Annotated in this window: 43 protein-coding genes, 1 pseudogene, 1 riboswitch and 1 other annotated feature (2 of these 46 cut by a window edge); of the genes and pseudogenes, 4 read left to right on the forward strand and 40 right to left on the reverse strand. The window is 41.7% G+C overall.

Annotated elements, in window-relative coordinates; all coding sequences use genetic code 11:
* The 3 genes from ACMZ6Z_RS00310 to ACMZ6Z_RS00320 form a co-directional block, all read right to left on the reverse strand.
* A protein-coding gene (locus ACMZ6Z_RS00310; RefSeq protein ID WP_416130668.1) for an ABC transporter permease crosses the window boundary here: on the reverse strand, positions 1–199 show its beginning. 1,781 nt of this gene lie to the left of the window's left edge; 199 of the gene's 1,980 nt are visible here — the first part of the coding sequence; its start codon is at positions 197–199; the stop codon falls past the left edge of the window.
* A gap of 71 nt (positions 200–270) precedes the next feature.
* Complete coding sequence (locus ACMZ6Z_RS00315; protein WP_416130669.1) at positions 271–609, reverse strand: hypothetical protein; 339 nt, start codon at positions 607–609, stop codon at positions 271–273.
* A 355-nt stretch (positions 610–964) separates the two neighbouring features.
* On the reverse strand, positions 965–6,646 hold the full coding sequence (locus ACMZ6Z_RS00320) for a ZmpA/ZmpB/ZmpC family metallo-endopeptidase (protein ID WP_416130670.1): 5,682 nt from the start codon (positions 6,644–6,646) through the stop codon (positions 965–967).
* Between the two features lie 179 nt (positions 6,647–6,825).
* Between ACMZ6Z_RS00320 and ACMZ6Z_RS00325 the strand changes: the two genes are divergently transcribed.
* Positions 6,826–7,587: a tRNA1(Val) (adenine(37)-N6)-methyltransferase gene (locus tag ACMZ6Z_RS00325; RefSeq protein WP_416130671.1), complete on the forward strand. Its 762-nt coding sequence runs from the start codon at positions 6,826–6,828 to the stop codon at positions 7,585–7,587.
* On the forward strand, positions 7,580–7,840 hold the full coding sequence (locus tag ACMZ6Z_RS00330) for a GIY-YIG nuclease family protein (protein WP_416130672.1): 261 nt from the start codon (positions 7,580–7,582) through the stop codon (positions 7,838–7,840). The genes ACMZ6Z_RS00325 and ACMZ6Z_RS00330 overlap by 8 nt, the downstream gene beginning before the upstream one ends.
* 152 nt (positions 7,841–7,992) lie before the next feature.
* On the opposite strand, the gene ACMZ6Z_RS00335 is transcribed toward ACMZ6Z_RS00330, so the two are convergent.
* The 4 genes from ACMZ6Z_RS00335 to ACMZ6Z_RS00350 all read right to left on the reverse strand — a co-directional run bounded on the left by ACMZ6Z_RS00335 (position 7,993) and on the right by ACMZ6Z_RS00350 (position 13,985).
* Positions 7,993–9,585 (reverse strand): DEAD/DEAH box helicase, encoded by a 1,593-nt coding sequence (locus ACMZ6Z_RS00335; RefSeq protein WP_416130673.1) that lies wholly within the window; start codon positions 9,583–9,585, stop codon positions 7,993–7,995.
* A gap of 601 nt (positions 9,586–10,186) precedes the next feature.
* The gene (locus ACMZ6Z_RS00340) at positions 10,187–11,731 is read right to left on the reverse strand and encodes a peptide chain release factor 3 (protein ID WP_416130674.1); all 1,545 of its coding nucleotides are present in this window, start codon (positions 11,729–11,731) and stop codon (positions 10,187–10,189) included.
* Between the two features lie 189 nt (positions 11,732–11,920).
* The gene (locus ACMZ6Z_RS00345) at positions 11,921–12,610 is read right to left on the reverse strand and encodes a TIGR02206 family membrane protein (RefSeq protein ID WP_416130675.1); all 690 of its coding nucleotides are present in this window, start codon (positions 12,608–12,610) and stop codon (positions 11,921–11,923) included.
* 4 nt (positions 12,611–12,614) lie between these two features.
* Complete coding sequence (locus tag ACMZ6Z_RS00350) at positions 12,615–13,985, reverse strand: UDP-N-acetylmuramoyl-tripeptide--D-alanyl-D-alanine ligase (protein WP_416130676.1); 1,371 nt, start codon at positions 13,983–13,985, stop codon at positions 12,615–12,617.
* 132 nt (positions 13,986–14,117) lie between these two features.
* Positions 14,118–14,208: riboswitch (THF riboswitch) on the forward strand.
* 69 nt (positions 14,209–14,277) lie between these two features.
* On the opposite strand from ACMZ6Z_RS00350, the gene ACMZ6Z_RS00355 reads away from it, so the two are divergent.
* Positions 14,278–14,844: a folate family ECF transporter S component gene (locus ACMZ6Z_RS00355; protein WP_416130677.1), complete on the forward strand. Its 567-nt coding sequence runs from the start codon at positions 14,278–14,280 to the stop codon at positions 14,842–14,844.
* A 411-nt stretch (positions 14,845–15,255) separates the two neighbouring features.
* Here the strand turns inward: ACMZ6Z_RS00355 and ACMZ6Z_RS00360 are convergent, their stop codons facing one another.
* The 15 genes from ACMZ6Z_RS00360 to ACMZ6Z_RS00430 all read right to left on the reverse strand — a co-directional run bounded on the left by ACMZ6Z_RS00360 (position 15,256) and on the right by ACMZ6Z_RS00430 (position 38,899).
* Positions 15,256–16,302: a D-alanine--D-alanine ligase gene (locus tag ACMZ6Z_RS00360; RefSeq protein ID WP_416130678.1), complete on the reverse strand. Its 1,047-nt coding sequence runs from the start codon at positions 16,300–16,302 to the stop codon at positions 15,256–15,258.
* A gap of 42 nt (positions 16,303–16,344) precedes the next feature.
* Entirely contained in the window at positions 16,345–16,941 is a 597-nt protein-coding gene (recR, locus tag ACMZ6Z_RS00365) for a recombination mediator RecR (protein ID WP_416130679.1), read from the reverse strand.
* Between the two features lie 14 nt (positions 16,942–16,955).
* Positions 16,956–19,028 (reverse strand): penicillin-binding protein PBP2B, encoded by a 2,073-nt coding sequence (gene pbp2b, locus ACMZ6Z_RS00370; protein WP_416130680.1) that lies wholly within the window; start codon positions 19,026–19,028, stop codon positions 16,956–16,958.
* Positions 19,029–19,168: 140 nt separating this feature from the next.
* Complete coding sequence (locus ACMZ6Z_RS00375) at positions 19,169–19,864, reverse strand: phosphoglycerate mutase (RefSeq protein WP_416130681.1); 696 nt, start codon at positions 19,862–19,864, stop codon at positions 19,169–19,171.
* A 247-nt stretch (positions 19,865–20,111) separates the two neighbouring features.
* Positions 20,112–28,532, reverse strand: coding sequence for a ZmpA/ZmpB/ZmpC family metallo-endopeptidase (locus ACMZ6Z_RS00380; RefSeq protein ID WP_416130682.1), 8,421 nt, complete (start codon positions 28,530–28,532; stop codon positions 20,112–20,114).
* A gap of 257 nt (positions 28,533–28,789) precedes the next feature.
* Entirely contained in the window at positions 28,790–29,449 is a 660-nt protein-coding gene (gene serB / locus ACMZ6Z_RS00385; protein WP_416130683.1) for a phosphoserine phosphatase SerB, read from the reverse strand.
* A gap of 62 nt (positions 29,450–29,511) precedes the next feature.
* Complete coding sequence (locus tag ACMZ6Z_RS00390; protein WP_416130684.1) at positions 29,512–30,579, reverse strand: ABC transporter substrate-binding protein; 1,068 nt, start codon at positions 30,577–30,579, stop codon at positions 29,512–29,514.
* Positions 30,572–31,348 (reverse strand): ABC transporter permease, encoded by a 777-nt coding sequence (locus ACMZ6Z_RS00395; RefSeq protein ID WP_416130685.1) that lies wholly within the window; start codon positions 31,346–31,348, stop codon positions 30,572–30,574. Before ACMZ6Z_RS00395 ends, ACMZ6Z_RS00390 begins: the two co-directional genes overlap by 8 nt.
* Complete coding sequence (locus ACMZ6Z_RS00400; protein ID WP_416130686.1) at positions 31,345–32,139, reverse strand: ABC transporter permease; 795 nt, start codon at positions 32,137–32,139, stop codon at positions 31,345–31,347. The genes ACMZ6Z_RS00395 and ACMZ6Z_RS00400 overlap by 4 nt, the downstream gene beginning before the upstream one ends.
* A complete protein-coding gene (locus ACMZ6Z_RS00405) occupies positions 32,123–33,277 on the reverse strand; it encodes an ABC transporter ATP-binding protein (RefSeq protein WP_416130687.1) in 1,155 nt (384 codons plus the stop codon). The genes ACMZ6Z_RS00400 and ACMZ6Z_RS00405 overlap by 17 nt, the downstream gene beginning before the upstream one ends.
* A 234-nt stretch (positions 33,278–33,511) precedes the next feature.
* Positions 33,512–34,411 carry a UDP-N-acetylmuramate dehydrogenase gene (gene murB / locus ACMZ6Z_RS00410; protein ID WP_416130688.1) on the reverse strand — a complete coding sequence of 300 codons (900 nt, stop codon included), beginning with the start codon at positions 34,409–34,411 and terminating at the stop codon, positions 33,512–33,514.
* 96 nt (positions 34,412–34,507) lie between these two features.
* The gene (locus ACMZ6Z_RS00415; protein WP_416130689.1) at positions 34,508–35,770 is read right to left on the reverse strand and encodes a bifunctional folylpolyglutamate synthase/dihydrofolate synthase; all 1,263 of its coding nucleotides are present in this window, start codon (positions 35,768–35,770) and stop codon (positions 34,508–34,510) included.
* A gap of 100 nt (positions 35,771–35,870) precedes the next feature.
* Positions 35,871–36,761: an EamA family transporter RarD gene (rarD, locus tag ACMZ6Z_RS00420; RefSeq protein WP_416130690.1), complete on the reverse strand. Its 891-nt coding sequence runs from the start codon at positions 36,759–36,761 to the stop codon at positions 35,871–35,873.
* The gene (gene thrB / locus ACMZ6Z_RS00425) at positions 36,751–37,611 is read right to left on the reverse strand and encodes a homoserine kinase (protein ID WP_416130691.1); all 861 of its coding nucleotides are present in this window, start codon (positions 37,609–37,611) and stop codon (positions 36,751–36,753) included. Before thrB ends, rarD begins: the two co-directional genes overlap by 11 nt.
* Entirely contained in the window at positions 37,601–38,899 is a 1,299-nt protein-coding gene (locus ACMZ6Z_RS00430) for a homoserine dehydrogenase (RefSeq protein WP_416130692.1), read from the reverse strand. The genes thrB and ACMZ6Z_RS00430 overlap by 11 nt, the downstream gene beginning before the upstream one ends.
* 226 nt (positions 38,900–39,125) lie before the next feature.
* Between ACMZ6Z_RS00430 and ACMZ6Z_RS00435 the strand changes: the two genes are divergently transcribed.
* Positions 39,126–39,950: a polysaccharide deacetylase family protein gene (locus tag ACMZ6Z_RS00435; protein ID WP_416130722.1), complete on the forward strand. Its 825-nt coding sequence runs from the start codon at positions 39,126–39,128 to the stop codon at positions 39,948–39,950.
* Between the two features lie 147 nt (positions 39,951–40,097).
* On the opposite strand, the gene ACMZ6Z_RS00440 is transcribed toward ACMZ6Z_RS00435, so the two are convergent.
* From ACMZ6Z_RS00440 to ACMZ6Z_RS00525, 18 genes and pseudogenes are all read right to left on the reverse strand, one after another.
* Positions 40,098–40,901 carry an ABC transporter ATP-binding protein gene (locus ACMZ6Z_RS00440; protein WP_416130693.1) on the reverse strand — a complete coding sequence of 268 codons (804 nt, stop codon included), beginning with the start codon at positions 40,899–40,901 and terminating at the stop codon, positions 40,098–40,100.
* A gap of 1 nt (position 40,902) precedes the next feature.
* Positions 40,903–41,799: an ABC transporter permease gene (locus ACMZ6Z_RS00445; protein WP_416130694.1), complete on the reverse strand. Its 897-nt coding sequence runs from the start codon at positions 41,797–41,799 to the stop codon at positions 40,903–40,905.
* Positions 41,800–41,812: 13 nt separating this feature from the next.
* Positions 41,813–42,784 carry an ABC transporter substrate-binding protein gene (locus ACMZ6Z_RS00450; protein WP_416130695.1) on the reverse strand — a complete coding sequence of 324 codons (972 nt, stop codon included), beginning with the start codon at positions 42,782–42,784 and terminating at the stop codon, positions 41,813–41,815.
* A gap of 14 nt (positions 42,785–42,798) precedes the next feature.
* Positions 42,799–43,755: an ABC transporter substrate-binding protein gene (locus tag ACMZ6Z_RS00455; RefSeq protein ID WP_416130696.1), complete on the reverse strand. Its 957-nt coding sequence runs from the start codon at positions 43,753–43,755 to the stop codon at positions 42,799–42,801.
* Between the two features lie 841 nt (positions 43,756–44,596).
* Entirely contained in the window at positions 44,597–44,890 is a 294-nt protein-coding gene (gene rpmA, locus ACMZ6Z_RS00460; RefSeq protein ID WP_003065365.1) for a 50S ribosomal protein L27, read from the reverse strand.
* 208 nt (positions 44,891–45,098) lie between these two features.
* Complete coding sequence (rplU, locus tag ACMZ6Z_RS00465) at positions 45,099–45,413, reverse strand: 50S ribosomal protein L21 (protein WP_416130697.1); 315 nt, start codon at positions 45,411–45,413, stop codon at positions 45,099–45,101.
* A 36-nt stretch (positions 45,414–45,449) separates the two neighbouring features.
* Positions 45,450–45,523, reverse strand: a sequence feature (ribosomal protein L21 leader region).
* 130 nt (positions 45,524–45,653) lie between these two features.
* The gene (locus tag ACMZ6Z_RS00470; RefSeq protein ID WP_416130698.1) at positions 45,654–46,190 is read right to left on the reverse strand and encodes a GNAT family N-acetyltransferase; all 537 of its coding nucleotides are present in this window, start codon (positions 46,188–46,190) and stop codon (positions 45,654–45,656) included.
* The gene (locus ACMZ6Z_RS00475; RefSeq protein ID WP_416130699.1) at positions 46,184–47,359 is read right to left on the reverse strand and encodes a CapA family protein; all 1,176 of its coding nucleotides are present in this window, start codon (positions 47,357–47,359) and stop codon (positions 46,184–46,186) included. The genes ACMZ6Z_RS00470 and ACMZ6Z_RS00475 overlap by 7 nt, the downstream gene beginning before the upstream one ends.
* A 34-nt stretch (positions 47,360–47,393) precedes the next feature.
* Positions 47,394–48,809 carry a cryptochrome/photolyase family protein gene (locus tag ACMZ6Z_RS00480; RefSeq protein WP_416130700.1) on the reverse strand — a complete coding sequence of 472 codons (1,416 nt, stop codon included), beginning with the start codon at positions 48,807–48,809 and terminating at the stop codon, positions 47,394–47,396.
* A gap of 213 nt (positions 48,810–49,022) precedes the next feature.
* Entirely contained in the window at positions 49,023–50,078 is a 1,056-nt protein-coding gene (locus tag ACMZ6Z_RS00485; RefSeq protein ID WP_416130701.1) for a bifunctional transcriptional activator/DNA repair enzyme AdaA, read from the reverse strand.
* 335 nt (positions 50,079–50,413) lie between these two features.
* A complete protein-coding gene (locus ACMZ6Z_RS00490; protein WP_416130702.1) occupies positions 50,414–51,559 on the reverse strand; it encodes an AI-2E family transporter in 1,146 nt (381 codons plus the stop codon).
* Between the two features lie 17 nt (positions 51,560–51,576).
* Entirely contained in the window at positions 51,577–52,194 is a 618-nt protein-coding gene (locus tag ACMZ6Z_RS00495) for an SGNH/GDSL hydrolase family protein (RefSeq protein ID WP_416130703.1), read from the reverse strand.
* A 415-nt stretch (positions 52,195–52,609) separates the two neighbouring features.
* Positions 52,610–54,022: a dipeptidase PepV gene (gene pepV / locus ACMZ6Z_RS00500; protein ID WP_416130704.1), complete on the reverse strand. Its 1,413-nt coding sequence runs from the start codon at positions 54,020–54,022 to the stop codon at positions 52,610–52,612.
* A 75-nt stretch (positions 54,023–54,097) separates the two neighbouring features.
* Complete coding sequence (gene uvrC, locus ACMZ6Z_RS00505) at positions 54,098–55,885, reverse strand: excinuclease ABC subunit UvrC (protein ID WP_416130705.1); 1,788 nt, start codon at positions 55,883–55,885, stop codon at positions 54,098–54,100.
* A 102-nt stretch (positions 55,886–55,987) separates the two neighbouring features.
* A pseudogene (locus ACMZ6Z_RS00510) lies at positions 55,988–56,669 on the reverse strand (YjjG family noncanonical pyrimidine nucleotidase).
* A 34-nt stretch (positions 56,670–56,703) separates the two neighbouring features.
* Positions 56,704–57,042 carry a type II toxin-antitoxin system RelE/ParE family toxin gene (locus ACMZ6Z_RS00515; RefSeq protein WP_416130706.1) on the reverse strand — a complete coding sequence of 113 codons (339 nt, stop codon included), beginning with the start codon at positions 57,040–57,042 and terminating at the stop codon, positions 56,704–56,706.
* The gene (locus tag ACMZ6Z_RS00520; protein WP_156805287.1) at positions 57,035–57,328 is read right to left on the reverse strand and encodes an antitoxin; all 294 of its coding nucleotides are present in this window, start codon (positions 57,326–57,328) and stop codon (positions 57,035–57,037) included. The genes ACMZ6Z_RS00515 and ACMZ6Z_RS00520 overlap by 8 nt, the downstream gene beginning before the upstream one ends.
* A 329-nt stretch (positions 57,329–57,657) precedes the next feature.
* On the reverse strand, positions 57,658–57,671 hold the 3' portion of the coding sequence (locus tag ACMZ6Z_RS00525; RefSeq protein ID WP_416130707.1) for an MFS transporter. It continues 1,243 nt past the right edge of the window; only the last 14 of its 1,257 coding nucleotides appear in the window; the start codon falls outside the window, past its right edge — the gene reads right to left on this strand; the stop codon is at positions 57,658–57,660.

Consider the following 57,671-nt stretch of genomic DNA (forward strand, 5'->3'; position numbering starts at 1 on the left):
AAAGGTCAACTTTTTGGGTTGTTGATAGCTTGCTAAGCCTTTGATAGAAGTCTTTACTAGAAAGGTTGCTTTTTCCTTGGATGGAAAAAGCACCGTCAATGGGTAAAGGTACTGGCTTTTGCGTATCATTAATGCTGATGACACCAATTGCAGCTATTAAACAAAAGAAGAATCCAATGACACCTAATTTTAATTTCATAAGCACCTGCCTACTAGTTTAGTCTAAAAGACCCGTAAAATGCTCGGGTCTTTAACTTTCATAAATCAATGTTAGAATCTAAAATAATTCCAATGTGCGTTTAAACGAACATCATTCCAACTTTTTGGTGAACTTGACATGGCCCATCCATACTTTTGAGAACTATAGGCCTTAACGGTTCCCCAAACATTAGTGATAGAAGATTTTGAACCAATATTATTTGGAGACTTAACATAATAATTAGAATAAGCATAGTTAGCACTAACACCATAATGCCATTCATCGATAATGGGATAGGGAGCGGGATTAGCTGTTGCTGCACTAACAAAACTAGTTGCAGTAAGAAAACCAACACTTAGAGTGAACACTGAAAGCAAAGCTACCATTTTGTGACTAATTCTTTTTTTCATATTACTTCTCCTTAAATAAAATATTGAGTAACTGAAGAATCAACTATTATTCAACAACATAATACCACATTACTGTTTCAATTGCAAGAGGCTAAATGTCAAATAGTTGAGAGACATTTGGAAAATAGACAAGGATAGGTCTTTCACGACATAGTATGGCTCTTTTTTTAGAGATAACTTTTTTAAGCCAGTATCGCAGATCTTTCTTATCGCCTCATGTCTTTGGCATCATAACAGCAAAAGAGAGAATCAAGATGATCCTCTCCTTACTCTATCTAACGTGTCTTTGCTAGTTATTTTTGATGGCTAGTCCTGTTTCGCTATCACTTTTGGTTCAAAATGATGACCAAAAAGATTAGGTCTCATCATTTTTAGCATCAAAGATTGAGCTACGAAAATCATTGGTCTGTCTCAAATAAGCATTGTAAATGGCTTTTTTCAGACGACGGACGGCTGATCTTTGATTGTCTGAAATGGTGTTTCTAGCAATATCACTATGGACAGCTTGAGCAATCAATAATTGAAGGGCATCAAAGCCTGTAATGGCTTTTTCTTCGCCATCTATCTGTAGCGTCACTGCTTTGAGATGGCCTAATTGCTTAATCCGCTCATCAAACATGGCTTTTTTGAAGTCTTGCCATGTCGCATACTGATCTTGGTAAATATTGTTAAGCACACGCTTATCATTAACCAATCCCACGACACGACGGTGATAATCACTGTAGATGGTTTCATTCGCAGCCAGCGCTTCAGCGACGTATTGGTTAGAGGTATAAGGTACAAAACCATCCTGATAACCCTTATCAGCCAAGAGTTCATAAGCAAATCTGGTAAACATAAAGGTACTTGGTGCGCCAGTTTCCATAGGCAGCATCGCATAGATACTGTTAAACATGTCCATCCAGTAATACCCTGCTCTACCATAAGTTGTATTGCCATGCCCACGGCTGGAGACGACATTGTGATCAATCAAATCATGGACTGTTTTTAGCGACATCTTAGCCCACTCCTCATCCGTGAAATCACGAATGACATTTTCAGCATAGTAAGGTGCTGTGTTTTGGGTATCGTCGCTTGACTGCTTGACGTTAGTAATCTTATTTTCCATGGTCTTGTACCAACGTTTTTGGATAACCTCTGGTTGAGCCAAGACGGCACTTGCCTCTGCATAGTCTAAGACATATAGAACATCCATCATCCCATGCACATAGTCTTTTAATGCCTTAGCATCTGTAAAACGTTCAGGGGATAGGTTTTGATAGCGAGTATCACTGTCCTTATGCTCACTAAAATCATAAACAGAGTTAATCACAAAATAATCAGAAGAAGCACCATGTGCAGGAGCTTGTAACAAGCCTGTTGGAAAGGCTTCTGGGTGCATGCCCTCACGTCTACCGTGATTGAGTAAGTAAACCCCGCCATCTAAGTTATGCACCATTTCATGCGTCCAAACAGACGTTCCATAGGCATCTAAAACCCTATTCCAAACAAAATAAACACTCTTTCCATCAGCATAAGCGCCTGAACCATTGTTGGCAATACGACCACGCTCAATCGGACCAAAGAAATCTAAAATCGCCTGATTAGAATCATCACCAAACATTGGTTTCCATTGTCTATCGACCATGTAGCCATCCCAAGTGGTGACATGAGAGGTGCTCAGTTTGTGAGCAGACGCTTCTGGTAAGATACGGTACCAGAAATCCAGATGATCACGCTGCCAGATACCAGCTTGATTGGCTTTTGCCTTCAATTCTTCCAGTTTTTGAGCATACTCTTGAGGATTTTTGACCTTGAGGTCAGGATTGATATAGCGATCATACATGCCATAGGTCATTCCCGACATGTTTGAAAGAATCACAATGCCCTCACGCGCAGTCAATAATGGTAGGAGACCATTGCGTTCACCCTCTATGTTGGTGATTTTATCATAGACGGTATAAGGACGCTCTGGAACTTGCTTAGACTGCTTTTCAACCAAGAGCGCCTTGGTCGTTTTTCTAAACCAGGTATCACCATCCCAGTCTGTAAAGAGCTGACGATTAGCATCCAGATAGTCTATAAGTTGACGGTGACCCGATTGCTTGCCTAAGACATCCGCAAAGGTGGTGAGGTTTTTCGCCAAGCGTAGCCTGTCGTACTGTTGACCCAATGTGGTTAAAAACCTTATGGTATCTACTGGTTTACCAAAGAAGTCTTGGTAATAGATGGCAATATCTTTAATATTGGTTTGTTTAAAGTCAATCCCATACCAACGGTTCATGTAAGCCAAGCCAAGCATCAAAGGCACTTTATTAGCCTTGATATAAGACGCCATATCTCCAGTAGCGCTAGCATAGACATTAGAGGTCGACACAAGACCGCCAATAATAGGCTCTAAATGATCTTTGAGGCTATCGAAGGATTCTTTGAGGTAAAGCTTGTCCATCTTTTCCTTGGCATTAGCAGCTGTAAAGCCGTAGAATGCCTGTACTTCAGGACCGTAATAATCTAATTCACTCAAATCCTGCAAGCTATCTTTGACAATAGCGTCGTTATGCGTCAAGAACTGTTCGGGCGTGTAGATTAGGTCTGTCCCTAAAATCTTGTATTCAGCGATACCAGTTTCCTTAAAGAGTCCTTGATAAGCCACATCCAGATAGGCAATGGACTGATCAGCATAGTGTAGCAGTAATTTGGTGATGGCTTCTTTTTGCTGCTGGTAATTGGCAACCACAGTGTCTCCCGCCATCGGGATAACCGATAGGAGTTTTTGCTCTGCTAATTTTCCAGTCGCCTTATTACCATTTGTGACAATCAGTTCTTTATTGTAAAATGGCAATAATTTTTCCATGTTATGATAAGCGATGAGGTTGGCTGGCTGGTAGTTTTTGACACGGCTGTAGTCCACATCGTAAATCGCATAGTTACTATTGGAAGGCTGACCTAGCTTATCAGGCCATGGCATATCAGCCACTTGTTGCGCTAGTTCTTGGGCTGTCTTAGTTGTCGCAAAGGCATCCTCAAGACCGACAAGGCTAACAGTCGCTTTATCGACAGAGGCATTAGCAGATAATTGTTGACCAACAATTGGCTTAACGTCCTTAAGAACCAAGTCAGACACACTATCACTGATACGTGTGCTATTAGCCATTGTCCCGACGATACCACCAATGAAAGATGGAGAAGCATTCGTTTTCGTCATGTAACCTGTCACATGGACGTTTGAAATGCTACCATTTATCTCTGTATTACCAGAAACACCACCAATACGCGTGAAGGTAGCACCGTTGTAGTTCCCTTGACTGCTATGATCAATCTTAACCCTAGCACCATTGATACTACTTGCACCTTCTAGGTAGCCCACAATACCACCGCTGTAGTTGTAAAACCAGTCATTAACGGTCTTTAGAGAACCGTCAAAAGATACATTCTCAAATTGCGTATTGCTAGCACGGTAAACCAAGCCACCGATAGAGCGATCAGCAGCCAGTTGACCTTGTACGGCTACCTGCGAGATGATACTACTGTTTTTCTTTCCTTGCGCTCGTTTAGCAAGCGCTCCCCATTCGGCAGATTTATTGATGATAGAAACGTCTTTAAGGCTTAAATCTCTGATTTGGAAATCACCTGATAGCGTGTCAAATAAGGGTGCTTTTAGACCGCTAATCGTGTAGTGATGTCCTAATAAAGTGCCCGTAAAATGACCCGCATAAGAGCTCGCACCATTAGCTAGCGTAACATCTGTCGCTCGTAAATCCTCATCTATCTCAAAAGTACCTGAAGGATCTTTTTGAATAGCTTCGATAAGATCTGCAAAATAGCGGTATTTAGTCCCTTGAGAAGGTAGGGTCTGACGAATGTAGAATTGATAACTAGGCTGATCAAGCTGACGGGTCTTATCAAATTGACGTAATTCAGGAGCAGTCGTCACTACCTTGTAGAGTGGGCGCTCATCAATCGTTGGGGCATTGACTGGCACAATCTCTGAAACAGCTAGATAAATGTCTTTTTGACGATCAGACGTCAGCTTGACATAGTAATGCTCAAGATTATCATCAACCTGATCAAGCGTGTAAAGCTTTTGGTAACGGTCATTGGACTTGTGGTAAAGCTCTGCCCCTGAAATATGCTTAAAGGCCACATGCTTTCTCTCCAGCGTAAAGGGCGTTTCAGAAACCACTTTCGTCTGTTGACCCTTACCATTTTCTAAATCATATTGCAACTCTGTTTTGACAATATAATCTACATCACTATCTAAATCACTAATGTCTACCGTAAACTCTGATGCTTTCGAAAGGGAAACAGACTTAACGGTAAGACCATCCTTGTAAACAACTGCAGTAGCTGAAACAAAGGTCTTGTCTGGATCAGTCAAGGTGTAGGTAAGCTTAATCTTATCTTCATGAGCATTTGGCTCAAATTGTTTCAGCCTTAGTTCAGGAATCGTTTTTTCTCTTAAGACATCATAGGAAACGATGAGGGTATCCGTTGACAGATCCTCATAAGTAATCAAAACTGTTCCAGTGAAATCCTCTCCTGCAACTGAGGTATCAGGCTGGATACCATCCTGCCATGTCACGCTAGATAGATTGGTTAGTAAAGACGTGTCCACACTATCAATCGCTGCAATGGTTTTGTTGAGCGAAAGCACTTGTTTGATGGCTTTAGGCTCATTTTGCTCAGCCATTGTTTGTGGGTAAAGCTCCTCAGACCAAGTCTCAATCACATCAGGACTTACTTCAGGGGGATAATTGGCATCAGACCAGCTCTCAACAACATCAGGAGCTATTTCTGGAGGATAGTTAGCATCACTCCAACTCTCCTCTCGAGCAACCTCGATAATGTCAGGAGCTGTTGAAGGTTCCCAGCTGCTGATAATCTCTGGAGTAGGGGCTGAAGGGTAATTCTCATCAGTCCAGATCTCGATCACTTTTGGAGAGACTTCTGGTGGGTAGTTGGCTTCAGACCAACTCTCCTCTCGAGCAACCTCGATGACGTCGGGAGCAATTGATACCTCCCAATTACTGATAACTGCTGGGGAGGATTCTGGTGGATAATTCTCATCAGCCCAGGTCTCGGTCACTTCTGGAGAAATTGCTGGGGGATAATTGGCATCAGTCCAGCTCTCCTCTCGAGCAACCTCGATAATGTCAGGAGCTGTTGAAGGTTCCCAGCTGCTGATAATCTCTGGAGTAGGGGTTGAAGGGTAATTCTCATCAGTCCAAGTCTCGGTCACTTTTGGAGAGACTTCTGGTGGGTAGTTGGCATCAGACCAACTCTCCTCTCGAGAAACCTCTACTGGGATGGGATCTTTAGCTTCTTCCCAAGTTTCGGTCACCATAGACTCATCAAAAGATGAGTCTGGCGTATTTTGAGTGGTTAAAACCGTTTCAACTGAATGGTCGAATACTTTATCAAAAGGTTTTGTCTTATCAGATATTACCGTTGACGCACTGGAGTCTTTCTCTTCTTTTAAATAATATTGAAAAATCTTTCCATTGCTAAATTGTTTGGGTTGAGGTAGTGATTCACCAACCAAAAGCCTAAAGTGCTCAGTTAGTAATGGTCGAAGGCCAGCCTCTAAAGCCGAAGCCTTGGCAACACTAAAACCAAGACCAGTCACAACAATTACTGTGACAATCGTCTTATGACGGTATTTTCTAGGAGTCACCAGAACCGCTATAATACCTAGACCAGATAGTAAGGCTAAAAGATTGGGACTGATTTCCCCAGTATTGGGTAAGCTCGATAAGACGTGATTATCCTGATAAATAAGGGTGTAGCGAGCATCGGTTTTCGCGACTTCCTGTTTAAAATCATGATTGGTCAATACCAGTGCTTGCTTTTCTTCCTCGCTAAGATTTTCGTAAGGCACATAAACATATTCAATCGCCACCGTATTGTCTATCTGATGATCTGCTTGATCAGCGCTGACTCTTTCTAAGGGAGCTACTGAAGCAAGCATTGCCATACCAAGACTAGCAGAAACAACACCAATCGCCAACTTACGTATGGAAAAGCGTTGTCGAAACTGCTCATGAAAAAATGATTTCAAATTAAAATACCTCCAAATAATCACTGTGAGACTAGTTAGGCAATCACTCAACCTTGAAAAACTCACAGAAAGGGATCACGCCAGAAAAAATAGCATTAAAAAATGCAGTCATTATTTATTTTATCAAATAATGACTGGAAAACCTACTCATTTCACCTAAACTTCGCTATAATAGTCTTATGTCTCAGATAACTTTAAACCAAGGAGAGCGTATCGATCAGCTCTTTTCTACCGATATCAAAATCATTCAAAACAAGGCTGTTTTCAGCTACTCCATTGATAGCGTCCTCTTGTCTCGTTTCCCCAAGATTCCCGCTAAAGGGCTGATTGTGGATCTCTGTTCGGGAAATGGTGCTGTCGGTCTCTTTGCCAGTACCAGGACCAAAGCGCCTATCACCTTGGTGGAACTCCAGGAACGTTTGGCTGATATGGCAGCACGTTCTATCCAGCTCAATCACCTCGAAAAGCAAGTGAGCATGGTTCAGGATGACCTCAAAAACCTCCTTAATCACGTCCCTCGCTCACAAGTTGACCTTATCCTCTGCAACCCTCCTTATTTCAAAGCCACGGAAACCTCCAAGAAAAACCTCTCCGAGCACCATCTCCTAGCGCGTCATGAAATCACCACCAACTTAGAGGAGATTTGCCAAGTATCCAGACACGCCCTCAAATCCAACGGACACTTAGCCATGGTTCATCGCCCCGACCGTTTTTTGGACATCCTTGATACCCTAAGACGGTCTAACTTGGCGCCAAAGCGTGTTCAGTTTGTCTATCCTAAAATGGGAAAAGAGGCCAACATGCTCCTCATTGAAGCCATCAAAGATGGCTCTACCGATGGTTTGAAAATCTTACCACCACTCTTTGTTCACAAGGACAATGGTGATTATACCGATGATATTTTTGAGATTTATTTTGGAAAAAAGGATCACCATGACTGAAACCAAAGCCTACATGTATGTCCTAGAATGCGCTGATCAGACACTGTACACAGGCTACACGACCAATGTCCAACAGCGTTTAAAAACGCATAATGCAGGAAAAGGCGCTAAATACACCAGAGCCCGTCTGCCAGTCAAACTTCTTTATCAAGAAAGTTTCCCCAGCAAACCAGAAGCCCAAAGTGCCGAAGCCTACTTCAAACAAAAAAGACGCCAACAAAAACTAGACTATATCAAAGACCACAAAAAATAAAAAGATGAGAAAACGCATCCTATCAGGTGTTCAAAACCTTGATAAGATGCGTTTTTCATAAAGTGATTGGTAAGATTGTTTCTCAGATGGAGTCTTTGAACCAATTTCTTCACAATCTTGGATTCGTTATTGATTCTTGTCTGACTTCTAAATTATTTGTCACCTTTGTTGCGAATCACAAATCCTGTTGTTTTTTCGCTGGAGGTGTTTTTGTGTGGTTTTTTATTATCTTGACGACGGTTATCTTTTTTAAACTTGTCATCACGACGTTTGAAGTTACGGCGGTCTCCATCGCGATCACCACGGCGACGATCATTTCGACCATTACGACGGCTGTCATTATCACGACCACCACGGTTACGATCGCGATTGCCACGTCCTCCTTTACCTTTACCACCACCTGATGGCTTAAATGGCAATGGTTTTTCACGCGCAATCTCTACTTCTGGCATGCTATCTGGATCTTGGACGGTCAAATTCAAGATATAAAGTGCTAATTCCTCAGGGGTGAATTCTTGCGCCAATTGAATGGCATCCCCCTTGAATTTTTCAAAGTTTGCACGGATAGCATCATCTGCAAAATCACGTTCGATTTTCTTTAGGGCAACCTTTTTCTTGGCTTGGAAGGCTTCTTCTGCTGTCGCAGGTTTGAGGCCTTTCATTGGTTTTTTAGTCAACTTTTCAATCATTGACAAATAACCCATCTCATTTGGTGAGACAAAGGTAATTGACTCACCAGATTTTCCAGCACGACCAGTCCGTCCAACACGGTGAACATAACTTTCTGGATCTTGAGGGATATCGTAGTTATAAACATGTGTGACACCAGAAATGTCCAAGCCACGTGCCGCAACATCTGTCGCAACTAGAATATCGATTTGGTCATTTTTAAAATCGCGAATCACACGAAGGCGTTTATTTTGATCCAAATCACCATGGATGCCTTCTGCGCGAAAACCACGTAATTTCAACCCACGAGTCAACTCATCAACACGACGTTTGGTACGACCAAAGACGATTGACAGTTCTGGCTGATCAACATCCATCAGACGTGTCATAGTGTCAAATTTATCTTGCTCTTTCACACGAACATAATATTGATCAACGTTGACATTAGTCAACTCTTTGGCTTCAATCTTAACATGCTCAGGCTCTTTCATAAACTTAACACCAATGCGTTTAATGGCATCTGGCATGGTCGCTGAAAAGAGCAAGGTCTGACGATTGTCCGGAACACGGCTAATAATAGACTCAATATCTTCTAAGAATCCCATATTAAGCATTTCATCGGCTTCATCAAGGATTAAGGTTTCAATATGATCCAATTTCAAGGCTTTACGCTTAATCAAGTCAAGCAAACGTCCAGGAGTCCCAACAACAATGTGGGCACCTGATTTTAGGGCTTTAATTTGTTTTTCAATGGATGATCCACCAAAAACAGAACGGACTTTAACCCCTTTATCTCGTCCAAAACGAAATAACTCTTCTTGTGATTGTACTGCCAACTCACGTGTTGGCGCAATAACAAGGGCTTGAATGACATTTCTATCAGTGGCAATTTTATTTAGTGTCGGTAGACCAAAGGCAGCGGTTTTACCCGTACCAGTTTGAGCCTGACCAATCACATCCTTGCCCTCAAGCGCGAGTGGAATGGTTAACTCTTGGATAGGTGACGCTTTTTCAAAGCCAGCAGTCACAATGGCTGACTGAATATCTTCAGTTAAGTTAAATGCTGTAAATTTCAATATAAATCTCTTTTCTAAAAGTGGTGCGAAGCCACTCTATTAGGCTGTTGCAGATAATTGGCTCACTAAAAGCCGGTTCAAATCCTTATAACTGATAAAAATTTGGCCAATGAAAGTTTTTCAACTCTTTTAGCCAACACATCTGCTAGTAATAATGACAACCTATCTAGTGTAACATAATCACTGGTAAATTGATAGAAATACTGTTCATAAAATCATAAATACGTTTTCATTGACATTGCCTGACATCATCATTGCTTCTTGAAAGATTACCTAATAGAAGTCAGTGAGGTCATGTATAGCAAAATCGTGTTAACAGAATGATGGTTAAAGAAATAGCCTTTAACCTCAAAAATGCCGATGACAAAATGACTCGCACCTGAAAAGTTAGACAAAAAGTTTACTTCTAGGGTGCAGTACAAATGCATCGACTTTCTTTGATGTTAAAACTGCCAAGAGCTTGCTGAATCTGATCATTCCATAAAGGAAAAACGACAAAATTGAGTTCGTAAACGAGCTAATAATTTTTTCTATAAAGCGCAGTGGTTGGTAGCAAATCACTCTACGCTTGGCTTGAGTTCTTGGACCAACTGCGCTCCTCTCACATCTTCTCTTCCAATACTACATCTGGGTATTTGTCGGCAAACCAGCGAAGCGCGAAGTCGTTTTCAAAGAGAAATACGGGTTGGTCGTAACGGTCTTTGGCTAGGATATTTCGGCTTGAGCTCATGCGTTCGTCAAGGTCTTCTGGTTTAATCCAGCGTACGGTCTTTTTACCCATTGGTGTCATCACAACTTCTGCGTTGTACTCACCTTCCATACGGTGTTTGAAAACTTCAAATTGCAGTTGACCAACGGCACCCAGCATATACTCACCTGTTTGGTAATTTTTATAAAGCTGAATAGCACCTTCTTGCACCAACTGTTCAATCCCTTTGTGAAAGGATTTTTGTTTCATGACATTTTTTGCGGATACTTTCATGAAAAGCTCTGGCGTAAAGGTTGGTAGTGGTTCAAATTCAAATTTATTCTTACCAACAGTCAGGGTATCCCCCACTTGGTAGGTTCCCGTATCATAAACTCCGATAATATCACCGGCAACAGCATTGTCAACATTCTCACGAGATTCTGCCATAAACTGAGTCACGTTTGAAAGCTTAGCGCCTTTACCAGTACGCGGAAGATTGACACTCATACCACGCTCAAACTCACCTGAAACAATGCGAACAAAGGCAATACGGTCACGATGTCGAGGGTCCATATTGGCTTGGATTTTAAAGACAAATCCCGAAAAATCCTTATCCAGAGGGTCAATCATCTTGTCTTCAGTCGTTTTATGACCATGTGGTTCTGGCGCAAATGCCAAGAAAGTATCAAGAAAAGTCTGCACACCAAAGTTGGTAAGGGCTGACCCAAAGAATACTGGTGTCAGCTCCCCTGCTAAAACAGCCGTTTGAGAGAAGCCATTTCCTGCTTCACTCAAAAGCTCAATATCTTCTTTAGCTTGTTCATAGAAAGGGTTGTTGGCAAAAAGCGTGTCTCCATCAGCGATTTCCGCAAAGCGCTCATCACCTTTGTAGAGTTCTAATCGCTGATTGTGAATATCGTAAAGTCCTTCAAAGGCACGTCCCATACCGATTGGCCAGTTCATCGGATAAGAAGCAATTCCAAGGACTTCTTCTAATTCTTCCAAAAGATCCAATGGCTCACGCCCATCACGGTCCAATTTATTGATAAAGGTAAAGACAGGAATATTGCGGTGTTTGACAACTTCAAAAAGTTTCTTGGTTTGCGCCTCAATCCCCTTAGCAGAGTCAACGACCATAACAGCAGCGTCCACAGCCATAAGGGTACGGTAGGTATCCTCTGAGAAATCCTCGTGACCAGGCGTATCCAAGATATTGACGCGTTTACCAGCGTAGTCAAATTGCATGACTGATGAAGTCACCGAGATCCCACGCTGTTTCTCAATATCCATCCAGTCAGATTTGGCAAAAGTTCCTGTTTTTTTCCCTTTGACGGTACCTGCTTCACGCAGCTCACCACCAAAATAAAGTAATTGTTCCGTAATGGTCGTTTTACCAGCATCCGGGTGAGAGATGATGGCAAAGGTTCTACGACGCTTAATTTCCTCTTGAGTTGACATAATCATTTCCTTTGTGTGTTATTGTGCTGGTCAGCAAGTAACTGCTGCTCTATTTTGTTCTATGTTTCACTTAATCCATACTGGTTCTACATTGGGCTTTATCTGCTTTTTTAGATCAAGAGCTGAACTAGTAGAGCCCTAATCCCTTGTCCAAGCCTTTGTTATTATAGCTAATTCTAAATCATCTGGTCAAGTCCTGCTCTGACTGTATCGACGGCTATCTTTGGCAATAAGCTTTTGAACAATCATTATCAAAACAGCAATGACAAGGGTGACAAGTAGGACATTTACCACACCATTTTTCCCAGCCAGCAAGGGAGTTTCTCTTAAAAAACCATAATTAGCCCCTAGCAGCAGGTCAATCACTCCAATCAAAAGATTCATAACAAAGGTCATTATCAAGACCCTCTGAAAAGAGAGATGGCGCCACTCCTGATGACGGTAAAGATAGGTAAGACTGTTGATTAACAAGGCGACATGCCCAAAAACATAAGAAAGAATGGTCACATGTGGAAACGGATACGGATCAAAAACAGGGTATAAGAGAGCGCAGATGGATCCAGCTGTTCCCAAGTAAGCAAAGTAGGTCTTTAAGCGCCCCTGTGGTAAAAAGAGAATGGCAAGTGTCGCCAGCCGACAATGGTAAAAAGGCAGTGCTTCTGTTAGATCAAAGTGTGCTAAGAGATACCAAGTATAAAGTGCTAGGACTTGAAGGTATTGAAGACCCTTCCAAAAATGCTGGTAAAAAGAGTGATGATAATAAAGGCGAGTCATGGCGATAGCAACCACAACTAAGGCTCCTAAAATCGCATAAACCGTTGGTGTCACGGCAGGTGGATGACTGGACTCACCTGTTAGGATTTGTAAAATAGGTATCATGAGCTTAGTCACCTCCTTCTAAAGTCGTCACAATATCAGCTAACTTCATCGAATTGCTGCCTTTTAATAATATCTGATCATTTTGTTCTAAAACTGCTTGAACCGTACTCAACAAGTGATCAAACTGGTCTTTTGTCGCTGTCTTTTTAAAGTAATAAACATGACCGATAGGATAGATCTGACTGGCTAATTGTGCCAAGGTGGCGATGTCTTGACCGTAGAAAATTAAGGTATCAATCCTATCTGGCGCTAAACTCATGAGCAGCTGATTGTGAAAGGTAACTGACTCAGCTCCTAGCTCCTTCATATCGGCTAAAACCGCTATTTTTTTGCCACCCTCATTAGCTGGAATGCTTGAAAACGTTTCTAGGATTAGCCTCATAGCTGTGGGATTGGCATTGTAAACATCTGACAAAATATCCGCACCATTAGCAGCCTTTTTCCACTCCGTACGATTTTTACTCAATTCAAGGGTTTTAAAGGCCTCATGAATCGCTGACTCAGGTACCATGAGTAGGGTTGCCACATAGGCAGCTATCATGGCGTTAGTGGCATTGTATTTGCCAGTAACCGGGAGATTAATCGGAGCGTCTAAAAAATTCGTCTTAAAGGTGAGCGAATCCTTAAATTCTTGAAGGTCTGTCATGGCAATGGCCTGATTAGGCCCAAAGTGAATCAGCTTCTGCTGGGTCGGGAGATAGGGGGTAAGGATAGGATCTGCTGGAGCAATCACAATACCATCACTATCCATGCCCTCAGTGATCTGCATCTTCCCTTCTGCAATCTTATCACGACTACCAAAAAAGGCCAAATGGGCTTCTGCGATTAAGGTAACCACAGCAATATGAGGCTTGGCAATGGTCGATAAGAGTTTAAGATCCCCAAGGTGATCTTGCCCCATCTCCAAGACCAGTTTTTCAGTCTGGTCTGGCATGTGAAGAATAGTGTAGGGAAGCCCAATCTCATTGTTGTAATTGCCTTGAGTCTTGTAGGTATGGTAGGTCGTTGACAAGAGATGAGCCACCATATCCTTAGTCGTTGTTTTGCCGTTTGAGCCTGTGATGGCAATCACATCAACAGGACGACGTTCAAGATAATAAGCGGCTAAAGCTTGAAAGGCTGCTAGACAGTCATCTAGTAACAGATAAGGATGACCCTCAATGATTTTTTCTGAAAAAGTAGCAAGGGCTCCCTGTTTAAAAGCCATAGCTATAAAATCATGACCATCTCGCTCTCCCTTTAAGGGCAGAAAAAGATCGCCTGGACCTACCTTGCGTGAATCAAACTCAACGTGATTGAGAGCAAAATCTTCCCATTCAGTGATATCATTTTTAGCACCAACAACCTTGGCGACTTCATGTAATCGTAATCTCATCAACGACACCTTCTTTTTGTTCAATAGTATTTCCATTATATCACAACTCTTAAAGAAGCGGGTTTTAGGGAAAACTACGACTTGCTATTTTTGGAACTTATGATATAATATAAAAGGTTGGTCATACCAATCAACAGAGTAAATGATTTGCGTCAAGTGTATGTGAATGGGATGTTGTCACATAACGAAACGATTCGTGCGATAAATCATTGCATCCGCTGTTAGCTATTTTCACTCTGATGGAGTGAAGTCGTCTTAACAGCTCCACTATCTTTTTTTAAGGAGCTTTATCATGAAACATTTGTTAACTTTTCCAAAGTTAAGTCCTCGTCGCTTAGCCACTATCGGCATTTTGCTAGCCCTTAGCTACTTGGTGGGACGTTTTTCCATCACTATTATTCCCAAGCAGCTGGTGCTTAGCTTTACGTTCATTTTAGAAACCATTATTGGGTCAATCACTGGGCCTCTTCTTGGCTTTTTCACCTTAGGTTTTTTTGATATTATAGATACCCTCTTTTCTGAAAAGGCTGGCATGTTTTTAATTGGTTGGACCTTTATGGAAGCTATCATGGGATTCTTCTACGGTCTTTTCTTTTATGGCAGATCCTTTTCTTGGGCATCCAAAAAAGACTGGCTCTATGTAACCATAGCCGTTACAACCCTTAGCATCTTAGGAAGTTTCGTCATGACCCCGTGGCTGATTCAGCACTACTATCACGTTCCTATCATGGCACAATTCGTCGCAGGACGTTGGATCAAATTATTTGAAATTCCAATCCGTATCTTAGTGACTATGGCAATCTTACCACAGCTTAATCGCCTGCCAGAGTATCGAAAACTACTCCATCCGAATCATTAATAAACGAATTATGTTATATAAAAAATCAGCGCCTCATCCTACGCTGATTTTTTTGATGGGTGACATCTCGTTTGGATGGATAAAGAGGACCAGTACGATAGTCAAATGAATTAACTTTCAGACAAGGAGCTGAGACGCAGACAGCACAAACCGTTTACTAAACTGCTTGAGGCTGGAGATAAGACAAGCAGAACGTGTCTCATAAGAGTACTTCAAGTTGAAAGCTCAAAGCCTCATGATGAGGTTTTGAGGTCTGAACCTAAAAACCCAAAAAGCGAAGCGTATCACAGTTAATTCAAAAGACTATAATAGCAGAAGACTTCATTAGAAATATCTAAGACTGATAAAAAAATACTGACAAAGGAATAACTAGCATTCCTCAAGAGATAGCTGGCAAGTAGCTTCTACTAGCTAAACCAAGTGACTTTCTCGCTTGTCATACATTTCTTGTGCTAGTCTGACTAACTCCTCAATCAAATCAGCGTAAGCCAGGCCCATATTTTCCCATAACAAAGGGTACATGGACCACTGGGTAAAGCCAGGCATCGTGTTTAACTCATTTAAGAAAATATCTCCCGACTCTGTATAGAAAAAGTCGCAACGAGATAAACCGCAACCCCCAAGTGTCTTAAAAGCTGTCTCGGCATAGCGACGCATCTGAGACATGACATCCGCTGGAATGGCTGCTGGAATGGACATCGTAATCTTATTGTCAATGTACTTGGCCTTGTAGTCATAAAAGGCAACATCCTTGATTACCTCACCAGCTTCAGTCGTTTTGACCTCGGTGTTACCTAAAAGACCCACCTCAATCTCACGCGCCGTGACCCCTTGTTCTAATAGGATGCGACTATCAAAGGTCAAAGCCTCAGCGATAGCAGCCCTTAGTTCTGACTCATTCTCAGCTTTTGAAATCCCGACTGAAGAGCCCATATTAGCTGGCTTGACAAAGATGGGAAAGTCTAGGGTCTCCATGGTCTTCACCAGAAAAGCCTCCAGATCATTACCCTCAATATAGACAGTATAAGCAACCTGTGGAATACCTACCGATTCGAGGACTTGTTTGGTAGTGATTTTATCCATGGCAAGACTTGACGATAAGACATTGGTACCGACATAAGGCATCCCCAAAACCTCTAAAAAGCCTTGCATAGAGCCATCTTCTCCCATTGGTCCGTGAAGAACAGGAAAGACAACGGCATCTTCTTGATAAATATCTGACGGTTTGATTTGTTGATCCAAAGAAATGGTCTGATTGGTCATGAGTTCTTCATTGTCATCAGGCTGACAACTAAATTCTTGGGTCTTAATAAAAGCACCTTTTTGAGAAATAAAATAGGTCTTAACCTGAAATTTCTCATAGTTGATTGCGCGCATAATACTCTGGGCAGATAATACAGAAACCTCACGTTCGGCAGAACGCCCCCCATAAAGCAATATTAATGTTTGTTTAGTCATAATAGTCCTTTCTTATCCTTGTTGACTTGTCATCGTCTTTTTTTACAATTCTGTACGATTTTCAATCGCCCTTAAAAGGGTTAACTCATCCGCGTATTCAATATCTGAACCGACTGCCAAACCACGGGCTAGGCGGGTCACCTTGATGCCCGCTGGTTTTAAAATCCGTGAAATATACATAGAGGTTGCCTCACCATCTGCTGTCGCACTGGTCGCAATAATCACTTCAGTGATATCACCATCCATAAGTCTAGTGATCAGCGTTTTAAGGTTGATGTCATCAGGACTAATCCCATTCATGGGAGAAATCAAGCCATGCAAGACATGATAAAGCCCACGGTATTCTTGAATTTTCTCCATCGCTGACACGTCTTTTGAAGCCTCAACAATCAAGAGAACAGAACGATCCCTAGTCTCATCGCTACAAATCTGACAAGGATCATCATCCGTAAGATTGCCACAGATAGAGCAGTAGGTTAGCTCACGTTTGGCTGCTAAGAGATTTTTAGCAAAGGCATTGACATCTTCATCAGACATACCAATCGTATAAAAGGCTAAACGAGTAGCCGTTTTGATGCCAATGCCTGGTAATTTGGAAAAACTATCAATCAATTTTGCAATGGGTGTGGGATATAACACAGACATCTCCTTTTTTAAGAATGATCGACAAAGCTTGAGACATAAAGATCAATGATATCACGAGCAATGTACTGATGAATTTTTGAGAGGTAATTAGAGGCATTCGGATACATGATGCCCACAGCGATCTGATTATCCTGATCATAAGCAACCAAGTTAAGGTTTACTGTATTAACCGTTTGACCATTGAGGGTTTTAGCGAAGGTTTCGGCAGTTCCTGTCTTACCACTGATAACAGTGTGCCTCCCTCTCATATCAGCTCCCGTTGCTAGACTACTGTTGCTATTGACAACGTCGTAAAAACCTTGACGAATAATTCCCATTTGCTCTGGTGTGATGGCGACTTGATTTAAGGATTTGGCTTCAGTCGCTGCTAGCAAATCACCGAGTGCTCCATCTGCTGTCTCACCATAAATCCCTTGAACAAGATGAGCTGCCATGCGATTGCCACTGTTAGAAACAGTCGCTGCGTACTGGGCAAGCTGTAAGGTGCTATAATTATCAAATTGCCCAAACGCCTGTGTCAAAGTGTTGGAAACCGTAAACTGCTTAGGCATAAAGCCTTCTGAAATATTTGGAAGATCAATACCTGTCGACGTCCCCATGCCATACTCCGCAGCAGCTTTTCGGAGTTTTTCCATGGCCTCTTGATAACCAGATGCGGTCAAAGGCATATTAGGGCTATAGTGTTGCCCCATGAGCCTAAGGGCTAATTGTACCATATAAGTATTGGAAGAATACTCCAAGGCCTGTCTAGCTGTTATAGGAAGAGCCCCGTTGGTAAACCAAGAATTAATGCTGGTATGATCGCCTGCAAAAACAATGGGCATGTCCGTGAGCGTCTCATTGCCTGTCAAGACACCATTTTGCCAGCCAGCTGTTAAGGTAGCCCCCTTGACCACAGATCCTGGCGTAAAGACATTGGTCATCGTGCCTAGGACATCAGCTTCTAGCTGACCACTACTTTTGTCATGCGATAAGCCAGCCATTGATAAAATAGCCCCTGTTTGAGGATTGATAGCAACGGCATAGATACCATCAGAATAAGCAGCATGACCCAAGGCGATGTCAGACTCATAATAACGACGCAAAATAGCCTCAACCCCTGCTTGAAAATCCAAATCAATAGTCAGTTTGAGATGATCACCCTTGCTTCCTTTTGAAGTCAGTTGTTCATCAATCACCTTACCATTTTTATCAACGGTAATGGTCTTGGATTGGTGTTTGCCCTGTAAGACAGACTCGTATTGTTTTTCAAGGTAGGAGATACCGACACGATCGTTGAGAGCATAGCCTTTTTTGAGATAATCAGCCGCCTCTTCTTGAGGTAAACCAGTCTTTTCACTCGAGATACGCCCTAACAAGGGAGATAAACTACTTGTGGACTCTTCTCGATCCCAACCGTCTACAACCCTTAGACCAGTCAGCTCAGAAGCTCTTTCAGCTATTATTGCCACGTGATCATCCGTTAATTCTCCAACCGCTAAGCGCGTGGTATCAAAGGCAGCTGTTGCATTCATTTGCTTAAAAATCGCAACCTTTTTCAAGGTCTCTTGGTCAAAAGAAATAGCTCGATCTGGGACTGCTGCCACTGCGTTTTGATAGATTTGCCAAGATGACAAGCTATTGTTAAACTTATCATACTTTTGCTCATGGGGAAGGTTGGCAACAACCTGATCAAGATTAGCCTTGCTTGCTAAATAGTAATCAATCTTATCTCTTTTGGAAACCTTGGTGTCCTCTAAGGTGACCACTTGTGCTAAAGTCTGGACAATAGCCCTCATCCTCTCAGCAGTCATGGTATTGCTACGAGTGAAGGTGAGGATTTTTTTCTGAGTATTTTTCGCTAGAAGTTTCCCCTTAGCATCATAGATTTGTCCACGCTCTGTTGATTGTGCAATGGTGTAAACCGTTTTAGCCCTTATTTTTTGGAGGTAAAAATCAGCATTAAGCAACTGCATATAAGCAAGACGAGCCACTAAAATCGTAAAAAGGATAACAACCGTCAAAAAAATCACATAAAGCCTTCTGGCAAGTAAAGGCAGAGCCAAATAATTATCTTTTAAACGGTATAACCAATCGTTCACACTTTTTCTCCATAGCTAATAGATACTTGTTATTTTATCATAAAAATCATTAAACATAAGCAACTCAAGCACTCTAAATCAAAAGATTTTAGACAACACTTAAAAAGAGACTTGAACAAGGTCCTAGTCTCTTTGAGCTGTTACTCACCACCAAGGTAGTATTCTGCAGTGACTGTTAAGGCATCGTCAAATTCAAAGACAAGTGGTGGGAAGTTAGGAATCTCAACATCCATGATGTCCTCGTCGTTTAATTGCTTGATGTGCTTGACAAGGGCACGAATAGAGTTACCATGTGCACCAATAAAGACGTTTTTACCTTCTTTAAGAGCTGGTGCAATTTTGTCTTCCCAGTATGGAAGAGCACGTTCCAGCGTTACTTTTAAGTTTTCAGCATCTGGAATAACAGCATCATCAAGAAGGGCATAACGACGGTCAGTATGTGCTGAATGCTCATCATCTTTTGCCATTTCTGGAGGCAAGACATCGTATGAACGACGCCAAATATGAACTTGATCATCACCAAACTGCTCAGCTGCTTCTGCCTTGTTTTTACCAGTCAAGCCACCATAATGACGTTCATTCAAACGCCATGATTTTTCAGTTGGTACCCACAGTTGATCCGCTGCCTCAAGCGCCAAGTTGGTCGTTTTGATAGCACGCTTCAATACTGATGTGAAAGCAAGATCAAATTCAATACCAGCTTCTTTGATCAATTTACCAGCGTCAATCGCTTGTTGTGTTCCTTTTTCTGAAAGATCGACGTCAGCCCAACCTGTGAAAAGGTTAGCTTTGTTCCATTCTGACTCACCGTGGCGAGCAAATACTAATTTTACCATTAGAACTCCTTTAATGATTACGGATTAAGACATAGCCCTAATCACTTATTTTGGCTACTGCCAATTACTCCTCTATTTTACCCAAAAAAATCCTAAAAAGCTAGTAGAACCAAACCTTTCTCAATGATAACGTTTCCTTTTTTTTATATCTTACGACTCCATAAGCCAATCCCATGCCCTATCTAAAAAACCAGTCCCAACAGGAACTGGTTTTAGAGTCAAACTGAATCTACAAGTCATCAGTAACTTAGCTTTGACGGCGTTTGAGAGAAATGAACATAAAGGTAAGACCTGTCAGAGTAAGACCCCCGACTGCCAATAAGTGTCTATTGCTAGCACCTGTTTTAGGTAACATCGCTTGGTAAGTAGGCATTACCAATGCTTGATTAGGCTTGCTAAACGTTCCATTTCTCCAAGTCAAAGGCGTCCCTTGACTGTTTTTGGATGACAGTAAGGCTGACTCTCCTTGATTAGAACCACCAGCGGCAGCGCTTCCTCCTTTGAGAAGAGACTTTTCGTCATGTTGTTTTAAAGCCATTTCTTTTTTAAAAGCATCCTTTACAGCTAGAGTCGGTTTAACCGCCGCTTGCGACTGGTCTGCCGAAGACGACTGAAAGCTTATTGCCTCAGCAGTGCCCTTTGTCACTTTCTTTGGCCTTATAAAACTTAAAGTAACAGCCTTGCCCTTATAATCAGCTGACACATAAGTTAAGCCTTCTGATAGTTTTACTTCGATAAGAGCAGAGAGATGCTCCAAGAAAACAGCATGGGTCATCAGATCAAAAGTTGATATTTGAGCCAATTGTCCATCTATCAGGATTGTAATCTCATAGTTTTCTACTGGTGGGTTGACGGGAGAAACAACATTGGCGTCACCTGACGACTGGTCATCCATAGGATGATGGAAGAAGAGATGAACCGTGTTGTCTTCGTTGATTGCTGAGTCATAAACAAGACCTTCGGACAATTTAGCTTCGATAAGGGCAGAGAGATGCTCCAAAAAGACAGCATAAACCACATCATCAAGTGTTGATACTTGAACCTCTTTACCATCAACCGAAACAACTATCGTGTAGCTTTCTGCGACATCCTTAGACGGTTGAGGTATAGTCGGTACAGTTGGAGAAGGAATTGGTGCCAAGGTTAGCGCCTTACTAGCGATAATACGCTTAGGAGCTAGACCTTGATCAGTAACCACAGTGGTTACTTGCTCTGATAAAGCACCTGTTTGCTCATCAACACTGTAATGCGTGCGCGTTTCGGTCACCTTTGGTCGACCTGGAATAACCTGATCTGGGCTACCAGCAAGGGTATTAGCATCATACTCCACAACCTCAGAAAGCATTTCCTCTTGACGGACAAGTTTAGGCTTAGTACCGACAACAATCTCTTTAGCAACTGCTGGCTTAGTGCTTAGAGCAGTCGTTTGATCAACCACTGCCTTAGCGCCATCAAGGCGGTAAGTGGTTTGAGTCGTGGTGATGGCTGGACTTCCCTCAATGCGAGTCACTTGTTTATTGGTTTCAATATTATCATCAGCAACATAGCGAATAGGAATATCTGTCCCCACAATCTCTTGAATAAGAGGCTTAGTGCCGACACTGATTACCTCTGGAACGGCTGCTTCAACAGTTACACGCTCATCCGCAACCACGGCTTGACCTTTATCATCCAAGCGATAAGTGGTTGTGGTGATAGTTTTTTCGGCTTTACCAGGGCTGATAACCGTGTGGACGTTAACAGTTTTCTCATCATCGGCTGTGTAGCGTTTAGGGATAACAGTGCCAACTTTCTCTGTAACCTTAGGCTTAGTACCGACAACAATCTCTTTAGCAACTGCTGGCTTGGTGCTTAGAGTAGTCGTTTGATTAACCACTGCCTTAGCGCCATCAAGGCGGTAAGTGGTTTGAGTCGTGGTGATGGCTGGACTTCCCTCAATGCGAGTCACTTGTTTGTTAGTTTCAATATTATCATCAGCAACATAGCGAATAGGAATATCTGTCCCCACAATCTCTTGAATAAGAGGCTTAGTGCCGACACTGATTACCTCTGGAACGGCTGCTTCAACAGTTACACGCTCGTTCGCAACCACGGCTTGACCCTTATCATCCAAGCGATAAGTGGTTGTGGTGATGGTTTTTTCTGCTTTACCAGGGCTGATAACCGTGTGGACGTTAACAGTTTTCTCATCATCGGCTGTGTAGCGTTTAGGGATAACAGTGCCAACTTTCTCTGTAACCTTAGGCTTAGTACCGACAACAATCTCTTTAGCAACTGCTGGCTTGGTGCTTAGAGTAGTCGTTTGATTAACCACTGCCTTAGCGCCATCAAGGCGGTAAGTGGTTTGAGTCGTGGTGATGGCTGGACTTCCCTCAATGCGAGTCACTTGTTTGTTGGTTTCAATATTATCATCAGCAATATAGCGAACAGGAATATCTGTTCCCACCAGTTCTTGAATGAGAGGCTTAGTACCGACTTGAATCACTGTATCAGTAGGATTTTCGACCAATCGACCAGTGAAGGCAGAGACTTTACCAGATTGACCTAAAGTAGTGACAGGCTGGCTAGCAAAGGCGAGTTGGTCATTTGCCTCATAGCGAACAGATGGCTCTACGATAGTATAGGCCTTGTATTCCCATGTACCGGTGAAGGTCAACGGTCCTGAAACCACTTGTTCATTTGCTGGGGTCCAGCCCTTAAATTGCCACTCACCTGTCGCATCTTTACTTTCAATTACTGCATTAGTGTAGAGATTTGGTACTGAGATAGTTTCATTTTCAGCCACTGTTTTCCCACTAGGTAGGGGAGCTTTTGGGACATCAAAATTAGTTTCTTGGCCATTTTCAAAACGATAGCGATACGAAATCTGATAATTTTTAGGTTGTCTAATCGGTGTTATTGGATTGATAACCATGGCTTTAGTACCAACAATACGCTCAGGGGCAAGACCAGCATCTACGATAACTTCCTCAACCTTTTCAACTACTTTACCAGTATCCTTATTGAGAGTATAAGTCTTACGGATTTCAGTTAGTTTTGGTCGACCAGGTGTTACTTTATCAGGTGTTCCTGCTAAAACATTTGAATCCTCAACCACTTTTTCTGCTAAATCTTGACTTATTTGAGTGGTAACAGGTTTAGTACCGACAGTCACAATTCGAGGAGAACCCTCATAAACAACGGTTTGTTTGTTAAATTCATCAAGAACGGCTATCCCATCAACTAATTTATAAGGCGTTGTCACCTTAGTTCTGGTCTGGCTACCCACATCAGTAATGACCATGCGACCTGCAGGATCTTGCTCATTTGCCACAAATGTCAGTCGAATTTTTGATATTTCCTCGGTCACAAGTGGTTTAGTACCAACTGATATCGTCGTTGGAGTAGCTGCGTCTGTGGTCTCTGTGATTTTAGGAACAGCTTTGTCACCCACAATGTCAAAAGTAGTTCGGATGGTCGTTTTTTCTGGATGACCTGGGCTAACTTCTGTTTTGACATTAGCCTCTTTAGCATCATCTCTGACATAAGTAACAGGAATCGTAGTTGCTACTTTAACCTCAACCTTTGGCTTAGTACCTATTGATACCACTTTAGGAGTAGCCGGTTCTGTGGTTTCTATGATTTTGGGAACAGCTTGGTCGCCCACAATCTCAAAAGTAGTTCGGATGGTCGTTTTTTCTGGACGACCTGGGCTAATTTCTGTTTTGACATTGGCTTCTTTAGCATCATCTCTGACATAAGTAACAGGAATTGTAGCTGCTTCTTTAACCTCAACTTTCGGCTTAGTACCAACGGTAACAAGCTGACGCGTTGGTGGAACAACTACCTTATCCGTAATCCCTGATTGTTTTCCAAGAATACCAGGAATCTTAATAACATTGTCAGTACCTGCTTCACGATCCTGGTCCGCCTCGTAGGTAATCGGAAAATCAACAGGCTTGTAAGGCACAAACTCCCAAGTTCCAGTGAAGGTCAACGGTCCTGATACCAATTGTTCTCCTGGTGGATTCCACCCCTTGAATTGCCACTCACCACTCTGGTCTTGACTGGCTCTAACTTGATTGTCAAATGTAGTCGGCGGTGAAACTTTTTCTCCATCTAATACTAATTGATCAGCTGGTTTAACAATATTCTCTGCTCTGAATCGTTCTTCAGTTGCTCCTCTTATCGCAAATTCGTAAGTGATTTGTCGACTCTCCTTTGGAGCGACAAGGTCTTGTGGCTCCCAGAGGCCAAAGAAAACGTAGGTTTTATCATTATGATCTTTTTTTAATAACCACTTTTTAAAGACCCATTTTTTATTATTGCTGACGACCGTTTCTGTAATCAAGGCTGGGGTTTTAGGCTCTGTCAGACTAATGTCTCCATCGTTTTCAGGAAGGAGATGTCTAAAATCATCCGCCCTAAATAAAGCGTTATTTTTAGCTTCAGATGCCTTAAACTCATGGTAAATATGGTAAGGTTCAAGGTATCTATAATCATTTTGAGGTGTTTTCTCTAAGATCTCATCTAATTGTTTGGCAAGCACTCTAGCGTCGCCTGATTCAGCATAAACATAAATCTTCTTATCCTGATACCTACCTGTTTGAGAAATGACTTCAATCGTAGGATTTTCAAGCAAAGTCGATACTGTCAACGTCCGCGCTTCATCAAAACTTAGCGTTCCTGGACCTGTTAACTTAGAAAAAGTAAGGGTATTATCTTGAGCCCTCAATATAGCGTCATTATGTAAAGAAACATGTCCCCTAATGGTAGCATTTGGTGCTAGACTAACAGCTGCTTTTGGAAGCAGAGTGACATCTGTAACGTTTTCAAGCGTCAGATTGGCAGGTTTGCCACTAAAGATAAGATTAAGCTCACCACTAATAGCCTTAAAGCGATTTGTCTGATTCGTTGCATAAGTGATGGTTGCTTTATCGTTTGTTTCAACACCTTGACTTAGTTTTGCACTATCACTAATCGTCGCAGTGCTAGATCCTGAAGTGACTAATTTCTCAAATTCACCACCCTTGATAGTCGCATTGGCAGCATTTAGGACTACTGTCGGCTTGCTACCTGTGCCATTAGGGTTATGGGTACGAATATCTTGATCAATCATGACATCGGCATTAAAGGTCAAAGGTACAGATTGCCCACCATTCCCCACTGAAAAAATCTGCAAGTTTCCTGTTAATGTGACTGGTTTATTGAAAGTCAAGGATTCATTGAGGTTCAAGCTACTGCTTGTTTGCGAATCAATCGTTAAAGCTTTATTAACGGTCAACGAACCAACATTACGGCTACTATAATCACCAACTAGGCGAATAGTTCCACCATCTCTTACTTTTAAAATAGCATCATTTAAATTATTAAGGGGCTGGTCAGGTGTTTCGCCATTGCCATTTCCTGTTCCAGAGACATAAATGATGTTATAAGATGTTGGTGTTTTATCTGTAACTTTCCAAACTCCTGTATAAGTTATGATCGTTTCAGAAGGATTTGTCGTATTTTCTTGTGGCGCTTCCCACTCTAAAAAGCTATAGACTTTATTTCCTAACATAATAGTTGTGTCTGGATTTGCTGGTGCTTCTGAGCGAACAGATTGCTGCTCTTTATCCTCAGGTCTGTTTAATGCTAAGGCATCCAATGGTCGACGCTGTTCATCGACAAATACGTAACGGGTTGTATAAGTACGTTTAAATAAGTTTTGTTTAGTTGGATCACTATTCATCGTGTCCGACTCTTCCACAATTCTTGATAAAAGAGTTAGTTTTAAGTTACGAACGTTATTAATCTGTCTTGTTTTAAAGGCATCAATTTGTTCAGGTGTCCAATCTCTCGGGAAACCAGTTGCAGTTACAGCTTTTAAATCCTTTAGAATAGCGTCTTCAATTGCTTTATCCGTATAGATTGTTTTTAACTCTTCTGGCACATTTTGAAGCTCCAGCTTAAGTAGTTCTTCGTATTGTTTGACTTTTGTCTCAATAGGAGTAGCTTGCGTTTGTCCTGCTAATACATCCGTCTTGGCATCAAATGTCCTTTTTAAATCAGCATAAAAGGCTTGGTCACTATTGAATCGGTCACTCAAATAGGCAATCATCGCTTCATAACCTTGGTATCCTAAAATTTCATGCGCATTACGCTTGAAGGATAAATCCCCAACAGTATTTTTATCTGCTGGTGCGTAGTTTGAGCCGTAGAAGCTATCTAAGAGTGACAAAAAGTTATAACTATTTGTGCTTACTTCACCAAAACGATTTGCTCCAGATTGAATGAATCCAGCAGATACATAGCTATCAGTTACTAGGTCAGTAATTGTTTGTGGTGCTTTTGTACTTGGAACAAACTTATCATTGGTTGACGTAGTAGTTGCCGCATCCGCACCATTAGCAGGCGATTGGCGACGTGCTACTTGCTCTACTTGATTAAAATATTGTTTTTTCTGATCATCATTCAAAATCTTCAGAGCTACTTGTGCTTCTTTGGCTTCCATCCACATGATGAGTTTCATCAATTTGTGTTGATAATCTGCCAATTTTTGCGGGGTATTCAAGGCCTCTGATGGTTGAATTTGTTTGATATTAGCATCATTTTTTCCATTTGTGGGAATGATAGTTGTGTTTAGGTTAAAGACAGGATCAACATTCCCTGAAGCACTTGTTTGCGTATTATCACGCGCTTCAAATAAACCTCTAGCATATAGTTCCGGTCCCTGGCCTTCTCGACGACCACCTTTACCATATGGTTTATCGAATAGAACTTCTTGGTCATTGGCATGGGTCATCTCGTGAGAATAAAGCCCTGGGCCTCTACTACTACCATCTAACAAAGGAATCGTAAAAGAGTTGAAAAGATTCTGACTGGCTTTCTCACCCTCAATAAAAGACCTAACATCGTAAGAAGGGCTATCAAATTTCAAAGGAGCAATCAAGTTACGAACCGTGTCATTAGTAGCCAAACTTTGCCAAACACGCTGATCTTGACCATTGACAGGTTCTCTTGTCATCAAGCTATCTCTAGCGATTAAAGGAGCTGCTGTTTTTAAGCTCTTATCTGTACCATAACGACTAGCCTCGCGAAGGAAAGTATTGTAGTTTTCAAACTGATTGAGGTTTTGAACCATCTTAGGGAGGTCAGGTTGAGCACCCGTAGAAAGGCGTGGTAGAACATCTGGATAAACGGCCTTAATCCCTAACGTCACAGTATCACGTGTTGACCCAACAACAGCACCTTCTCCTTGAGACAAGACAGGAATCAAGAGATTTAAACGATGCAGAAGGTCTGCTGTATTTCTTGGTTCTTGTTTAGATAAATCAGACTCTGGCATCAAAGCTTTTGAACGATTTTGAACATAATTATCTAAAGACATTTGACCTGCTAATTTTTCAACCAGTTCAAGTGTACTGTTCCCACCAATGACAGGTTGAATTTGGGTTCTGAAAAAATCTTGATATCTCAGTAAGAGCCCCGCATAGTCGCCTTTTGCTTTCAGGAGATAGGTTTGTTCATAGTTACCAATACGCTTAATATTGTCAAAAGCACTAACTTTGGGTATTGTCGTATCAAGCATCATAGATCTATCTTGATTGACAATCTTACTAGGTAAGTTCTCTTCAAAGTTGTACTGCATATTGAGCAAATACATCCCTTGTAAAACAGGACGCTTAGAACTCCAAATCGCATCAAGATTTTGTCCGACCATTACTGACTTCACTAAATCAACCATCATGTCAGGATTTTGGATAACATAACCATCAACAGTGATATCAGAAGTAAGCGTTCGGTTATACTCCGCAACTAGACGTTCGTTCACAGTCTTGATTAAATCCTTTGGAGGCACGCCTTCTTTTCCTACCGTTCTAATCATTTCAAGATATTTAGGGCTGCCTAATTTAAAATTAGGATCTCTTGAAATTTCTTTATAATCCGTAACAGCTTTTATACCCGGCAAGACATTCTCAATAAAGTGATCCTGAAATTCGGTCACTAAAGCATTTGAAATGCGATCTTTTTCATCTGGCGATAAACTATCATAGGTTGTTTTGTTTTGTTGCTTTAGCTCATCTAAGACCGTCTGATAACGCTCCTTACGATTAGCAAGGGCTCTTACCTGTCGCTTAGGTGACTTGGCCGTCTCAGCCATATCGTCTACTAGAGCTATCTCGCCATCTTTCTCAGAAACGTCTTTAGTAACAGCACCCTCCAAACTTTCTTCGTTTCGAACGTCCCTAGTACGACGGAGACGTGGTTTGTCGTCGATCCTTGTGGTTTCATTGAGGGCATTATTTGACGGTTCAGATACTGGCTTGGGCGCTTCTGCTAGTTCTCTAGCCTCTCCTGACACCACTAGGGCTGGGCTTGCTGACTCCTCTACTGATGCTTTTAGCTTAAAGGTAGCATTTTCTGGATTCTCTGAGATAACAGAGTCCGCCATGTTGGTTGCATAAGATTTAGCCTCAGCAGATTCTGTTGGTAAGGCCTGATTCCTGACAACTACTGCAGTCACCTCAGGTATTTGAGGACTTTCGTTTGCCAAATCAGCCACACCTTTTGCATGTTCTTGATTGGACAAGGGCTTCTCTGCAATCCCATCGGCTTGAACTGTTTGAGTTGACCAGGCAAAACCAATACAGACGGAGACAACTCCGACGGATAACTTTTTAATTGAAAATTTCTGTTTACGTTCCATGATAACTCCATATCGTTATTTTTGATTGCTATTTCTATTATAGCCTAATTAAAGGACTTACGCCATTATCAGCTTTCTTTTTTGGATAAACGTCAACCTACTGATAGGCATCTGGCAAATCATGATGAAAGAGATCAGCCAAACACCTGCCACATCAAAAAAACATCCTATCAGGTGTTCAAAACCCTTGATAAGATGTGTTGTTTATAAAGAAAGATGCCCTACCATGTGCTATCGAATACTTTGCCAGTATCTTGTTAACAACTGGTTTTTGACAAGGTCTCATCCAAAATCCTAATGACCTGATACAAGTCAGGCTCTGTGATCTGATAAGGTGCTTGTTGACGAACGATGGGCTTGGCACAAAAAGCAATCCCTATCCCTGCCGCTTTAATCATGAGAAGGTCATTTGCCCCATCTCCCATAGCAATGGTTTGGGAGAGGTCTAATCCATTCTCTGATGCCCATTTCTCTAGCATGAGACGCTTGGTCTCCTTAGTGACGACCTCGCCAGCTGTTTTGCCAGTCAAGTAGCCATCTGAAACCTCCAGATGATTTGCCTTGACATAGTCAATGTCTAAGTCCTTGATCAAGAGATCAAGGACTTGATGAAAACCACCTGAAACGAGACCGATTTTGTAGCCGCGTCTGTGCAGTTCATCAATAAGCTCCTTAGCCCCTTGATTAAAATGGAGCGTTTGGGAGACCTGCTCAAAAATGCTTTCAGGCAAACCCTTGAGTAGAGCGACACGTTCACTCAAGGACTCCTCAAAGTCCAACTCTCCTCGCATGGCACGCTCGGTAATCTCAGACACCTTTTGACCCAGGCCAGCTTCTTGTCCTAGAACATCAATCACTTCCTCCTTGATAAGGGTTGAATCAACATCCATCACCAAAAGTCCTTTAATCGCTTTCATCACATGTCTCCTTGTCATCAGTGTGTTGTTTTTCTCTGATAGATACTCTCCAAGACATGACCTTACTTGCGATACATCTTGATTTGTAAGTATAAATCATTGTAAATTCCCAGCCACTTGGGACCAAGATTGTCATAAACCTCTAAATGATCAATGGTGTCGTGATTAGGATAAAAAGCCAAGTCTTCTCTGATTTCCTTTGGTAATAAGGCTTTCGCCGCATCATTTGGCGTCGCATAGCCGATGTACTCTGCATTTTGAGCAGCATTTTGAGGCTCTAGCATAAAGTTGATAAACTGATAGGCCTCTTTGAGGTGCTTGGCTGTTTTCGGGATAACCATATTGTCAAACCACAGGTTAGACCCTTCTGTCGGCACAACGTAGACCAAGTCTTCATTTTCGCTTAGCATTTCACTGGCTTCACCTGAGAAGGTCACCCCAATCGGTGCGTCTCCCTGAATCATGTAACCTTTTAGCTCATCACCCACCAAAGCCTTGATATTAGGCGTCAGCTGGTTTAAGCTTTGTTCAGCTTGGTTTAGTTCTCTCATGTCTTGAGAGTTTAAAGAATAGCCTAGGCGATTTAAGCCAATCCCAAGCACCTCTCTAGCCCCATCAACCATCATGATACTGTCCTTGTATTCAGGTCGCCAGAGGTCACTCCAATGCTCTGGATAAGTCTCCAACTGCTTTTGATTATAAACAATCCCAACCGTCCCCCAAAAATAAGGAATAGAGTAATCATTGTTAGGATCAAAACTTTTTCCCATAAATGCTGTGCCGATATGCTCAAGACCCTTGATTTTTGACTTATCCAACTTGATTACCAAGTCTTCCTTGATCATCTTATCAATGGTGTAATCACTAGGAATGGCAATGTCATAGGTCGTGCCACCCTGATTGATTTTGGTATACATGGCTTCGTTGGAGTCAAAGGTTTCGTACTGGACTTTGATGCCTGTTTTTTGGGTAAATGCTTTTAACAAATCAGGATCAATGTAGTCTCCCCAGTTGTAAATCACCAGCTTATCAGACACGTCACCTGATTGCTGTTGCAAGACAAAACTGGTTGCCCATAGTAAGGCGATAATAACGACAATTCCTGTTGTAAATGAGGTTAGTTTACGCATCTTTGCCCTCCTTGTCTTGAGAAATAAAGTAATAACCAATCACCAGTAAGATGCTAAAGAAAAAGACCAAGGTTGATAAGGCATTGATATCAAGCGAGATACCTCGACGAGCACGGGAATAAATCTCAACCGAAAGGGTCGAAAAGCCATTTCCTGTGACGAAAAAAGTCACCGCAAAGTCATCCAATGAATAGGTAAAGGCCATAAAATAACCCGCGATAATCCCTGGAGTAAGGTAAGGCAACATCACTTCTCTGAGCATTTGTGAGCGACTAGCCCCTAGGTCATAGGCCGCATTGATCATGTCTTGATTCATCTCTTTGAGACGCGGCAAAACCATAAGAACAACGATAGGAATGGAAAAAGCGATATGGCTCAGCAAGACTGTCGCAAAGCCAAGCTGAAACTTGATATAAGTAAATAAAATCAAGAAAGAAGCACCGATCATCACATCTGGTGCGACCATCAAGATGTTATTCACAGACAGCATGCTATTTTGATAACGCTGTTTACTCTCATGAATAAAGATTGCCCCAAAGGTACCGATAACCGTCGCAATCAGCGAACTGAGAAAGGCTAGAAAGAAGGTTTGAGCCAAAATTAGCATCAAACGACCGTCTGACATCATGGTCTTATAATGCTCCAGCGTAAAGCCTGTAAAGCCATTCATATCGCCACCCTTATTGAAAGAATAGGCAATCAAGTAAACAATAGGCGCATAAAGCAAGACAAAGATAAGAATCAAATAAAGATTAGCCCATTTTTTCATGATTTTCTCTCCTTTGTCACCCACATGATCAAAAGCATGGCCGCAATCAAGACAACCCCAATGGTTGAGCCCATGCCCCAGTTTTGAGTGGTTAGAAAGTGCTGTTCAATAGCTGTTCCAAGCGTAATGACGCGATTACCTCCGATTAGCCTTGTTAGCATAAAAAGACTTAGACTAGGAATGAAAACAGATTGCACACCCGATCGAACCCCATTTAAAGATAAGGGAAAAATGACCTTTGTAAAGGTTTGAACATCATTGGCACCCAAGTCACGACTGGCATTGATGAGATTACGGTCAATATCATCTAAGGCATTGAAAATCGGTAAAATCATAAAGGGAATTTCGATGTAAGAAGCCACAAAAATAAATGAAAAGTCTGTAAACAATAGTTGCTTAGGTCCAAGGCCCATAAAGGTTAAAAAAGCATTAACCCCACCTTGCTGACCAAAAATGCCCATAAAAGCATAGGCTTTCAGTAGCAGATTGACCCAGGTTGGCAAAATCACCAGCATCAGCCAAAGTTGCTTGTGCTTTAGCCTGGTTAGCAAAAAGGCTGTCGGATATGCCAACAAGAGGGTCAACAGTGTGATCAAGCCAGCATACAAGATCGAGTTCAAACTCATCTTCAGGTAAGTCCACGAGGCAAAGAAGGTCTGATAATTGACCAGATTTGCCTGAGATTCAATATCAAAGAAAGACTTCCAAACAATCATGGCTACAGGAGCTAGCACAAAGAGAAAAACCCATAGAAAATAAGGAAGCGAAAACCAACTAGCCCTTTTCTTCATGACGCTCCTCCTCGATAAAGTTAATCAAACCATCTTCCACATCCTCTGTCTCCACGTACTCTTCAATACGGGCATCAAACTCTTCCTCTGTCTCGTCTAGACGCATGACGTGAATGTCTTCGGGGGTAAAGTCAAGCCCAATGATTTCGCCTTCAATGGCTTTTCGTGTGGAGTGAATCATCCATTCATTGCCTAAATCATCATAGGCAATGATTTCATAGTGAACCCCACGAAAAAGCTGTGTATCAACCTTTACTTGAAGTTTACCTTCTTCGGGTAGGGTGATTTGGAGGTCCTCTGGGCGGATAACCACCTGAACAGGTTCATTAGGGCGCATCCCACCATCAACCGCTTCAAATTGTTTGCCATTAAATGCCACTAAATAGTCTTCAATCATGGTTGCTGGTAGGATGTTGGACTCACCGATAAAGGTCGCAACAAAATGATTGATTGGCTCATCATAGATATCAACAGGCGTTCCAGATTGAACAATTTGCCCTTCATTCATCACAAAAATCCAGTCACTCATGGCCAAGGCTTCTTCTTGATCGTGGGTCACAAAGACAAAGGTGATGCCTAGGCGTTGTTGCAGCTCACGCAGTTCATACTGCATCTCCGTACGCAGCTTTAAATCAAGGGCAGACAAGGGTTCATCCAAAAGCACAACACGGGGTTGATTGATAATGGCACGCGCGATAGCCACACGCTGACGCTGACCACCTGACAGCTTTTGAATCGAGCGTTTCTCATAACCTTCTAATTGCACCATTTTAAGGGCTTCTTTAACCCTTTGGTCAATCTCTTTTTTGCTAACCTTTTTTAGCTTTAAGGCAAAGGCCACGTTGTCATAGACAGTCATGTGGGGAAAAAGGGCGTAAGACTGAAAAACCGTGTGAACATCTCGTTTATTGATAGGGACATCATTGATGCGTTTGCCATCCAGTAACACATCACCCGTTGTGGCATCTAAAAGCCCTGCGATGATATTTAGAATCGTTGATTTACCTGATCCGGATGCACCAAGAAGGGTGTAAAACTTCCCTTCTTCTAATTCAAAGTTAATATCTTTTAAAACCGTTGTGCCACTATCTTCAAATGTCTTTGACACATGATTGAAGGCAATAATTGGATTAGTCAATGGTCATAAATCCTCCATAGATTTTCTATTAAGTGCTTGATAGCATGCCGCTATCGCCAAATGGTCAACAAAATAAGAAAGCCAGTTAGGGCTTGGGTAACAGTTGCTTCAAGCGATTCTCAAAAAACTGTTTGAAAAACCAAGGAAAAGGTTCAACAGACCCTTTTAAGTCTGAGTCCTGAGATGAGGACAAAGAGCAAGGTTCTGTCACTGGTCAAAGGGCTTTCCAACCTCCTAAGAAGGATCGCCTATGATACGAACTTCCGGCTCTAAGGTAATGTCTGAGTGTTTTTCAACTGTCCTGATCACATGGGCAATGAGGTTTTCATAATCTTTGGCAGTCCCACAATCAACATTGATCATAAAACCGGCGTGTTTTTCAGATACTTCCACACCACCAATACGATGGCCTTTGAGATTTGCGGCTGTGATCAACTGACCTGCAAAATGCCCTACAGGACGTTTGAAAACAGAACCACAAGAAGGATAGGCTAAGGGTTGTTTCAGATCACGTAAATGATTGAGACGCTCCATTTCTTGTTTGATCAGGCAGTAGTCACCTGGCTTTAAGGCAAACTTGGCTGAAAGGACAATGTCTCCTGTTCTTTGCAGAGCAGACTGACGATAGCCAAAGCTCAAGTCACTAGCATCAAGTGTCTGGATTTGCCCCTCTCGTGTGAGAACCTGAGCAGAAACCAGAAGATGCGCTATCTCGCCGCCATAAGCCCCAGCATTCATGAAAACAGCACCGCCCACACTACCTGGAATACCAGCTGCAAACTCAAAGCCTGTCAAGCTATGATCTCTTGCTATTTTAGTGACTTCTTTAAGATTGGCTCCTGCTTCTACTTCCATAACATAGCCATCAATCACCGTCGTTTTTAAACGATCAATCATGATCACCATGCCACGAATGCCACCATCACGAACAATCACATTGCTAGCATTCCCAAGCACTATCCAAGGAATGTCATGCTTGTTGGCGAGTGTTACCAGACGTTTTAACTCAAAGCGATTACGAGGGAAAGCCAGATAATCAGCTGGCCCTCCAACCTTGGTATAGGTATAATTCTTTAGAGGTTCAGCGACACGAACATCAATGCCAGCAAGAGCCTCCCTTATTTCTTTTAGCATCATCTCTTCCTTATACTTGTCAGATTGGCATAGCCGAGTCTTATTATACCAAAAAAAGGAGGTCTCTGTCCTTGCTTTTGATATTTTTTTCATCAGCTATTGATCACTATTGAGCGTCAATCGTTCTCTCCTGACTTGGGAGATAAAATAGAGCGATCCTGTGATGACATATAAGTCATCTGATGAGCTGAGATGGCACTGATCTAGCCAGTCCTTAAAGGTCGCCACTCTCTGATAGGCTTTAGGGTATTGGTCTAAAGTCACTGCATTAGGATAATCAAAAGTGGTCACTGTCACTTCTCCAACCATCGCCAGCTGGTCCAACATCCCATTGATGGGCTTGGTATCAATGGCTGCAAAGAGGATATGGATGGTTTTTGTCGCAAACTCTTTTTGCAATAAGGCTACCAAAACAGCAATGCTTTCATTATTATGAGCACCATCAATCATAAGATTATCCGCCAATAATTCTGTTCGACCTAGCCAACTAGCCTTTGCAAGAGCTCTTCGGATAATGGCTTCGCTAATTTTAGGATACTGCTTTTGCAAGAGCAGGGTACTCATGATGGCTAAGCCAGCATTTCTGACTTGATGCTGCCCTAACATCTTGAGCGATAGGCGCTCTAAGCTAATCTCTTGCCAGTGAAAGTCAAAGGCTCTGCTACTACCTGTCACTTCAAAATCACACCCAAGCTCAAAGGTCGGACTCTTTGTCTCTTTTGCTCTATCAGCAAAAACAGCCTTGACTGCCTGATTGTCTTCCGCAAAAATAAAGGGACAGCCCTCTTTTAAAACACCTGCTTTTTGAGCCGCAATCTCCTCATAGGACTGCCCTAAAATCGTCTGATGATCCAGGCCGATCGAGGTGCAAATGGCAAGCAAGGGGGAAAAAACATTAGTAGAGTCATAAAGCCCACCCAGACCTGCTTCAATAATAGCGATATCAACTGGGTGTAGCTGACCAAAATACAAAAACATCATGACGGTGATGATTTCAAATTCAGTCGCAGGTTCATAGCCTGTCTCTACTGGCAGTCGCTCAGCCAAGGGTTTGACACGTTTGAAAAGAATGAGCATGTCTTCCTTAGAAATCATCTCACCGTTAACGGCGATACGCTCTCTAAAATCCATGATATAAGGCGAGGTAAATGTCCCTACCTCATAGCCTGCCTCACTAAAAATGGTTTGCAGGTAATGAAGGGTTGAACCCTTGCCATTAGTGCCAACAATATGAATGCCTTTTACCCTATCTTGGGGATTGCCCAACTCATTAAGTAACCATTTGACACGCTCAATGCCCGGCTTAATCCCAAATATTAACTGGTCATGAAGCCAAGCCAAGCTTTCTTCGTAAGTCATTTTTTTCTCCTATCATAGTCATCTCTTAAAAGAAACCAGGCAAGGCCCAGTCTCTTAAAATAATTCTAACAAATACCGTTTAAGGCTTTTTATCCTCAAATCATTCCTTTTTTGAGGCTTTTATGGTCATGATTTGTCCCACGATAAAAACCAAAACAGCTAGCCAAATCAAGCTAAAACCACCCAACTCTGCTCTTGTCATTGACTCGCCAAAAACAGTCACGGCAATCAGGAGCTGAATGGTCGGATTGACGTATTGGATAAAGCCAACTTGATTGAGAGGAGCTCGTTTGACACCTTCTGCAAAGAGCAATAAAGGTATCGCTGTGATAATTCCCGATAGCATTAGCAAGATATTTTCAAAAAATGATAATTCAAACAAACGTACCTTTGAAAACAAAAAGAGATAAACTAAACCTACTGGTAAAATAAAACTAGCCTCAAAGAGCATGGCAACATCACTAGAGAGGGAGATGCCTTTTTTAATCAAGCCATAGAGCGCAAAGGTAACCGCAAGTAAGAGCGTGATAACAGGCAAGGAACCTGTCTGATAAATCAAGACACTAACCCCTAAAAAGGCTAGAAGAATAGCTAACTTGGCAGCATTGGTCAGGGTCTCCTTGAGAAATACCAGCGATAAAACAATAGACGCTAGAGGCATGACGTAATAGCCAAGGCTAGCTTGGGTAGCTTGCCCATGGGTCACACTCCAGATAAAGAAGAGCCAGTTAATCGTGATAAAAAGACTGGCTAACATCATCCTAACTAAGGTCATTTTAGACTGCCATAGCGTCTGTAATTCTCTCTTAAAGCGCTGATGTTGCTTAAATAAGACCATATACACTAGCATGGTAAGCACTGTCCACAAAATTCTATAGGCAAAAATATCATAGGCTGGGATGGATCCTAGTTGCTTCCAATAAAGAGACAGCAACCCCCACAAGACATATGCCAAAAAGGCCAGTAGTAGTCCCTTGGTCTTAGTCCTCAACACAAACTCCTTTACAATCGACAGCCAAATCAAGCACCTGATCAGGGAACTGACTTTTTATAGCCTCTAAGAAGGCTGACTTTTGACCCACAGGCAGCATGGTCATCACCGTTGGACCAGCTCCTGAAAGATAGGTTGCATAAGCCCCATGGTCTTGCCCTAGACTCCTAATAGCGGCAAATTCTGGCACTAAGGCTTGGCGATATGGCTCATGAAAGCGATCTTGGCTCATGGCGCGTCCCGCCTTGGTCAAATCCCCAGTCAACAAGCCAGCGACAACCATATTAGCAACAGAAGACCCCAAAACAGCCTCCTTAAAAGCCAAGTTATCTGGAAGCACCTGTCTAGAGTCACTGGTTTTTAACTCGTAGGCAGGCACGTAGGCCACCAAGGCAGCTTCTGGAAAATCCACCACAATCTTATCAAGACTTTGATTGAGGTATGATGCTACCACTAGATTGCCAAAAATAGCAGGGGCAACATTGTCAGGATGCCCTTCGATTTGGGTCGCCATCTCTAATTTCTCATCATCTGATAGACCTAAGTCTGCCAGCTGATTCGCCAACTCAATTCCTGCTACAATCACTGAAGACGATGACCCTAACCCTCTTGCTAAGGGAATCTCCGAGCGCATCCTCAAGCGATGGGGTTGTAAATCAGGACAAACAGCCAAAGCTGTCTGAATAAGCAAATTGGTCTCATCATGAGGAATACCAGGCAAGTCATGCTCAATAAACCAAGCAGAACTCTCACCTAACACATCAAGAACCAAATAGCAAGTCACCGCAAGACCAATCGAATCAAAACCTGGTCCAAGATTGGCAGAGGTAGCTGGAACTTTAATTTTCATCTGATTCTCCTAATACTTTAAAGATGTTTGTTAAGGCAAAAGCATTTGAATCATCAATCGCTGATTGGATTTTTGCCATTTGTTGACGCGTGATGGCTTTAGTGATCACCGTTATCAGAAGCGTTTCTTGGTCAGACTGACCTTCTAAGACCTGATCAAAGCAGGCATTGTGAGCTTCAAATAGGTCCGCCAACTGTGCTAGCTGAGCAGAGGCGTCAAGGACTACTACTGAGACATAATAGGCACTCAATATTTCCTCTGCCTTAGCCAAACGACAAGGGCGTTGGTAAGCATTAAAAGGCTTAACCGCTTGCCCTTCAAGCAAGTTTCGGCTAATGTGCATCAGATCCGCTAAAACAGAAGTCGCTGTCGGATTTTGACCAGCTCCTGGACCATAGTACATCGACTGCCCCACACCAACTGACTCTACAAGAACCGCATTCATCACATCATTAACACCAGCTAAAGGATGCTTTATTGGAACGAGGCTGGGTACAACTTCTGCCCAGATTCCAGATTGGGTTTCTTGTAAATCACCGATGAGTTTAATGACATAGCCAAGCTCCTTGGCAATAGCCACATCTTCTGGTCTAATCACCGTAATCCCTTGATGATGAATCTGGTCAATCCTAATAGTCATCCCAAAGCCAAATTGACTTAAAATAGCCAGCTTATAGGCCGCATCAATGCCTTCAACATCATTTTTAGGATCACTTTCTGCGTAGCCTAAGGCTTGAGCACTTGCCAAAGCTTTTTCATAGGTCCAGTTTTCCTCAACCATCTTGGTCAACATGTAGTTAGAGGTTCCATTAAGCACCCCTAAGATACGAGTAACCTTATCTGCCATTAAGGATTCTGACAAGGTTCTTAAAATAGGGATCCCGCCTGCAACAGCTGCCTCATAAGCAAACATAACCTGATGCTGCTGAGCGAGTTGGATCAACTCTTGCCCATGACAAGCAATCAAGTCCTTATTGGCTGATACCACGTGCTTACCGGCTTTTAAGGCCTGACTAATGTAGGATTTGGCTGGCTCAATACGCCCCATTAACTCAACAACAATCTTAATCGTCTCATCCGCTAATATAGCATCCATTGACGTCACAAAGTCGTAATCATGTCCTTGCGATCGCAAAGCATCAGCCTTTTCTTGTGACCTGACTAACACTTTACCAATCTCAATATCAAGCCCAGCTAATTGCCTTATTTTGGGCTGGTTTTCCTTTAATAAAAAAGGAAGCCCCTTAGCAACTGTTCCAAAACCAAGCAAACCAATCTTAACAACCATATCATCCCTCACTGTTATTTATTGTGATACTCTTTAAAAATCAAAGCGATACAGTCTTGACCTGCTTCGTTCTAATTGATTTTTCCTGAGTGTTCGTTAAACGCTTTTCATCTAGTATAGCAAAATCTACTCATGATTTACAAGATTTCCTTTTCATATTATGCTATAATGAGAAAAAAGAAAGGAGACTCTAATGCAACAGCAACAATCACATAAATCTTTTATCATGTTAATCTGTTTATTTCTTCTTATTGGCTTGGGTTGCCAAAGGCTAAAGTCAGCAACTACTCCAGCTGATCAGACTCAAAAACAGCAACAAGTCACAAAGAAACAGAACAGCAAAAACCAAACGTGGCAAAAAGAAGATCAACCCGTCCGGATTCCCATCCTCATGTATCATGCCATCCATCAAATGGCGCCCGAGGAAAGTGCTAGTGCCAACCTTATCGTTGACCCTGAGCTTTTTGAAGCACAAATCAAAGCTCTGGTGACTGAGGGCTATTACTTCCTAACACCCGAGGAAGCCCACAAGGCCCTAACCAGTAATAGCCTCCCAAGCAAAAAGGTGGTTTGGCTCACTTTTGATGATGGCAATGCTGACTTTTATTCACATGCTTATCCTATTCTCAAAAAATACAAAGCAAAAGCCACCAACAACATCATTACAGGCTTTGTCGAAAATAACTATCCTGGCAATCTAACCATCCAGCAGATGCTTGAAATGGGCAAAAATGGCATGTCCTTTCAAGGGCATACCATTACCCATCCTGATCTAAGTGCCACTGATCCTAACAACCAGCTACTTGAAGTCAGTGCTAGCAAAGACTTTTTAGACCAGCAACTCAAGCAACAGACCATGACCATTGCCTACCCATCAGGACGTTACAATCAAGAAACCCTTGCTTTATCCGAAAAAGCTGGTTACAAGCTAGGCTTAACCACCAACGAAGGCCTTGCCAGTGCAGCTGATGGGCTTTTGTCACTCAACCGTGTGCGTATCCTACCAACAACCACACCTGAACAACTCTTGCAACAAATTTCCACCAAATAAGATAAACAACCAGCTTAGTCTCTCCCAAGCTGGTTGTTTTTGATAGGATTGAGATGCCTTAACCATCAGTAGCTTCCTTGATCTGCTAAAAGGAAGTAGCGTTCTAGCTTTAATGACGGTATTTTATTGCGATTAAATGATACCGCATTAGCCCAAGACAAGAGCGTCATCACTCAGTTGTTGTCCAGCATTTTTATGGAAAAGAGCCATCAACTGGGCGACTGTCAGATGCTTCTTCTCCTCGCCTTTGACATCCACGACAATTTTACCCTGATAGAGCATGACCAGACGATTGCCGTACATGATGGCGTGTTCCATATTGTGCGTAATCATCAGTGTGGTTAAAGTATGTTCTTCCACCACTTTTTGGGTCAAGGCCATGACCATCTCACTGGTTTTGGGGTCAAGAGCAGCGATATGCTCATCAAGAAGTAGAATATCAGGACGAACCAAGGTTGCCATCGACAGGGTTAGTGCCTGACGTTGCCCACCAGATAGAAAGCCAGCGTCTGTCTTCATGCGATTTTCCAAGCCTAGTCCCAATTCTCTCAAGGCTTCTTTGAAAATCCCACGCTCTTTGTCCGTCACTGCTTTTTTGAAAACACTACGCTTTTTCCCACGCAGGTAAGCAATCGCCATATTTTCCTCGATGGTCAAGTTGGTTGCCGTTCCCATACGAGGATCTTGAAAGACACGACTGATATGCTTGGAACGTGACGCCACTGATTGTTTTTTGATGGATTGCCCATTAAGTAAAATATCACCCTCATCCATCTGAATCACACCAGAAATGGTATTTAGGAGGGTAGATTTTCCAGCACCATTACCACCGATAATTGAGATAAAATCTCCCTCTTCAACATCCAAATCCAAACCACGAAGGACATGATTTTCATTGACCGTGCCTTTTTCAAAGACTTTATGAACCTTTTGTAAGCTAAGTATGGACATATTAATTTTCCTCCAGTAGTGATTTTGAAGTTTTAACACCTAGTTTTGAGCGGATTTCTGGAATGTATAGGATTATGGCAAGTAAAACGGCGGATACCAATTTTATCATTTGCGCATTAACATTGGCAGTCAAAATCACTACAATAATCAAGCGGTAAATCACCGATCCCATAACAATCGAGAACAAGCGTTTGCCAAGGGGCAAGTGTTTGATCATGACCTCAGCCAAGATGACAGATGCCAGTCCGATGATGATGGTTCCTACTCCCATGTTAAGATCAGCATACCCATTATTCTGTGCTAATAGAGCACCTGACAAAGCAATCAGACCATTTCCAATCATGTAACCCAAAACCTTCATGTGATTAACATTGACACCATTGGCCTGCCCCATGTGGCTATTATCACCTGTCGCACGAAGGGCTAAGCCTAATTGCGTGTTCAAAAAAAGCATCAAAGACAAGATGACAAGGGCAATAAAGATGACACCAATAACCATCACAGCCATGGTTTTGTCAAGACCCATATCTTGGAATAAGATCACCAAAGTATCTTGCATAGACAAGGACACATTAGAGCGACCCATAACCAGCAAATTAGTAGAATACAAGGCAGTCAGGGTAATAATCCCTGTCAACAAGGGTGGAATATGCATCTTGGTGTGGAGAAAACCTGCCACCAAACCAACCAGCATACCACTGACCAAGCCAGCCAAAGTTGCTAAAATCGGATGCCAGCCACTTAGAATAGCCACCGAAGCAACCACTGCACCCAGAGGAAAAGAACCCTCAGCTGATAAATCCGCAATATCTAAAATACGGAAAGTGATAAAGACCCCAATAGCCATGATCGACCAAAGTAGACCTTGAGAAATACTTGATAATACAATATCTAACATCTTATTTTCCTTCTTACTGTTTCTCTTTTAGCGCAGACAAATCAATCTGCAACCATTGAGCCATCTTCTCATTGATCTTAACGGTTAAGTTTTCAGGCATCTCAACTGAAAGTTTTGACACATCCTCACCTTTTAAAATACGAATGGCTTGACGAGCCGTTTGACGACCTAACTCTTCAAAGTCTGGCCCGTATGAAAAGAGAGCTCCTTTGTCAACCAAATCAGCATTGGCAGCGTATACAGGGATTTTCATTTCTTTAGACAAGTCTGTCACCAAGGTAATGGAACTATCAATCAAGTTATCCGTTGGCATATAAAGCACTTCTGTCTGATTCATCAAGGAACGTGCCGTATCTTGAACATCATTGGTCGATGAAATCCCCTTGGTAATAACTTCAATACCTTCTTGTTCAAAGACCTTCTGTGCTTCTTTCACCTGAACCTCTGAATTACGCTCATTAGTGGTGTACATGATCCCAACCTTCTTCAAGTTAGGCATCACCTTTTTCAACAGGGCGATACGCTCCTTGGTCGGTGCCATGTCCGTCGTGCCTGTCACATTTGCACCTGGCTGCTCCATGCTTTTAACCAACTTGGCAGAAAGAGGATCTGTGACAGCTGTAAAGGTCACTGGAACATCTGTTGAGGCATTGGCTAAGGCTTGTGCCGCTGGCGTTGCAATGCCTAAGACCAAATCATTGTCTTTGACTAACTTTTCTGAAATACTTTGTAGATTGGCTTGCTCTCCTTGTGCATTTTGGTAATCTATCAGGATATTCTCACCGTCTTTGTATCCTCCTTTGGCCAACTCATCCACAAAGCCCTCGCGTGCCACATCCAAGGTTTCAAACTCGACATACTGCAAAATACCGATACGCTTAGCATCCTTGGCAGCTGATTTTTCAGAGTGAGCAACCTGCCCACACCCTGCCAACATGAGAAGAACCGAACCAACTGCCGCTATTTTCTTAAACTGACTTTTCATCCTAATAACTCCTTTTATTTCTCTTCGATTGAACTAAGGTCAATCCCTAATAATGTACTCATATCTTGATTGATGGTTACCCTCATCCCTGCTGGCTCTTCGGCTTTTATCGTTGCAATATCCTTGCCTTTTAAAAGAGCTATGGCTTGACGGGCTGTCTGACGACCTAATTGCTCATAATCAGGGCCATAAGCAAATAAAACACCTGCTTTAACAAGATCAGCTGAACCAGACACAACAGGAATTTTCATTTCCTTGGACAAGTCCGTCACAATCGTAATCGAACTATCAATCAAGCCATCCGTTGGCATGTAGAGAACTTCTGTTTGTTCCATCAGACTGCGAGTCGTATCTTGGATGTCATTGGTTGATGAAATCCCCTTCACAACAGTCTCAATCCCTGCCTTTTGAAAAACTTTCTTGGCCCTTTCCACTTGTAATTCTGAGTTCAACTCATTAGTGGTATACATGATGCCAACTTTCTTTAGATTTGGCATGACTTTTTGAAGCAAGGCAACACGCTCTTTGACAGGTGCCATATTTGTCGTACCTGTTGCCCGACCTCCTGGCTGATCAAATGACTTAATCACCTTAGCAGAAACGGGGTCAGAAACCGCTGTGAATAAAACAGGTGTTTCCGAAGGAACTGCTAGAAGTGACTGAGCTGATTGGGTCGCAATCCCAAGAACCAAGTCATTATCGGCAACTAATTTTTCAGACATGCTAGGTAAGGAGGACTGGTCTCCTTGAGCATTCTTATAATCAATCCTAATGTTATCCCCATCACGATAGCCTTGCTCCTTAAGCTCAGCTATAAAGCCTTTTCTCGCAGCATCCAACGGCTCCAATTCAATATACTGAAGAATACCGATGCGCTTTTGATCTTTTTTAACATCTTTTGACTGGCTGCAAGCCGTCAAACCAAAACCAAGGATCGCCATTAGAGACACTAAGACCCATTTCTTTTTCATAAACTATACCCCTTTATCTATTAGAACACTTTATAGCTCTAAGAACGCTATCAACAACCAAAGTAATAATACCATACAAAGCTCTTTTTAAGTCAACTGACCATGGTAGCCCTTCTCAATAAGCTATTAGCGATAGTATTGAACAATTAACCAAGACTGATCCCCAACAAACATCAAGCTAGACTAGACCATAAAGCCAAAGCATCCTTTTGATATTTAAAGAGCATGAGCAACTGACTTTAACTCCAAACAGAGTTCACATACACAAAAAAACCGACTAGACCATTTGGTTAACCGGTTTTAGGGGTGTGTTATTTCCTAAAAAAGCCGGTTAGACTAATTCATCTAATCGGCTATCGACAATCAAAAATGCTTTAGCCTCATAGATACAAACTGGGACGTTTTGTATCCATGAGGTACAAACGCCTATCTAAAGAAACTAAAATAATAATATGAGTTTGCTTGAGCCAAAACGGCAGACGTTTGTCGTAACATCATTATTTCTCCTTGTTGTATGATAATGATAAGTTTACCCTAAAATATTTCCTCTGTCAAGCCATTTTTGAGAAAAAAGACACCCTTTTCCAAAAATCAAGCTAGGTCAAGACGCAAATCCAAAAGAGAAGTTAAGGTCATCAGAGTAAACAGATAATTGTTTAGGTGTTTAAAAAGTGTTTATACTCGACATCATCAACTGGTAACGATAACATAACAGACCTGCACCACTCAGAGATGTTTTTTATCCGAGTCTTAAAGACAAGCCCTTTCAAAACCAGTCTTTTTGACTGTTAAAAAACTCCTTGAGCAATCAAGAAGTTTTTTGTGATATAGTTCTAGAATTTTATTTAGCGATTGGGTAAACCGATACTTGTTTTTTATCGCGTCCTTTACGCTCAAAACGTACCACACCTTCAACTTTAGCAAAAAGTGTGTCATCGCCTCCACGACCAACATTGACACCTGGATAGATGTGTGTGCCGCGTTGACGGTAAAGGATTGAACCACCTGAAACCGTTTGGCCATCAGCAGCTTTAGCACCGAGACGTTTAGCTTGTGAGTCACGTCCGTTTGATGTTGAACCTCCACCTTTTTTGTGGGCGAAAAGTTGCAAGTTAGCAAGATTCATTTTTAACATAATGTTTGTCCTCTCTTTGTTTAATCGGTCATGACTGTTGTCGTGATAAACTCCAAAGAATTCTCTGACACATCAGCCCTACCAAGGAGAAATGATTCCAATAATCATTGGATTTTCTCATTATTAAATTAAGGTCAGCTAAATCAGATAAGACTATCTGCATCTAACTACCATCAATCTTATCAATTGTTATCTTTAAAAAGAAAAATTAAGCGTTGATAGCGTTGATAACAACTTTAGTGTAAGGTTGACGGTGACCTTGTTTACGGTGGCTACCTTTTTTAGGTTTGTATTTGTAAGAAACAACTTTCTTTTGTTTACCTTGTTTTTCGATAGTACCAACGACTGTAGCTCCTTCAACAACTGGAGTACCGACTTTAGTAGACTCACCACCAACAAGAACAACATGGTCAAATGTTACTTCTGCGCCAGCTTCTGCGTCGATTTTTTCAACATAGATTGCTTGACCAACTTCAACTTTAACTTGTTTTCCACCAGTTTTGATGATTGCGTATGTGCTCATGATGCACCTCCTATAAGAATATGTGATTGAGGAATTTCCTCTGTGAAGACTCGCCTGGATTGTGAGGTATCAGACCTACTTAAACAATGTTCGCGCGGTTGCACAGGATGTGCACTTAGTCAACACTACCATTCTATCATCTTGAAAGGATTATTTCAAGTAAAACACTTTTCATTTTTTGTCTAGACTGCTATATGAAAACAAGCTTATAGTCACCTTAACATGAGCTTTTGACGTTTTTTATAAAAAAGTAATGGTCGCTAGGCCTGTGAAGGCTTTTTGGAGTAACTTTTCAAAGGCTTTCCAGTTAATGGCGGGATCACTAACCATAAATTGAAATCTCTCTTGGTTTTCTTGGTAATAGTCTTGTGTCAGTTGAAAGCCGTTACGCTCATAAAATGCCAAACGTTTTAGACGTTGTTGGTAATTTTCTGCCTGAGGATCCATAGGCTCTATGCTTAAAACAATCTGACGCCCTGCTGCCACTCTTTTTAAATCAGATAAAATCTGACTGCCAAATCCTTGAGAGTGGTGCTTGGGGTTGACGCCCAAATACACCACAAAAACATAGTCTTTGGACTGAAAAAGATAGGCAAAGCCGACAAACTTTTGCTCATGATAATAAGCATAGGCTGAGGCGATAGACTGATGTGTTTTCAACATTAAGAAAAAGAAAGGGAGCCTCTCTTCTGGTGGAAAAACCTCTAAGTACAGCTTTTTGGCTCGCCGATAGTTGTTTGAGAATAAGGGGACTGATTGTCTGTCTAAGGTTACCATTGTAAATTCACCAACTCCTTTGTTTCCTTGTAGGCAATATCAACTTTTTGTTTCAACTGATGGTTTATCTGTTGACGGGATTTCCCACCCTCAATGAAATCTTCCAGAACCATCACCCGATAATCGTAAAGTTCATAGCCTTCTGGACCATAAATGCCTCTAGGTGTCGCCTCCACTAGCGTGGGGTGAGCTTTAACGGTTTTGAGATGAGTTTCTTGACCAGACTTTTCAAAAGTCACATCCATTAAAAGACCACGTTCTGGCCACTTGTTACCCATGATGTCTGCTTGTTGATTTGAGATGAAATTACCCATGGAGTAAATAATCACTTTTCGTTGCCCATCTTTTTCAAGAATTTCCGCAGGCTCAATAACATGAGGATGCCCACCCAAAATCAGGTCTGCTCCCCAATCAATCATCTGATGATAGAGCGCCTTTTGCTCCCTAGTTGGACTCAAGCGGTACTCCTCACCCATCTGAGGCATAACGATGGTAACATCTGCTTTTTCTTCTGCCTCTTGCAATTCTTGTTTAATCTTATCTGGGTCTAAGTCGGACAAGTGACGATCGTACTCCTGCTGTGTCAGGTTGGCCTCCATGCCATTATAACCATAAGAATAAGCTAGTAGGGCAATCTTGATCCCATTGACTTCCTTGATGAGAACCTTCTCCTTAGCACGATCATACTCATAAAGACCAAGAGTATCAATCCCCAGACCATTAAAGGTTTTCTTGGTATTCAGCGCACCCTCTAAACCTGAATCAAGGATATGGTTATGGGCTAAATCCACCACATCATAACCCGTCTTTTTGAGCGTCTGAGCAATGCTCTTTGGAGCGTTAAACAAAGGATAGCCAGCTAATGGGTAGTCTGGCGAGATCGTCCCTTCAAAATCGCCGATAGCCAAGTCTGCACCAGCAATCCAGTCCTTAACCTCCTTAAAATAAGGATCAAAATCATAAGACCCATCGCTTTTTAAGGCGCTAGCATACAAAACATTATGAATCAAGATATCACCATTTGCCACAAGACGTGCCTGTTTGGTTTGGGGTTCAGGGGCAGCGATTGGTTTTGTCAAAGCCTGGTAAGCATCATAAATCCCAGCAAGGATGAGACAGAGAACTATTAGACCTAAGCTGATTATTTTTGTAAGCAGTTGTTTAGTCATAGGCATTTTCATTTAGGATTCCTTTATCGATGTTCTAAGATTGATGATTGGCATGGTTTTCTTTGGCAAATTCATAGCGAGCAAGCGCTGTTTTGCGACGTTCGGCATGGTCTACAATCGGCTTTGGATAATCTTTCCCTAATGTAAACGATAAGTCCTGCGCTAAGGATTCTGGTAACAGTTCAGGTTGGAATCGGTATTTCAAGGGGAGATGAGCTAACTCTGGCACAAAACAACTGATAAATTTTCCTTCTGGATCATAGGTTTTGCCTTGGGTTGTTGGGTTGAAAATTCTAAAATAGGGTGCAGCATCTGTCCCTGTTGATGCTGCCCATTGCCAGCCACCGATATTGCTAGCGGCATCATAATCAATCAAGGCCTCTTGAAAATAACGCTCTCCCCATCGCCAGTCAATCAACAAATCCTTGGTTAAAAAGGACGCGACAATCATTCGTAGTCGATTATGCATCCAACCTGTTTGAGCTAGCTGTCGCATCGCTGCATCAACGATTGGAAATCCTGTCTGACCAGACTTCCAACACTCGAAATGTGCCTTGTTATTATCCCACTCAATGTTGGTAAAAACCGATTGAATGGCTGTGTTTTTTTGATTGGGATGATTGACAGCAATCATGTGGTAAAAATCACGCCAAGCGAGTTCTTTGATAAAAGTGGCTTTGCCAGTGCTATCTGGTGCCTTTGAAATAGCATGATAAACCTGTCTGATGCTAATGTTACCATGTCGTAAATAAGGAGATAGTTTACTAGTTGCCTCTAAAGCTGGATAATCTCGCTGATCTTTGTAAGCAGACAAACCTTCATCCACAAAGCGTTTCAAGAGGTCTAGAGCCTTCTGACTGCCTGGTTGATAATCAGGTAGGGGAGCTATCCTTGTTTGGCAAAACGTTTCAAGGTCAATAGCCATGTCCAAACACAACCAGTTCACAGTATGCGTTGGGGTTGGTACTGGAGTAGGCTTGGGTAAACTCTTCCAATTGTTGTAATAAGGTGTAAACACTTTATAAGAATCCCCTGATTGGGTGAGGACTTCTGATGCTCCATGCAGGTAATGATCCTGTGACGTGTGCATGATAATCTGATGTTTCCTAAAAAATGCTGCGGCCTTTTGATCCCTCTGTCTACCAAAAAGAGCATCATCATAGTTAAAATAAACCTGATCCCATTCTGGCAAGGCCTGCCCTAGCTCTTCAAAGGCTAGTTCCCAATCTCCGTAGATGACTTGCAAAGGAATATCATAGGCAGACAACTCCTTTTTAAAATAACGTAAACTCTCCAAAAAGGCTGACTGATTGGGTGTCTTTTGCTCTGACAGTTGCTCAGGATTGAGGTGAAAAAGAGCCACCAGTTGATCGCTATTAGCCATCGCCTTAGCCAAAGCAATATTATCACTAAGTCTTAAATCACGCCTGAACCACATCACTGAAACCATTCTAATCTCCTCTTAAGCACTGATAATACTAGTTTACCACAAATCATAGCTGTCAAAAATCAAAAAGCTACTGCACTGAATGGTTTTGATGAGAAAGTGGACAAAAAACCAGCAAGTTAAAAAGAGCTACTTGGAGTATTTGGCTGGTGACACAAAAGAATGAGTGGAGCAAACTAAAAAGTTGATGGATCATACGGTGACTCCTCTCAAAACTCAATGAGGAAAAAAGTATCTCTGTTCTAGCTCTAGTAAGTAACGCTTTCGGTCAACTCCTCCACCATAGCCACCTAAATCACCTGTTGACGAAATCACACGATGGCACGGTATTAAAATAGCTATTTGATTGGCACCATTCGCATTTCCAACAGCCCTTACTTTATTGACATCTCCTAAGGCCATTGCTAAATCCTTATATGTTTGAGTTTCACCGATTGGTATTTTTTGTAACAATGCCCACACATCTTTTTGAAAAGGTGTTCCCATTAAGCAAAGAGGTATTGTAAATGTCGCGGATTTTCCTGAAAAATAAAGGGCTAACTCATTGGTTAATTGTGTTAAAATAGCATTATTTCCTGCTATTATTCTAGCCTGTCGCTTAATTCTCAAGCGCTCAATTTCTTTTTCAAGACCGCGTCTATTATCAAATTCTAAAAGGTAAAGACCATTATCATCTGCTATCGCAAACAGACGTCCTATCGGAGTTGGAATAAATGTAGCCATTAATAAATGAATCTCGGTTTGCTTTGTTGGATTTCCCATAATTCGGCTAAAAGCATCATTAAAACCACTGGCAGATTGATAGCCCATAGCCAGTTGCTGATCAATTTTTTTAGAACCTTTTTGAATGGCTGCAAAAGCAATCCCCATACGACGTGAGCGTGCATATTGAACAAAGGTCATATGATAATATTTTTTAAACTGCCGTCTAGCTGTTGCTGAATGAATACCTAGCTCTTTAAAATCAGAGTCTCTCCAGTGTTTTTCAGGATTTGCTTCAACCAGATCAACTAATTGTTTGACTTCTTCTGGCAAGTCATTGGGATAAGAAAGTGGTCGGCAAATTTTGCAAGGACGATAACCTGCTAGAAGGGCTGCTTCAGCTGTTTTGTAAAACTCACAATTGTCAAATTTAGGCTTCCTAGCACGACAAGTCGCATGGCAAAAAATACCAGTTGTTTTAATGGCTGCAAAGAAAACCCCATCAAAGTTAGCATCACACTCTCGTAATGCTTTATAGTAACGTTCTTTTAACTGTGCATCAATAATCATGATAATCTCCTTCTTATCAATGATAGCATTATTCACTCCATCTTTCTTACGAAAATTGAACAAGTATTTTTTTAAGTTTAACAGCTGTACGACATCCCCATCATACTAAAAAACATTGATATGTCTTATACCAATGTCTTTATCTCATGATTTTTTTAATGTTATGATAATGACATCTCCTAAAAGGATAGAAATGATACAGAAGATTTTCATGACAACATGAGAGCAATAGCATTGTAATACTAGACATTACAAACAATTTTTTAGAGTCTGTAGTCACTAAGCCTTTAAACGGATGAAAATAGCTATTGATGCTACCGTTAAAAATACTTGGTTTAACAATGAGGAAGTCTTATTGCTTTTATTTGGCTAGCTTGGTCTTCTTGTTGTTTTTTGACGTGATCTTTGATGATTTGATAAAGCGTCCCAGCGATAGGCACAGCAACAATCATACCAAAGACACCATTAACAGAGCCACCAACAGTAATGGCTAGTAAAACCCACATTCCCGGTAAACCAATAGAATTTCCCACAATTCTAGGATAAATCAAGTTACCCTCTAGCTGCTGCAAAATGACTATGTACAATAAAAACAATAAAGCGGATTGGAAAGACGCCGTTGCAATGAGAATAAAGCCAATCCCTGCACCAATAAAGGATCCAATGATAGGCATCAAGGCGGTAAAAGCAATCAAAACACCAACCGTGACCGCATAGGGCAAGCCTAGAATTGCCATTCCAATAGCTGTCAAAGTCCCCAAAATCACGGCCTCTATGGTCTGACCGACAAAAAAATGATGGAAGCGGTGATGCAGTATACCCGTCACATAAAAAATCTTTGATGCCCATTGACTCATATAAACCTCTGTCAATGTTCTAGCCTGTCTCACTAACCTTTCTTTGTTGGCCAAAACATAGAGTGAAAACACCAGGCTGACAAAAAGGTTGATAAGGGTTGAAGCAAGGCTAGAGATAGAGCTCAGAATATTGGTAAAGACGGTCAAGAGTTGTTGCGCCACTTGTTGGGTGTATCTGGAGATGGTTGCGCTGACATCTGAATGTTGTCCAAACAAGTCCAAGGCACGCTCAACCATGTGATGGTCATTTAATCCTGAAATCATTCTTGATATGGCTTGGGTGTCAATTCGTAACAACAGCTGCAAACTTGAGATCAGATCTGGTAATACCATTGCAAAAATCCAAACAATAACTAAAATAAAGGTCAAATAAGCCAAAATCATAGCTATAGGACGCTTAATCTTTAACCAAAATGATCCTTTGATCAGCTGACAAAGCCATTTTTCGTAGGCCTGCATGACAATATTCACAATATAAGCAATACCCGCACCAAGTAAAAACGGTTTTAAAGCATTCCAGACCGTTTGCAAAAGCCCAGTACCTTGCTCCCAATTTTGATAGATGGCAAAGCAGATAAAAAAACTTAACACAATATAGCCAACTTCTTTTTTTGTCATCATCACAATATCTCCTTTAGTCCTTATAGGTATAATCTTAGTCTTTCTGCCATCACTGCATAACCTTCTTGACTCAAGTGCAGGCCATCAGTGGTATAAACATCCGCTAAATGACCATCCTCATCCAATAAATAGGGGTAAAGGTCAATAAACTCTGCTAAATGAAGTTCTTCTAACTGATCATTTAAGGCTTGAATGACACTATTTCGCCTTAGCTTAACCCGATCTTGATAGGCTTCTTTTTGGCTAACTGGCAAAATAGACATCAGATAAACCTTAGTAGCAATAGACTCTATCTGAACCGTCGCTAAGATCTGCCTGAGATTGCCAAGAATGTGTTTGTCATCAAAACCAAACCCCAAATCATTCGTCCCAATGAGGATAAACAGTTTATCAGGCTCGACTGCTAATACTTGGTCTTTTAAATGCTCTTTGAGCCACTGCGTATCCGTACCAGCAATCCCACGATTTAAGATAAGCCGATCTCGTCCCAAAAATTTTTTTAGAGGGAAAAATTCGATAATCGAATCCCCCGTAAAAACAATAGCCTCTTTGGGATCTCTTTGATTAGCCCTTTGATAGTCACTCAACTTTTGTTGGTGGTAGTTAGCCAATTCTGGACTGATCACTTCTAACATCATGCACACTCCTCATCTATAATAGGTCTTATTATACCGTTTTTTTCATTAAAAATCACCGTAGCTGACTGATGGTGTTCAGCTATAGTGATTTGAGATTTAGGATTTTGAAGAATCCCGATAAAGATCTTTGACTTGATGGTCTTGACTGCTCTGTTTTTGGTAACCTAACCTATGCTTGATTTTGGCGGTCTGTCAGACAGTTCTAATGCTTAATTCACTCACCATCAAAAGAAGAGAGGCTTGGACAAAAGCCCTTGCCTCTCTTCTTTTGATTTGTTGAGCAAGACGCAGTGGTTGAGTGGGCTCTAATACGCTGATTTTATCAGCTTTTACAGCCCTGCTCAACTGTACGGAGGTGGGAGGGAAATCGAATTCTGACCAATGACCCATTTCTATCCCACTCTCTCTTCGTGCTTTATTTGATCAATTCGTAAATACCTTCAGCATAAATGGCTGCTGCGGTGAAGAGTTCTTCAATGTCTGAAAATTCATTGGCCTGGTGCATAGTGTCAATCGAATCTGGGAAGAGAGCTCCAAAGGCAACTCCACGCTCTAAAAGACGACCGAACGTCCCACCTCCAATGACCTGTTCATGCCCTTTAAGTCCTGTGTGCTTTTCATAAACACTCAAAAGAGTCTCAACCAAAGGATCATCAGCTGGCACATAATGTGGTTTTTGCTCGTGATCAGATAGAGTGACCTTGGTAACACCAGGTAGTTTTTCGAGACCAGTCTTGATGGTTTGGGCATCTGTTCCTTTAGGGTAACGGAAGTTAAGGGCAATGGTATTGTCTGTTTCTTCTTTCAAGAATGAGAAAACACCAGCATTCATGCTCAAGGAGCCCATCTTAGTATCCGTGTAAGCTAAACCTAGCTTCTCAGCTTCAAAGTCCTCATGAAGAGAGTCAGCTGTGACATCAATGAAGGCGCGTGCCGCCGACTCAAATGGCAAGTCTTGTAAGCATTTAGCCAAGAAGGTCGCCCCATTGATACCCTTGTAAGGCATCGAACCATGAGCAGATTTCCCGTTAATAGTGATTGATATATTGCCGTCAGGATCCTGCGAGATTTCTCCTGTCAAATCATTTTCAGCATTAAAGGCGCGAAGTTTTTCAGACAAGTCGTCAAAGTCAACAGCACCTGAAATAAGGGCTGTCGCCGACTCAGGAACCATGTTTTCACGAAGACCACCTTCAAACTTATGAAGGACAACAGCACCATCATTATCACCTGAAAAATGAAGATACTCTGTGATATTTCCTTTTTCACCATTGATGATCGGAAATTCAGCATCTGGTGAAAAACCAAAGTCAGGCTTTGCAACACCAGCATGCTCAAAGTAATAATCCATATCTGCCCAGCCCGACTCCTCGTCTGTACCAACAACAAAACGAACCGTTTTAGACACTGGAAGACCAAGTTCTTTGATGATTTTTAGACCATAATAACAAGCCATGGTAGGTCCTTTATCATCCGATACGCCACGCGCATAGAGGCGCCCGTCTTTGATGACTGGCTGATAAGGATCAGTGTCCCAACCAGATCCTGCAGGAACCACGTCTAAATGACCAAAAATGCCCATAACCTCCTGACCATCACCAAACTCAAGTTCACCAGCGTAGTTGTCAATATTACGTGTTTGGAAACCATCACGCTTGGCGATCTCCAAGAAAGCCTCCAAAGCCTTAACGGGACCAGGACCAAAAGGATGTTTAGCATCCGCTTGACTATCATCACGCTCTGAATTAATCCTTAGTAGTGTCATCAAGTCAGCCATCATGTCTTCGCGACGTTTAGCGACTTCTGCTTTAAAATCAATAGTAGCCATAACTGTTCTCCTTTATCTTATCATTTCCTCATTATAACACGAAAGACAGCAAATTTCACGAGATTTCATAAACCATCACCCTAGCTCATCTTGATTGAGCTGAAGTTGCAGAGCTTGAGCCACCTTCTCAGGCAGCCCCAAGCCCCTCAATTCATCAAGACTAGCTTCTTTGATTTTAGTGATTGATTTAAAGTGCTTGAGTAGGGCTTGCTTACGTTTTGGACCCAATCCTTCGATACCGTCAAGTTTTGAACTAAAGGCGTTTTTCTGCCGTACTTGACGATGAAAGGTTACGGCAAAGCGGTGCACTTCTTCTTGGATACGGTGTAAGAGGAAAAACACTTCCGATCTTCTTGGTAAATCAATAACATCCAAAGGCTCCCCAAAGAGCAGTTCTTGAGTCTGGTGGCGGTCATTTTTTTGTAAACCTGCAACTGGAATACTCATCTTAAGCTCATTTTGCAGGACGTCCTTTGCGATAGCCACCTGACCTTGACCCCCATCAATGATAATCAAGTCCGGTTTTGCAAGCTCGTCTCTTTTCACACGCCCATAACGGCGACGGATGACCTCACGCATACTGGCATAGTCATCTGGACCTTGAACCGTTTTGATTTTATACTTGCGGTACTCTTTCTTTTGCGGTTTACCATTTTCAAAAACCACCATGGCTGATACTGGGCTAGTCCCCATGATATTGGAGTTATCAAAAGCCTCAATCCGAATCGGTTTGGGAATCCCCAGTAATTGACCAAGTTTTTCAATAGCCCCTTGAGTTTTTTGCAAATCTTTTTCCAAAAGGTTGAATTTTTGCTCCAAACTCACACGCGCATTTTTGATGGCAAGATTGACCAGTTGCTTTTTTTCACCCCTTTGTGGCTTGATGACTTGACACGGTACCATTGCTTGCACCAAGGTCTCATCAATGTCTGATGGGATAAAGATTTCCTTTGGCAAAAGATGCTTAGATTCTTGGTAAAACTGCCCCATATAAGTGAGAAAGTCTTCTTCAGGTTCATTATAATAAGGAAAAATATTAACATCTCGCTGAATCAATTTCCCTTGTCTAACAAAGAAAACCTGCACACACATCCAGCCCTTATCCGTATCATATCCAAAAATATCACGGTCTTTTAAATCATGACTAATAACACGTTGCTTGGTGCGTAAAGTCTGAATAGCTGTCAGAAGGTCACGGTATTCTGCTGCTTTTTCATATTCCATACGCTGGGCAAACAATGCCATTTTAGCTTGCATTGTCTGAACCATCTTATCGTCTTTACCATTTAAGAAATGCTTGACATCAGTAACCAAGCCATCCCAGTAAGCCTGGTCTGTATGACAGACCGTGTGAGCATGGCATTGGCCGATATGATAATAAAAACAAACCTTATTAGCAGGATTTTTACACTTTTTAAAAGGAAACATGCGGTCCAATAATTTCTTCACATCATGAGCAGCATAACTATCTGGATACGGACCAAAGTAAATCCCATCATTTTTGGCACTGACCTGCCTTGTAATCAGTAATCGTGGGTATTTCTCTTTCGTGATTTTGATGAAGGGGTAAGACTTATCATCTTTTAGCCGAATGTTGTACTTGGGCATATTTTCCTGGATGAGGTTTATCTCAAGTAGCAGGGCTTCTGTATTAGACCCAGTCACGATGAACTCAAAATCAGCAATCTCAGCAACCAACATCTCGGTCTTGGTGTCATGGCTTCCACGAAAATAACTGCGCACACGATTGCGAAGATTCTTGGCCTTACCAACGTAAATAATCTTGCCTGTTTTATCCTTATGAAGATAACATCCCGGACTATTTGGTAACAACTCCAATTTATGTTTAATCAGTTGATTCATAGCTTTATTATATCAAAAAAATTTCCTTCTTTTTGGATAGAAAAACTTGCTTACTTGGTTCTATGGATGAAAAAAGACAGATTTTGATGTCTGTCCTTTTTGTTATGCTAACAATATCTTACGAATACCATCATAGTCGTGGACGGTGTACTTTGGTTCCAATCCACTGTTATTGACTTGTTTTTTAGGATTATACCATATAGTATCGATGCCTGCATTATGTCCTCCCCAAATATCCGCTGTCAAGCTATCACCAATCATTAAAGCTTTTTCTTTGTTAAAACCTTCAATATTAGCACCAATCCAGTCATAATAAGCTGCATCTGGCTTATCCGTTCCAGACTGCTCTGAAATAAAGATGTGTTTAAAGAGTGGGCTGATACTAGAACGTGCCATCCGTTCTTCTTGAATAGCTGTGATACCGTTGGTAGCTCCATAAATCTCATACCCTGCTGCAATCAAATCTTCTAAGAGTTCGTGGGCACCAAGATAGGTCTGCCCCTGTTGGCCAAGGTGTTTTTCATAAAGTATGCCCATAGCTTCCCCATCAACCTGATGGTCAAAATGGTCAAACAATAGAGCAAAACGTGTTTTGACTAGTTCTGGCTTAGTGATTTTTTAAGCCTCTAAATCACGCCACAACTGTTGATTCATCGGTTTGTAATAGTCTTTATAGGCTTCGACATCTTCAACCCCAACCTCCAAAAGCATTTTCGTCAAAGCAGTTGCTTCAAAATCCAAAAGAGTGTGGTCAAGATCTACATAGTAGAAATTTGTAATACAATTTAGGGAGTTTCCTTTCTAGGGTAATACGACGGTCACTTATTAAATAACTTAGCCCAATTTTGCTTAGAACTTAGAATTCTAGCAACGTAGACATTATAGTTATCAATATAGTAAAAGGCCAAGTAATGCTCAATTGGCATGTAACGATAGCGTTTAACATCATTTGTCAGTTCACCATAGCCTCGTCTAGAAACCAACGGACAGGCTTCTGGAAAAGTTTCCAAGGTTTCAAGAGCTGTTAGAACAAGGCCAAGTTTTCCATCAGCCGATTGTTGACTGTAAAAATTGAGTAGAATATAGTCGTGAATTTCTCGTAAATCTTTCTTTGCTTGATCTGTAAGAGAAACATGGTAACGTTTATGATTAGTCAAGACCAAATTCCTTTCTCACATCCGCTAAAGCAGTCAGCTTCCCTTGCTCGATTTCTTGATGACCAATCAGAATCTCCTTTTTCAAATCCTCAAAGGCAACTTGATACTGCGTCTCCTGAGAATCGCTGGTGACGAACTCTTTTGGATCAACTGCTCCAGTCGCAATTTTACGAAGGGCTGCATTGAGCACATCAGACATGGTCACGTTCTCATCCGCCAATATTTGTTTTGTTTGTTGGTAAAAAGCAGAATCTGCTCTGAAATTTACTGGTTGAGTGCTTGCCATAATAATCATCACCTTTTTGTAAAGATATTTCGTAAATACATTTTAACACACACTGTGCTACAAAACAATCAAAACTGACTATGTTATAGTACTAAAGTTCATCACATTACTAAACCAGCAAACGATTTGAAACAATCCAAACGATTACCTATTTCAATCAAAATTGCTAATCTGTCATTATGCTAAGAACTACTTCCTCTAGATATTTATCTTTCAATCATATACGAAAAGTCCTTGAAACCAAGCACTTTCAAAAGTTTTAACTGTTTGGATGTATCGCTTACTTCAATGGTAGAAAAGAGCCGAAATTTCTAAAAATTTCTGTACTCTCAGTCCTGCGCTA

Source organism: Streptococcus pluranimalium, from assembly GCF_047785705.1.
Taxonomy (GTDB): domain Bacteria; phylum Bacillota; class Bacilli; order Lactobacillales; family Streptococcaceae; genus Streptococcus; species Streptococcus pluranimalium_A.

Coding starts and splice junctions, on each gene's coding strand:
- pepV (WP_416130704.1), bottom strand. CDS start 54,022: ATGGCTACTATTGATTTTAAAGCAGAAGTCGCTAAACGTCGCGAAGAC.
- ACMZ6Z_RS00450 (WP_416130695.1), bottom strand. CDS start 42,784: ATGAAAAGTCAGTTTAAGAAAATAGCGGCAGTTGGTTCGGTTCTTCTC.
- ACMZ6Z_RS00325 (WP_416130671.1), top strand. CDS start 6,826: ATGTCTCAGATAACTTTAAACCAAGGAGAGCGTATCGATCAGCTCTTT.
- rplU (WP_416130697.1), bottom strand. CDS start 45,413: ATGAGCACATACGCAATCATCAAAACTGGTGGAAAACAAGTTAAAGTT.
- ACMZ6Z_RS00375 (WP_416130681.1), bottom strand. CDS start 19,864: ATGGTAAAATTAGTATTTGCTCGCCACGGTGAGTCAGAATGGAACAAA.
- ACMZ6Z_RS00445 (WP_416130694.1), bottom strand. CDS start 41,799: ATGTTAGATATTGTATTATCAAGTATTTCTCAAGGTCTACTTTGGTCG.
- ACMZ6Z_RS00470 (WP_416130698.1), bottom strand. CDS start 46,190: ATGGTAACCTTAGACAGACAATCAGTCCCCTTATTCTCAAACAACTAT.
- ACMZ6Z_RS00390 (WP_416130684.1), bottom strand. CDS start 30,579: ATGCGTAAACTAACCTCATTTACAACAGGAATTGTCGTTATTATCGCC.
- ACMZ6Z_RS00315 (WP_416130669.1), bottom strand. CDS start 609: ATGAAAAAAAGAATTAGTCACAAAATGGTAGCTTTGCTTTCAGTGTTC.
- ACMZ6Z_RS00330 (WP_416130672.1), top strand. CDS start 7,580: ATGACTGAAACCAAAGCCTACATGTATGTCCTAGAATGCGCTGATCAG.
- ACMZ6Z_RS00495 (WP_416130703.1), bottom strand. CDS start 52,194: ATGATGTTAGAAGTGATCAGTCCAGAATTGGCTAACTACCACCAACAA.
- ACMZ6Z_RS00435 (WP_416130722.1), top strand. CDS start 39,126: ATGTTAATCTGTTTATTTCTTCTTATTGGCTTGGGTTGCCAAAGGCTA.
- ACMZ6Z_RS00455 (WP_416130696.1), bottom strand. CDS start 43,755: ATGAAAAAGAAATGGGTCTTAGTGTCTCTAATGGCGATCCTTGGTTTT.
- ACMZ6Z_RS00395 (WP_416130685.1), bottom strand. CDS start 31,348: ATGAAAAAATGGGCTAATCTTTATTTGATTCTTATCTTTGTCTTGCTT.
- ACMZ6Z_RS00480 (WP_416130700.1), bottom strand. CDS start 48,809: ATGGTTTCAGTGATGTGGTTCAGGCGTGATTTAAGACTTAGTGATAAT.
- ACMZ6Z_RS00345 (WP_416130675.1), bottom strand. CDS start 12,610: ATGATACCTATTTTACAAATCCTAACAGGTGAGTCCAGTCATCCACCT.
- ACMZ6Z_RS00440 (WP_416130693.1), bottom strand. CDS start 40,901: ATGTCCATACTTAGCTTACAAAAGGTTCATAAAGTCTTTGAAAAAGGC.
- serB (WP_416130683.1), bottom strand. CDS start 29,449: ATGAAAGCGATTAAAGGACTTTTGGTGATGGATGTTGATTCAACCCTT.
- ACMZ6Z_RS00475 (WP_416130699.1), bottom strand. CDS start 47,359: ATGACTAAACAACTGCTTACAAAAATAATCAGCTTAGGTCTAATAGTT.
- ACMZ6Z_RS00400 (WP_416130686.1), bottom strand. CDS start 32,139: ATGAAGAAAAGGGCTAGTTGGTTTTCGCTTCCTTATTTTCTATGGGTT.
- ACMZ6Z_RS00360 (WP_416130678.1), bottom strand. CDS start 16,302: ATGACTAAACAAACATTAATATTGCTTTATGGGGGGCGTTCTGCCGAA.
- uvrC (WP_416130705.1), bottom strand. CDS start 55,885: ATGAATCAACTGATTAAACATAAATTGGAGTTGTTACCAAATAGTCCG.
- ACMZ6Z_RS00350 (WP_416130676.1), bottom strand. CDS start 13,985: ATGAGATTACGATTACATGAAGTCGCCAAGGTTGTTGGTGCTAAAAAT.
- ACMZ6Z_RS00430 (WP_416130692.1), bottom strand. CDS start 38,899: ATGGTTGTTAAGATTGGTTTGCTTGGTTTTGGAACAGTTGCTAAGGGG.
- murB (WP_416130688.1), bottom strand. CDS start 34,411: ATGCTAAAAGAAATAAGGGAGGCTCTTGCTGGCATTGATGTTCGTGTC.
- rpmA (WP_003065365.1), bottom strand. CDS start 44,890: ATGTTAAAAATGAATCTTGCTAACTTGCAACTTTTCGCCCACAAAAAA.
- ACMZ6Z_RS00485 (WP_416130701.1), bottom strand. CDS start 50,078: ATGATTATTGATGCACAGTTAAAAGAACGTTACTATAAAGCATTACGA.
- ACMZ6Z_RS00340 (WP_416130674.1), bottom strand. CDS start 11,731: ATGTCAACTCAAGAGGAAATTAAGCGTCGTAGAACCTTTGCCATCATC.
- ACMZ6Z_RS00415 (WP_416130689.1), bottom strand. CDS start 35,770: ATGACTTACGAAGAAAGCTTGGCTTGGCTTCATGACCAGTTAATATTT.
- thrB (WP_416130691.1), bottom strand. CDS start 37,611: ATGAAAATTAAAGTTCCAGCTACCTCTGCCAATCTTGGACCAGGTTTT.
- ACMZ6Z_RS00520 (WP_156805287.1), bottom strand. CDS start 57,328: ATGGCAAGCACTCAACCAGTAAATTTCAGAGCAGATTCTGCTTTTTAC.
- ACMZ6Z_RS00355 (WP_416130677.1), top strand. CDS start 14,278: ATGAAACATTTGTTAACTTTTCCAAAGTTAAGTCCTCGTCGCTTAGCC.
- ACMZ6Z_RS00380 (WP_416130682.1), bottom strand. CDS start 28,532: ATGGAACGTAAACAGAAATTTTCAATTAAAAAGTTATCCGTCGGAGTT.